Source organism: Streptomyces sp. NPDC051041, from assembly GCF_044456065.1.
In the GTDB taxonomy this organism is placed as follows: Bacteria; Actinomycetota; Actinomycetes; order Streptomycetales; family Streptomycetaceae; genus Streptomyces; species Streptomyces glaucus.
Map to the genome: position 1 here is coordinate 663,836 of NZ_JBITFM010000001.1, position 57,671 is coordinate 721,506.

The 57,671-nt window shown below is 74.5% G+C and carries 43 protein-coding genes and 1 other RNA gene (2 of these 44 running past the window's edge); 16 read left to right on the top strand and 28 right to left on the bottom strand.

All coding sequences use genetic code 11. The features are described 5' to 3' along the window. The 8 genes from ACIBAI_RS02890 to ACIBAI_RS02925 all read right to left on the bottom strand — a co-directional run. On the bottom strand, positions 1-510 hold the start of the coding sequence (locus tag ACIBAI_RS02890; protein WP_399030640.1) for a 2Fe-2S iron-sulfur cluster-binding protein. Its footprint begins 2,031 nt before the window's first position; the window shows 510 of its 2,541 coding nt (coding positions 1-510); the start codon lies at positions 508-510; its stop codon lies beyond the left edge, outside the window. A 23-nt stretch (positions 511-533) separates the two neighbouring features. After that, the gene (locus tag ACIBAI_RS02895) at positions 534-1,427 is read right to left on the bottom strand and encodes an FAD binding domain-containing protein (RefSeq protein WP_399030641.1); all 894 of its coding nucleotides are present in this window, start codon (positions 1,425-1,427) and stop codon (positions 534-536) included. Positions 1,428-1,743: 316 nt separating this feature from the next. Then, positions 1,744-3,390 carry a beta-N-acetylhexosaminidase gene (locus ACIBAI_RS02900; protein ID WP_399030642.1) on the bottom strand — a complete coding sequence of 549 codons (1,647 nt, stop codon included), beginning with the start codon at positions 3,388-3,390 and terminating at the stop codon, positions 1,744-1,746. 1 nt (position 3,391) lies between these two features. Continuing rightward, on the bottom strand, positions 3,392-4,249 hold the full coding sequence (locus tag ACIBAI_RS02905) for a carbohydrate ABC transporter permease (protein WP_399030643.1): 858 nt from the start codon (positions 4,247-4,249) through the stop codon (positions 3,392-3,394). Positions 4,250-4,257: 8 nt separating this feature from the next. Then, complete coding sequence (locus ACIBAI_RS02910) at positions 4,258-5,139, bottom strand: carbohydrate ABC transporter permease (protein WP_399030727.1); 882 nt, start codon at positions 5,137-5,139, stop codon at positions 4,258-4,260. A 98-nt stretch (positions 5,140-5,237) separates the two neighbouring features. Next, positions 5,238-6,545 (bottom strand): extracellular solute-binding protein, encoded by a 1,308-nt coding sequence (locus ACIBAI_RS02915; RefSeq protein WP_399030644.1) that lies wholly within the window; start codon positions 6,543-6,545, stop codon positions 5,238-5,240. A 245-nt stretch (positions 6,546-6,790) separates the two neighbouring features. Continuing rightward, positions 6,791-7,072: a DUF3039 domain-containing protein gene (locus ACIBAI_RS02920; RefSeq protein ID WP_399030645.1), complete on the bottom strand. Its 282-nt coding sequence runs from the start codon at positions 7,070-7,072 to the stop codon at positions 6,791-6,793. 31 nt (positions 7,073-7,103) lie between these two features. Further along, positions 7,104-7,676: a YqgE/AlgH family protein gene (locus tag ACIBAI_RS02925; RefSeq protein WP_399030646.1), complete on the bottom strand. Its 573-nt coding sequence runs from the start codon at positions 7,674-7,676 to the stop codon at positions 7,104-7,106. A 309-nt stretch (positions 7,677-7,985) separates the two neighbouring features. Here ACIBAI_RS02925 and murA point away from each other — a divergent pair, with 309 nt between their 5' ends. Beyond that, a complete protein-coding gene (gene murA / locus ACIBAI_RS02930) occupies positions 7,986-9,332 on the top strand; it encodes a UDP-N-acetylglucosamine 1-carboxyvinyltransferase (RefSeq protein ID WP_399030647.1) in 1,347 nt (448 codons plus the stop codon). Positions 9,333-9,459: 127 nt separating this feature from the next. On the opposite strand, the gene ACIBAI_RS02935 is transcribed toward murA, so the two are convergent. From ACIBAI_RS02935 to ACIBAI_RS02975, 9 genes are all read right to left on the bottom strand, one after another. Then, positions 9,460-9,741, bottom strand: a complete 282-nt coding sequence (locus tag ACIBAI_RS02935) for an HU family DNA-binding protein (protein ID WP_344599238.1) — start codon at positions 9,739-9,741, stop codon at positions 9,460-9,462. Positions 9,742-10,163: 422 nt separating this feature from the next. Next, a complete protein-coding gene (locus tag ACIBAI_RS02940; RefSeq protein WP_399030648.1) occupies positions 10,164-11,600 on the bottom strand; it encodes an NAD-dependent malic enzyme in 1,437 nt (478 codons plus the stop codon). Between the two features lie 419 nt (positions 11,601-12,019). Further along, positions 12,020-14,329 (bottom strand): HelD family protein, encoded by a 2,310-nt coding sequence (locus ACIBAI_RS02945; RefSeq protein ID WP_399030649.1) that lies wholly within the window; start codon positions 14,327-14,329, stop codon positions 12,020-12,022. Positions 14,330-14,739: 410 nt separating this feature from the next. Next, positions 14,740-15,909, bottom strand: coding sequence for a uroporphyrinogen-III synthase (locus tag ACIBAI_RS02950; protein ID WP_399030651.1), 1,170 nt, complete (start codon positions 15,907-15,909; stop codon positions 14,740-14,742). A 174-nt stretch (positions 15,910-16,083) separates the two neighbouring features. Then, positions 16,084-17,469, bottom strand: a complete 1,386-nt coding sequence (locus ACIBAI_RS02955) for a nitrate/nitrite transporter (RefSeq protein ID WP_399030653.1) — start codon at positions 17,467-17,469, stop codon at positions 16,084-16,086. Positions 17,470-17,837: 368 nt separating this feature from the next. Continuing rightward, the gene (locus tag ACIBAI_RS02960) at positions 17,838-19,085 is read right to left on the bottom strand and encodes an acyltransferase (RefSeq protein ID WP_399030654.1); all 1,248 of its coding nucleotides are present in this window, start codon (positions 19,083-19,085) and stop codon (positions 17,838-17,840) included. Beyond that, positions 19,082-21,277 (bottom strand): glycosyltransferase, encoded by a 2,196-nt coding sequence (locus tag ACIBAI_RS02965; protein ID WP_399030655.1) that lies wholly within the window; start codon positions 21,275-21,277, stop codon positions 19,082-19,084. Before ACIBAI_RS02965 ends, ACIBAI_RS02960 begins: the two co-directional genes overlap by 4 nt. Continuing rightward, on the bottom strand, positions 21,277-22,593 hold the full coding sequence (locus ACIBAI_RS02970; protein ID WP_399030656.1) for a hypothetical protein: 1,317 nt from the start codon (positions 22,591-22,593) through the stop codon (positions 21,277-21,279). The genes ACIBAI_RS02965 and ACIBAI_RS02970 overlap by 1 nt, the downstream gene beginning before the upstream one ends. 349 nt (positions 22,594-22,942) lie before the next feature. Further along, entirely contained in the window at positions 22,943-23,908 is a 966-nt protein-coding gene (locus tag ACIBAI_RS02975; RefSeq protein ID WP_399030657.1) for a LysR family transcriptional regulator, read from the bottom strand. A gap of 115 nt (positions 23,909-24,023) precedes the next feature. Here ACIBAI_RS02975 and ACIBAI_RS02980 point away from each other — a divergent pair, with 115 nt between their 5' ends. Continuing rightward, positions 24,024-25,349, top strand: a complete 1,326-nt coding sequence (locus ACIBAI_RS02980) for an MFS transporter (protein ID WP_399030658.1) — start codon at positions 24,024-24,026, stop codon at positions 25,347-25,349. Between the two features lie 449 nt (positions 25,350-25,798). Continuing rightward, complete coding sequence (locus ACIBAI_RS02985; RefSeq protein WP_399030659.1) at positions 25,799-26,809, top strand: LacI family DNA-binding transcriptional regulator; 1,011 nt, start codon at positions 25,799-25,801, stop codon at positions 26,807-26,809. 103 nt (positions 26,810-26,912) lie between these two features. Here the strand turns inward: ACIBAI_RS02985 and ssrA are convergent. From ssrA to ftsE, 5 genes are all read right to left on the bottom strand, one after another. Further along, positions 26,913-27,313, bottom strand: a transfer-messenger RNA (tmRNA) gene (ssrA, locus tag ACIBAI_RS02990). Between the two features lie 185 nt (positions 27,314-27,498). Beyond that, on the bottom strand, positions 27,499-27,978 hold the full coding sequence (gene smpB, locus ACIBAI_RS02995) for an SsrA-binding protein SmpB (RefSeq protein ID WP_344599225.1): 480 nt from the start codon (positions 27,976-27,978) through the stop codon (positions 27,499-27,501). A 61-nt stretch (positions 27,979-28,039) separates the two neighbouring features. Continuing rightward, a complete protein-coding gene (locus tag ACIBAI_RS03000; protein WP_399030660.1) occupies positions 28,040-29,203 on the bottom strand; it encodes a S41 family peptidase in 1,164 nt (387 codons plus the stop codon). 68 nt (positions 29,204-29,271) lie between these two features. Beyond that, entirely contained in the window at positions 29,272-30,189 is a 918-nt protein-coding gene (ftsX, locus tag ACIBAI_RS03005) for a permease-like cell division protein FtsX (RefSeq protein ID WP_344599223.1), read from the bottom strand. 36 nt (positions 30,190-30,225) lie between these two features. Beyond that, positions 30,226-30,915: a cell division ATP-binding protein FtsE gene (gene ftsE, locus ACIBAI_RS03010; RefSeq protein WP_190202671.1), complete on the bottom strand. Its 690-nt coding sequence runs from the start codon at positions 30,913-30,915 to the stop codon at positions 30,226-30,228. Positions 30,916-31,232: 317 nt separating this feature from the next. Here ftsE and ACIBAI_RS03015 point away from each other — a divergent pair, with 317 nt between their 5' ends. Then, complete coding sequence (locus ACIBAI_RS03015) at positions 31,233-31,424, top strand: hypothetical protein (RefSeq protein WP_344599222.1); 192 nt, start codon at positions 31,233-31,235, stop codon at positions 31,422-31,424. Between the two features lie 118 nt (positions 31,425-31,542). Here the strand turns inward: ACIBAI_RS03015 and ACIBAI_RS03020 are convergent, their stop codons facing one another. From ACIBAI_RS03020 to ACIBAI_RS03035, 4 genes are all read right to left on the bottom strand, one after another. Continuing rightward, complete coding sequence (locus tag ACIBAI_RS03020; protein WP_399030661.1) at positions 31,543-32,166, bottom strand: hypothetical protein; 624 nt, start codon at positions 32,164-32,166, stop codon at positions 31,543-31,545. 318 nt (positions 32,167-32,484) lie between these two features. Then, positions 32,485-33,591, bottom strand: a complete 1,107-nt coding sequence (gene prfB / locus ACIBAI_RS03025; protein ID WP_344599220.1) for a peptide chain release factor 2 — start codon at positions 33,589-33,591, stop codon at positions 32,485-32,487. 89 nt (positions 33,592-33,680) lie between these two features. Then, a complete protein-coding gene (locus tag ACIBAI_RS03030; protein ID WP_399030663.1) occupies positions 33,681-34,925 on the bottom strand; it encodes a serine/threonine-protein kinase in 1,245 nt (414 codons plus the stop codon). Positions 34,926-35,106: 181 nt separating this feature from the next. After that, on the bottom strand, positions 35,107-36,774 hold the full coding sequence (locus ACIBAI_RS03035) for a serine/threonine-protein kinase (RefSeq protein ID WP_399030664.1): 1,668 nt from the start codon (positions 36,772-36,774) through the stop codon (positions 35,107-35,109). 518 nt (positions 36,775-37,292) lie between these two features. On the opposite strand from ACIBAI_RS03035, the gene ACIBAI_RS03040 reads away from it, so the two are divergent. The 8 genes from ACIBAI_RS03040 (at position 37,293) to ACIBAI_RS03075 (ending at position 52,608) form a co-directional block, all read left to right on the top strand. Next, entirely contained in the window at positions 37,293-40,772 is a 3,480-nt protein-coding gene (locus ACIBAI_RS03040) for an FHA domain-containing protein (protein ID WP_399030665.1), read from the top strand. A 239-nt stretch (positions 40,773-41,011) separates the two neighbouring features. Then, complete coding sequence (locus ACIBAI_RS03045; RefSeq protein ID WP_399030666.1) at positions 41,012-42,430, top strand: ABC transporter substrate-binding protein; 1,419 nt, start codon at positions 41,012-41,014, stop codon at positions 42,428-42,430. A gap of 67 nt (positions 42,431-42,497) precedes the next feature. Next, positions 42,498-43,781 carry a carbohydrate ABC transporter permease gene (locus ACIBAI_RS03050; protein WP_399030667.1) on the top strand — a complete coding sequence of 428 codons (1,284 nt, stop codon included), beginning with the start codon at positions 42,498-42,500 and terminating at the stop codon, positions 43,779-43,781. Then, complete coding sequence (locus tag ACIBAI_RS03055; RefSeq protein ID WP_399030668.1) at positions 43,778-44,686, top strand: carbohydrate ABC transporter permease; 909 nt, start codon at positions 43,778-43,780, stop codon at positions 44,684-44,686. Before ACIBAI_RS03050 ends, ACIBAI_RS03055 begins: the two co-directional genes overlap by 4 nt. 512 nt (positions 44,687-45,198) lie before the next feature. Beyond that, positions 45,199-47,400, top strand: a complete 2,202-nt coding sequence (locus ACIBAI_RS03060) for a CDP-glycerol glycerophosphotransferase family protein (protein WP_399030669.1) — start codon at positions 45,199-45,201, stop codon at positions 47,398-47,400. A 1-nt stretch (position 47,401) separates the two neighbouring features. Beyond that, positions 47,402-49,630: a CDP-glycerol glycerophosphotransferase family protein gene (locus ACIBAI_RS03065; RefSeq protein WP_399030670.1), complete on the top strand. Its 2,229-nt coding sequence runs from the start codon at positions 47,402-47,404 to the stop codon at positions 49,628-49,630. After that, the gene (locus tag ACIBAI_RS03070) at positions 49,627-50,901 is read left to right on the top strand and encodes a hypothetical protein (RefSeq protein ID WP_399030728.1); all 1,275 of its coding nucleotides are present in this window, start codon (positions 49,627-49,629) and stop codon (positions 50,899-50,901) included. Before ACIBAI_RS03065 ends, ACIBAI_RS03070 begins: the two co-directional genes overlap by 4 nt. A 114-nt stretch (positions 50,902-51,015) precedes the next feature. Continuing rightward, positions 51,016-52,608: a hypothetical protein gene (locus ACIBAI_RS03075; protein ID WP_399030672.1), complete on the top strand. Its 1,593-nt coding sequence runs from the start codon at positions 51,016-51,018 to the stop codon at positions 52,606-52,608. A gap of 45 nt (positions 52,609-52,653) precedes the next feature. Here the strand turns inward: ACIBAI_RS03075 and ACIBAI_RS03080 are convergent, their stop codons facing one another. Then, a complete protein-coding gene (locus ACIBAI_RS03080) occupies positions 52,654-53,067 on the bottom strand; it encodes an organic hydroperoxide resistance protein (protein WP_399030673.1) in 414 nt (137 codons plus the stop codon). Between the two features lie 153 nt (positions 53,068-53,220). Here ACIBAI_RS03080 and ACIBAI_RS03085 point away from each other — a divergent pair, with 153 nt between their 5' ends. The 3 genes from ACIBAI_RS03085 to galE all read left to right on the top strand — a co-directional run bounded on the left by ACIBAI_RS03085 (position 53,221) and on the right by galE (position 56,553). Then, positions 53,221-53,685 carry a MarR family winged helix-turn-helix transcriptional regulator gene (locus tag ACIBAI_RS03085; RefSeq protein ID WP_399030674.1) on the top strand — a complete coding sequence of 155 codons (465 nt, stop codon included), beginning with the start codon at positions 53,221-53,223 and terminating at the stop codon, positions 53,683-53,685. A 143-nt stretch (positions 53,686-53,828) separates the two neighbouring features. Then, the gene (locus ACIBAI_RS03090; protein ID WP_399030675.1) at positions 53,829-55,457 is read left to right on the top strand and encodes a glycosyltransferase family 2 protein; all 1,629 of its coding nucleotides are present in this window, start codon (positions 53,829-53,831) and stop codon (positions 55,455-55,457) included. A gap of 115 nt (positions 55,458-55,572) precedes the next feature. Further along, entirely contained in the window at positions 55,573-56,553 is a 981-nt protein-coding gene (gene galE, locus ACIBAI_RS03095) for a UDP-glucose 4-epimerase GalE (protein ID WP_399030676.1), read from the top strand. A gap of 135 nt (positions 56,554-56,688) precedes the next feature. Here the strand turns inward: galE and ACIBAI_RS03100 are convergent, their stop codons facing one another. Then, positions 56,689-57,327, bottom strand: coding sequence for a TetR/AcrR family transcriptional regulator (locus ACIBAI_RS03100; protein WP_399030677.1), 639 nt, complete (start codon positions 57,325-57,327; stop codon positions 56,689-56,691). Positions 57,328-57,523: 196 nt separating this feature from the next. Between ACIBAI_RS03100 and ACIBAI_RS03105 the strand changes: the two genes are divergently transcribed. Continuing rightward, positions 57,524-57,671: the beginning of an ABC transporter permease gene (locus tag ACIBAI_RS03105; RefSeq protein ID WP_344608889.1), read on the top strand. It continues 773 nt past the right edge of the window; only the first 148 of its 921 coding nucleotides appear in the window; the start codon lies at positions 57,524-57,526; its stop codon lies beyond the right edge, outside the window.

Sequence of the window (57,671 nt, forward strand, 5' to 3'; positions counted from 1 at the left end):
GTACGCCTGGGGATGCGCGGCATCGGAGCCGTAGGGCTGGGCGTACGCGGCACCGGAGCCGTAGGGCTGGGCGTGGGTGACGTCGGGGTCGTGCGGCTGCTGGTGCGCGGCGTCCACCCCGTGCTGCGGATACGCGGCGCCGGGACCGTGCGGGTGCCCGGCGTGCGGATCCCGCTGCCCGTGATCCGGGCCGTACTGCTGCCCCGGGTTCGGGTCGTACTGCTGCCCGGTGCCGGGGTCGTACTGCTGCCCGGTATTGGGGTCGTGCCACTGGGCGCCGTCGACCGGCGCTCCCGGGGCCGGCCAGACGCCCGTGGCCGCCGGGTCCGTCCCGCCCGGCGCGACCGTTATCTGCGGCGGCACATAGCCGTGGCCGGGCGCGGCGAGCGGGCTGTCGACGCCGGCCAGCAGGGCGTCGACACCCCCCTCGGGGAGTTCGACGAAGGCGGTGGCGCCGTCGTCGTAGTCCCCCTGGGGCAGCGGGTCCCAGCGTCCGCCTCCCTGAGACATGCCCTCTCCGTGCTGCTCGTCGGTCACGAAAGCGCCCTCCCCAGTGCTCGTCGGGCCAGCGCGGCGACGGTGCGCCGCAGGTGCAGTACGGCGGGCGGAAGCTGCGCTACGGAGCCGTCCTCGGCCGGGACCGGGTCGGGGATGCAGGCCGCGGCGACGTACTCCCCGAAGGCGTGCAGCGCCTCCGGCACGATCGCACGGTTGTTGTCCCAGTCGATGAGCTGGGCGACCCACTGCTCGGCGTCCAGGGGCCTGAGCGGCATCGGCGCTATGGCGCCCACGGCGCACCGGACGCCGCGCCGGGCGGGGTCGAGCACCAGGGCGACGGAGGCGACGGCGCGTCCGGGTCCGGTGCGGCCGGTCGCCTTCAGGAAGACCTGCGGGGCGTGCAGCAGCGGCACGCGCACGTAGCCGATGAGCTCGCCCGCGCGCAGCATCTCCACGCCGGCCAGCAGGTGCGACACCGGGATCTCCCGGCGGGCTCCGCCCGGGCCCGCGATGATCAGCGTCGCCTCCAGGGCGGCCAGCACGGGCAGCGCGTCCCCGGTGGGGGCGGCCGTGGCGATGTTGCCGCCCAGGGTGCCCGCGTTGCGGATGTGCGGCGGGCCGGCGGCGCGCGCGGAGGCGGCGAGCGCCGGGATCAGTGCGGCGAAGTCGGGGCGGCCCATGCGCGCGTGCGTGAGACCGGCGCCGAGCAGCGCGTGGCCGTCCTGGTACTGCCAGCCGCGGATCTCGCTGATGCGGCCGAGTCCGACCAGCGCGGCGGGCCTGAGCTGCCCGGAGTTGACCGCGGTCATGAGGTCGGTGCCGCCCGCCACGGGCACGGCGGCCGGCCGGGCGGTGAGCGCCGCCACGGCCTCGTCCAGCGTCGCGGGCAGCGTGACGGACTGCGCCGCCTGCGGTGCGTGCGTGGTCAAACCGGCTGCCCCTTCCCGCTGCCCCACCTGGTCCCGCCTGTGCTGCCGTACGGTACGTGCCGACAAGGCGGACGTGGCAACTCTGGCACATCTTCGCAGGGCCCGAGGACAGGGGTCCGTCAGGAGGTGTTCGCCCACCTCACCGGGGGATGGTCCGTTTTGGCGCTTCATCACCGATGCGCACGAATTGTCACCCCCTGGTGATCCTCGTGTGCCTTTTCCGAGATCTGCGCCCGCCGGCCCGCGTCCCCCGGAGGCGTCCACCGGTCGTGCCCCCGGCCGGGTCCGCCGGCCGGGGGGACGGGCCGGCCCGCGCCTACCGGTTCGGCGGCGGGCCGTCGATCGGGCGGCCGGGCACGCCGGGCCGCCGCTGCCACGGCCGGGGCCCGGTGGGCGGCCGGTAGGCGACCCCCAGGGCGTCGAGCCGCCGGTAGTGGACGGCCATCCGGCGCTCGAAGTCCGCGAAGTCCCGTTCCCCCGGGGCGGGCAGGGCGCTCCACGCCACCTCGGCGAGGGCGGCGAGCCGGGGGAACGTCTGGTAGTCCACGCGGGCGGACTCCTCCAGCACCTCCGTCCAGACGTTGGCCTGGGTGCCGAGGACGTGGCGGGCCTGGTCGGCGGTCAGCTCCGGCGGCACCGGCTCGAACCGGTAGACGTCCTCCAGGGTGCGCACGTAGCCGATGGGCACCGGCTCGTCGGCGCCGGCGTCCTGCCGGTGGTCCAGGTACACCTGCTGCTCGGGGCACATCACGACGTCGTGCCCGGCCCGCGCGGCGGTGATCCCGCCCCGGTAACCGCGCCAGGAGGACACCGCCGCCCCGGCCGCCAGGCCGCCCTCCAGGATCTCGTCCCAGCCGATGAGCCGGCGCCCGCGCGCGGAGAGCCAGCGGTCGAAGTGCCCGACGAACCAGGCCTGGAGCTCGTCCTCGCCGGCGAGCCCGAGTTCCCTGATGCGCGCCTGCGCGGCGGGCGACCGCCGCCACTGGTCCTTGCGGCATTCGTCGCCCCCGACGTGGACGAACGCCGAGAAATCGGCGGCGTCCGCCGGGAACATCTCCAGGACTTCCTCGAACACCCCCTCGTAGAAGCGCAGGGTGTCGTCGGTGGGGGCGAGTACGTGGGGGGAGATTCCCCAGTCGTCCCAGACGGCGAGGGCGGTGGTGTCGACGACGTCGGTGTTGCCGAGTTCCGGATACGCGGCGATGGCGGCCTGCGAGTGTCCGGGCACGTCGATTTCCGGGACGACGGTGATGTGCCGCTCGGCCGCGTAGGCGACGATCTCCCGGATGTCGTCCTGGGTGTAGTGACCGCCGTGCGGCTTCTCCTCCCACAACGACGAGGCCCGGTGGCCGAATTTCGTACGGGACCGCCAGGAGCCGATCTCCGTGAGCTTCGGGTACCGCCTGATCTCGACGCGCCAGCCCTGGTCGTCCGTCAGATGGAAGTGGAACACGTTCAGTTTGTGCGCGGCCATCAGGTCCAGGTAGCGCAGGACGCCTTCCTTGGGCATGAAGTGCCGGGCGACGTCGAGCATGAGCCCGCGCCAGCGGAACCGGGGCGCGTCCCGGACGCGCACCGTCGGCAGCCGCCACCGCCGTCCGGGCAGCGGCGCGCGCCGGAAGGCGTCGGGGCCGAGGAGCTGGCGGAGCGTCTGGGCGCCCCAGAACAGCCCGGCGGGGCCGCCGCCCGCCAGGTGCGCGCCGTCCGGCGTGACGTCGAGGCGGTAGCCCTCCGCGCCGAGGTCCCGGGTGACCGCCGGGTCGAGGGAGAGGCGGACGACGTCGCCGCGCCCCGGATCCCCCGGGGCCAGCGGCAGTCCGGTGGCCGCGGTCAGCGTGGCGCGCAGCCAGCGCTCCGTGCGCTCCGTGCCGGCCCCAGCGGCCAGCCCGGTGCCGGGGCCCAGCTCGAACCAGCCGTCCCCCGGGGCCGCCGTGCGAACGGGCGCGGGAATCACATCCACCATGTCAGTCCTTCACCGCTCCGCCCAGCCCGGAGACCAGGCGTCGCTGTACGAGTACGAAGAAGACCAGCACCGGGACCGTCATCACCGTGGAGGCCGCCATCACACCACCCCAGTCCGGTTCGTCCGGCTTGTAGAAGACCAGCAGCGCCATCGGCAGGGTCGACCTGGACGTGTCGCTGATGATGAAGGACTTGGCGAACAGGAAGTCGTTCCAGGTCGAGATGAAGGAAAACACGCTGGTGGCCACCAGGCCCGGAAAGACCAGCGGGAAAAGGATCCGCCACAGGAATCTCGCCCGGCTCGCCCCGTCGATGTAGGCGGCCTCCTCCAGCGCCTCCGGCACGGCTTTCACGAACCCCCGCAGCATCCAGATCGCGAACGGCAGGGAGAAGGCGATGTGCGGCAGGATCAGCGCTCCCAGGGTGTTCAGCTGACCGAAGTCCCGCATGAGGAAGAAGAGCGGGATCGTCAGCGCCTCCACCGGCACCGTCTGGGCCACCAGGAACATGATCAGCAGGGTGGTCCGGAAACGGAACCGGAATCGGGTGACGGCGGTCGCCGCGAGAAACGCGATCAGCGCGGAGGCGATCACGACGCTGCCCGCGACGAGCAGGCTGTTGAGGAAGTAACGGCCGAATTCCTGCTGTCCGAAGACCCGCCGGAAGGAGTCCAGCGAGGGCGCGAGGGTCCACGGTCTGGGCTCGGTCGACTCGATCTCCCCGGCCGGCCGGAAGGCGCTCAGCACCATCCAGTACAGCGGGAACGCGACGACGGCGGCGATCAGCAGCGCGGACGCCTCGGCGGCCAGCCGCCACGGGCGGCGCACCCGCCCGCGGAGCGGACGTGCCGGAAGCCTCACCGGAAGATTCACAGTTCCTCCCCCTGCCGGCGCAGCAGCCGCAGGTGGCCGAGCGTCACGGCGAGCAGGATCAGCAGCATCACGACGCCGATCGCCGCGCCGAGGCTGTACTGCGAGGACGCGAAGGCCTGCTGGTAGGCGTAGACGTTCAGGACGAGGTTCTGCCCGGCGATGCCGCCGCCGTTGGTCATGACGTAGATCTGGGTGAACACCTTGAAGTCCCAGATGACCGACTGGATGGTGACCACCGTCAGGATCGGGCGCAGCATCGGCGCGAGGACGGACCGCCAGATCCGCCACTGCGAGGCGCCGTCCAGGGCGGCGGCCTCCAGGACCTCGGCCGGCACGGCGCGGATGCCGGCGTACACCGTGACCATGACGAACGGGAAAGAGCACCACACCACTTCGAGCAGGACGAGGAAGAAGGCGCTGTAGCGCCCGTACGTCCAGGAGTGGTCGCCGAGCCCCAGCAGCCGGTTCACCGGGCCGAAGTCCGGGTCGAAGAGGAACAGCCAGACCGTCGAGCCGGTGACCGCCGGGGTCGCCCAGGCGCCCAGCGCGGCCAGCATCAGCGCGAGCCGGGGCAGGGCGCGGACCCGGGTGAGCAGTACGGCGAGCGCGCAGCCGACCGCCAGCGTGGACAGCACGCAGGCCGCCGCGAACAGCACGGTCGCCAGCAGCACCTGCCAGAACCGGTCGTCCCCGAACAGCTCGGCGTAGTTCGCCAGGCCCCGGAAGGCGGTGGGTTCGCCGCCGCTGACCTGGGCCTGGGTGTACTGCAGGAGCGAGATCAGGCCGAGCTGGTAGATGGGGTAGACGAGCAGCCCGCCGAGGACGACGAGGGCGGGCGCGAGGTACAGCCAGGGCGTCCAGCCGCCACCCCGCCGCACCGGGCGGGCCGCGGGGCGGGCCCCGGCGACCCCCGCCGCGGCCCGCGCTCCCGTCCCGGTTCCCGAACCGGCCCGTACCGCGCGGTCGTTCACCGGGCTCACCCGGCGGAGCCGAACGCGTCGTCCATCTTCTTCGCCGCGTCCCGCGACGCCGTCGCCACGTCCTTCCGGCCGCTGACGATCTCCTGGAACATGGTCGGCAGGACCAGCGAGGAGTCGATCCGGGCCCAGGCGGGCGAGGCGGGGACGGACTTGGCGCCCGCGGCGAGGGTGTCGACGAACGGCTTCACGAAGGGCTCCTCCGCCGCGGCCTGCTGCCGCACGTCCGTGAAGGTCGGCAGGAAGCCCATCGCGTCGAAGAGTTCGGCCTGGGTCCGCTTCGAGGCGAGCTGCCGCATCAGCTCGACGGCGAGGGTGCGGTGGGAGGTGCTCCTGAGCACCCCGATGTTGTTGCCGCCCGCGAACGCCGGCGCGACCGAGCCGGACGTCACCCCCGGCAGGGGGACGACGGCGTACTTGCCCTTGACCTTCCCGGCCTCGACGGCGGCGTGGCTGAAGTCGCCGCCGATCGCCATGCCCGCCTTGCCGGCCGCGAACGCGGTGACCGTGTCGTTGCCGCCCATGCCCGCGCACTTGGCGGCGGGGCAGTTGTCGTCGCCGAACAGGGACGTGTAGGCCTCGATGCCCTTTCGGGCCGCCGCGCTGTCGACGGCCGAGGCGTACGAACCGCCCGTGCCGGTGGCGAGCTCCCCGCCGTGCGCCCAGATGAACGGCAGCGCCCCGTAGGTGTACGCGCCGCCGACCACGAGCCCGTACAGCCCGGGCTTCGCGGCGCGGATCTTCCGGGCGGTGCCGGCCAGCTCGGCCAGGGTCCTCGGGGCCCGCAGCCCGAGTTCCTCGAAGACGTCCGTCCGGTAGTACAGGGCGCGGACGCCGACGTAGAGGGGGGCGCCGTAGACCCTGCCGTCCACGGTGACCGACCGCCGGGCGGCGGGGTCGGTGTCCTTGGCCTCGTCCCAGCCGGCGAACTCCTCGGTGACGTCGAGGAGTCCGCCGTCCCGGACGTGACCGGCGGTGTCGGTGTTGCCGTACTCCATGAGGTCGGGCGCGGACTTCGGGTCGTTCAGGGCGGCCTTGACGCGCTGGGCGCGGGTCTCGACGGGGATGTACTCGACCTCGACCTCGGTGCCCTCGTGCTTCTTCTCGAAGGCGGCGACGACGGTGTCGACGACCTTCTCCTTGGGCTCGTTGCCGACCTCCTGGAAGAGCCACACCCGCAGGGTGCCGCTCCGGTCGTCCCGGCCGGAGGCGGAGCCGCCGGAGGTCCGGGGGGCGCAGGCGGTGGCGGTGAGAACGGTGACGCACAGGGCGGCGAGGGAGACGGTGAGTCTGGCGGACGGCTTCATGGAGCGTTCCTCCGAAGGGGGAGCGTTGCAGCATACGCAATGGCTATTTCGCTCTGCACAACACTTCGGAGGCTAGGGAGTGGAGGAACGCGCCCACAAGAGGTCTCAACCACTCTGTGACCGGCCGGCGCGCTCCGCGCAACGGCCGGGGGGCGGCAAGCCGGGGCAAAAGACACGAAGGCCCCCGGGGCGCGCACGCGTACGCGCGCCCCGGGGGCCTTGCGGACCTCGGACGGGAGGAGCCGTTACTTGCCGCCGCCCTTGCCCTCGTCCCCGCCGGCGCTCATGGAGTCGTAGATCTCCTTGCACAGGGGGCACACGGGGTACTTCTTCGGGTCGCGGCCCGGCACCCAGACCTTGCCGCACAGCGCCACGACGGGGGTGCCGTCGAGAGCGCTCGCCATGATCTTGTCCTTCTGGACGTAGTGGGCGAAGCGCTCGTGGTCGCCGTCGCCGTGGGAGACCTGTGGCGTCGGCTCTACGAGTGTCCCCGTCCCAGTCCCGCGCTCGGGCTCAAGAGTGCTCATAGCAGCCAAGGGTACTGAAAGCCCGCGCCCATCAGTTGAGCGACGGGTCGTCCGGGTACGTCGCCACCATCGCGAGCTCGTTGCGCTGACGGCGCAGCACCTCGCGCCAGAGTCTCTCGGGGGCCGGCGAGGAGACGTCCCCGGGCTCGGACTCCACGACGTACCAGGCCCCCTCGACCAGCTCGTCCTCCAGCTGGCCCGGGCCCCAGCCGGCGTATCCGGCGAAGATTCTCAGCGAGCCCACGGCGGAGGCCAGCAGCTCCGGCGGCGCCTCCAGGTCGACGAGGCCGATCGCGCCGTACACCCGGCGCCAGCCCAGCGGGGCGCTCTGCCCGGTCGCGCCGCCGGGCACGACGGCGACCCCCAGGGCCGAGTCGAGGGACACCGGGCCGCCCTGGAAGACGACACCGGGTTCGCCGGCGAGGTCGGCCCAGCCCTCCAGGATGTCGCCCACCCCCACCGGTGTCGGGCGGTTGAGGACGACACCGAGCGAGCCCTCCTCGTCGTGGTCGAGGAGGAGCACCACCGCACGGTCGAAGTTCGGGTCCGCCAGGGCGGGCGTTGCCACGAGCAGCCGCCCTGTGAGCGAGGACACCTCGGTCATGCCAGACATGATCCCGCATCTTCCCGCGCCGTGGGGAGCCAATCGGCCGACGGGCGGCGGGGCGGCCGGGAACCGGGGGGGCGGCCTGGTGGGGACGCGGTCCGGCGGGCGGCGGGCGGGGGGGGGCGGGCGCGCGGACGCGTCCCGCGCGGACGCCCCCGCCGTGACCGGGTGTGCCCGGTGCGGAACGTTTCGTGTTGTGACACGGCTATGAGGTCCCTGAGCGGTCCACGGGCTTACGGGAGGGGGGCGAAGGGCGACTACCCTTTCCCTCCTGGCCCCTGCCCCACTCCACGGAACGCGAGATTCATGACCGTCAACGGCACTGATGACGTACTGCTTGTCCACGGCGGAACCCCGCTGGAGGGCGAGATCCGGGTCCGCGGTGCGAAGAACCTCGTACCGAAGGCCATGGTCGCCGCCCTGCTGGGCAGCGAGCCGAGCCGGCTGCGCAACGTTCCGGACATCCGCGACGTGCGGGTGGTGCGGGGGCTGCTGCAGCTGCACGGGGTGACGGTCCGTCCGGGTGAGGAGCCCGGCGAGCTGGTGCTCGACCCGACCCGCGTGGAGAGCGCGAACGTCGCCGACATCGATGCCCACGCCGGATCGAGCCGCATCCCGATCCTCTTCTGCGGCCCGCTGCTGCACCGCCTCGGCCACGCCTTCATCCCGGGTCTGGGCGGCTGCGACATCGGCGGCCGGCCCATCGACTTCCACTTCGACGTGCTGCGGCAGTTCGGCGCGGTCATCGAGAAGCGGGCCGACGGGCAGTACCTGGAGGCGCCCAAGGGGCTGCGCGGCACCAAGATACGGCTGCCCTACCCGTCGGTGGGCGCGACCGAGCAGGTGCTGCTGACGGCCGTGCTGGCCGACGGCGTGACGGAGCTGTCCAACGCGGCCGTCGAGCCCGAGATCGAGGACCTGATCTGCGTCCTGCAGAAGATGGGCGCCATCATCGCGATGGACACCGACCGCACGATCCGCATCACCGGGGTGAGCAAGCTCGGCGGCTACACCCACCGCGCCCTCCCGGACCGCCTGGAGGCCGCCTCCTGGGCGTCCGCGGCGCTGGCGACCGAGGGCGACATCTACGTCCACGGCGCCCAGCAGCGCTCGATGATGACGTTCCTGAACACCTACCGGAAGGTGGGCGGCGCCTTCCAGATCGACGACGAGGGCATCCGCTTCTGGCACCCCGGCGGGCAGCTGAAGTCCATCGCCCTGGAGACGGACGTGCACCCCGGCTTCCAGACCGACTGGCAGCAGCCGCTGGTGGTGGCCCTCACGCAGGCCACGGGCCTGTCGATCATCCACGAGACGGTCTACGAGTCCCGCCTCGGCTTCACCTCCGCGCTGAACCAGATGGGCGCCCACATCCAGCTCTACCGCGAGTGCCTGGGCGGCTCGCACTGCCGCTTCGGCCAGCGCAACTTCCTGCACTCGGCCGTCGTCTCGGGCCCGACCCGCCTGCAGGGCGCGGACCTGGTCATCCCCGACCTGCGCGGCGGCTTCTCCTACCTCATCGCCGCCCTCGCCGCCCAGGGCACCTCCCGGGTCCACGGCATCGACCTCATCAACCGGGGCTACGAGAACTTCATGGAGAAGCTCGTGGAGCTGGGCGCGAAGGTCGAGCTGCCGGGCAAGGCGCTGGGCTGACCGGCCCTCCGCCGCCCGGGCCGCCGGGCGGCGGAGGCACGAAAGGGGCGGCCACCCCGGTCGGGGTGGCCGCCCCTTTCGTGTCACTGCCTCCCGCACGCCGTCCCGTGGCGCGCGAACGGCGAGGTCACTTGCCCTTGGCGGCTTCCTTCAGCTTGCTGCCCGCCGAGACCTTCACGCTGAAGCCCTCCGGGATCTGGATCGGCTCGCCGGTCTGCGGGTTCCGGGCGGTGCGAGCGGCACGCTTGGTGCGCTCGAAGGTGAGGAAGCCCGGGATGGTGACCTTCTCGTCCCCCTTGGAGACGACATCGCCGACGATGTCGGCGAACGCGGCCAGCACGGCGTCGGCGTCCTTGCGGGTCACCTCGGCGCGGTCGGCCAGCGCGGCCACCAGCTCACTGCGGTTCATGATGTTACTCCCGTGTTCTTCTTGCCATTGAGGCGTGCCACGCGGCGGAGCCGCATGTCAGGCGCTGCGAAGCCGATGCTGCCAGGGTCCCCGGTGAGTCCCCGGACCCGGGTCCTTCGTCGAACCCTCGCGCCCAGGGAGGCATCCTGCCTCTACCTGCGGCGGGAAAGCCAATCCGGCACCCGCCGGAGTCGTGAGAACACCCTTGGGAGTCACACGAGAGGCCCTGAGCCTCGCCGACACCCTAGAGGGCGGCCGGAGGGGGCGGTTTCGCGACTCGCCGGTCCCGGAGGCCGTGGGAATCCTCACAGTCCCCGGCCGCCGGCGCTCCGGGGCACCGCCCCGGGCGCCCGCCGGGCGGCCGCGCCGTCGCACGCCGCACGGGCGGCCCGGCCGCCGCACACCGGCCGGGCCGTACGGCGTCACATGCCGGCCGGGCCGCTCGCCGCCGTCGCTCCCGCCGCCCTGGCGGCCTCCCGCACGGCCCCGGCGACGGCGCCGGCGACCTTGTCGTTGAAGACGCTGGGGACGATGTAGTTCGGGTTCAGCTCGTCCTCGGTCACCACGTCCGCCAGGGCCTTCGCGGCCGCGAGCATCATCTCCGTGTTGACCGTGCGGGACTGCGCGTCCAGCAGGCCGCGGAAGACGCCCGGGAACACCAGCACGTTGTTGATCTGGTTCGGGAAGTCGGACCGGCCGGTGGCCACGACGGCCGCGGTCTGGCGGGCGATCGCCGGGTCGACCTCGGGATCGGGGTTCGCGAGCGCGAACACGACCGCGTCGTCCGCCATGGCGGCCACGTCCTCGCCGTCCAGCACGTTGGGCGCCGAGACGCCGATGAAGACGTCGGCGCCGCGCACGGCCTCCTTGAGGGTGCCCGTCAGGCCCTCGGGGTTGGTGTTGTCGGCGATCCAGCGCAGCGCCGACCCGGGGGCGGCGTCGACCAGGTCCTCGCGGCCGGCGTGCACCACGCCGTGGATGTCGGCGACGACGGCGTTCTTCACGCCCGCGGCGAGCAGCAGCTTGAGAATGGCGGTGCCGGCCGCGCCGGCGCCGGACATGACGATCCGCACGTCCTCGATCGCCTTGCCCACCACGCGCAGCGCGTTGGTGAGGGCGGCGAGGACGACGATGGCGGTGCCGTGCTGGTCGTCGTGGAAGACGGGGATGTCCAGGGCCTCGCGCAGGCGGGCCTCGATCTCGAAGCAGCGGGGCGCGGAGATGTCCTCCAGGTTGATGCCGGCGAAGCCGGGGGCGATCGCCTTGACGATCTCGACGATCGCGTCGGTGTCCTGGGTGTCGAGGCAGATCGGCCAGGCGTCGATGCCGGCGAACCGCTTGAACAGGGCCGCCTTGCCCTCCATCACCGGCAGCGCGGCCTTCGGGCCGATGTTGCCCAGGCCCAGCACCGCGGAGCCGTCGGTGACGACCGCGACGGAGTTGCGCTTGATGGTCAGGCGGCGGGCGTCCTCGGGGTTCTCGGCGATCGCCATGCAGACCCGGGCCACGCCCGGCGTGTAGACCATGGACAGGTCGTCGCGGTTGCGGATGGGGTGCTTCGACGCCATCTCGATCTTGCCGCCGAGGTGCATCAGGAACGTACGGTCGGAGACCTTGCCCAGCGTGACGCCCTCGATGCCGCGCAGCTTCTCGACGATCTCCTCGGCGTGCGCCGTGGAGGTGGCCGCGATGGTCACGTCGATGCGGAGCTTCTCGTGACCGGACGCGGTGACGTCGAGGCCGGTCACCGAGCCTCCGGAGGACTCCACGGCGGTGGTGAGCTGCGAGACGGCGGTTCCGCTCGCGGGCACCTCCAGCCGGATGGTCATCGAGTAGGAGACGCTGGGCGCCGTTGCCATGGCCGACTTCCTCTGCTTTCACCGTGTCGCTGGTGTGGGGTTGTGCCGTCCGATCGTCGCACCTACCCCTGAGTACGCGGTAGCCGCCCCGAATTGCGAACGTTTTGTTCGCTCGCCGTTGGGGAAGAGACGCCCTTTTCGGAAAAAGAATTTCACCATACGAGAAGTGATCGGGCGACGAGAGAGGCCCACGTCACGTGGTGACGTGGGCCTCTCACAGGTTCGATGACACCGACCCGCCATGCTCGCCTCGCGGCAAGTGGTCGCTCGAAGCGACTAAGGTTGGGCCCGGGGGCTTGGATCGGGCCGGTGCCACCTCCAGGCTAACAAACGGATCCCGCAGAACCATCCCGCCCCGGGAGTTCGTCCGTCCGTCTTCCTCACCGGGCGCTCCGGCCGTCCGTCCGGCCCCGGGCCGGTCAGTCCCTCAGCAGGTCCGGCACCCCGGCCGCGTCCGGCTCGTCCCGCTCCCCCGAGACGACCGTCAGCTGCTGGGTGGCCCGGGTCAGGGCGACGTACAGCACGCGCAGGCCCGCCGGGCTCTCGTCCGCGATCTCCGCGGGCGAGACGACGACCGTCGCGTCGTACTCCAGGCCCTTCGCCTCCAGGCTGCCGAGCGCCACCACCCGGTCCCCCAGCCCGGCCAGCCAGCGCCGGGCCTCCTCGCGCCGGTTCATGGCGACGACGACGCCGACGGTGCCGTCGACGCGGTCCAGCAGCCGGGCGGCCTCCGCGCGGACCGTCTCGGCCAGGGAGTCCCCCGCGACGGCGAAGCGGGGCTCGACGCCGGTGGAGCGCACCGCCGTCGGCGGCTCGGAGCCCGGCATGGCGAGGGCGAGCACCCTGGCGGACAGATCCGCGATCTCGGCGGGGTTGCGGTAGTTGACGGTGAGGCGGAAGCGGCGCCGGGGGCGGGTGCCGAGGGCCTCGTCGCGGGCGGCGGCCGCCTCGTCGGGGTCGGACCAGGAGGACTGGGCCGGGTCGCCCACCACCGTCCAGGTGGCGTGCCGGCCGCGGCGGCCGACCATCCGCCACTGCATCGGCGTGAGGTCCTGCGCCTCGTCGACGATGACGTGGGCGTACTCGGTGCGTTCCTGCGCGAGGCGCTCGGCCCGCTCGCGCTGGGTCTCCTCGCGCACCGGCATCAGCTCCTCCAGCCCGGTGAGCTGGTCGAGCGGGTCCAGTTCGCGCTTGCGGCGCGGGCGGGCCGGGGTGCCGAGGATCGCCTGGAGCTCGTCCAGCAGCGCGACGTCGTGGACGGAGTACCCGTCCCGTCTCAGGGAGCGGGCGACCTTGCGGACCTCGCCGGGGGTGAGGACGCGGCGGGCCCAGCGGCCGAGGCGCCGCTCGTCCGACATGGCGGCCAGGACGTCCGCCGGGGTCAGCTCCGGCCACCAGGCGTCGAGGAACGCGGTGAAGGCGTCCTCGCCGCTGACGTCCTCGTCGAAGGAGGAGCGCAGCTCGGCGGCCAGCTCGGGGTCGGTGTGCCGGGTGGCGGCGCCCGACTTGCCCCACAGGGCGTCCAGCAGCAGTCTGCGGGCGCGCGGGCGCAGCAGGTTCACCGGCGCGGTGCCGCCGAGGGCGGTGTGGCGGATCCGCTCCAGCTCGTCGGCCTCCAGCTCCAGCCGCCGGCCGAAGGCGACCACGCGGAGCCGCTGTGGTGAATCGTTCAGCTCCAGCGCTCCGCGCGCTGCCTTGCGCAGCACCTTGAGCATCCGGGAGGAGCCCTTGGCGCGGGCCGTCGACGGGGAGTCGTACAGCGTGGCCTCGGCGCCGTCGACCAGGGAGCCGATGGCCCGGATGGCGACCTGGCCCTCCTCGCCGAGCGAGGGCAGCACGCCCTCGGTGTACGCCACGAGCAGCGGGGTCGGGGAGACGATGAGGATGCCGCCCGCGTACCGGCGCCGGTCCTGGTAGAGCAGGTACGCCGCCCGGTGCAGGGCGACGGCGGTCTTGCCGGTGCCGGGGCCGCCCTCGACGTACGTCACGGAGGCGGCGGGGGCGCGGATGACCAGGTCCTGCTCGGCCTGGATGGAGGCGACGATGTCCCGCATGGTGTGGCTGCGGGCCCGGCCGAGCGCGGCCATCAGGGCGCCGTCCCCGATGACGGGCAGCTCCCGGCCGCCGAGGAACGCCTTCAGCTCGGGGCGCATCAGGTCGTCCTCGACGCCCAGCACCCGGCGCCCCTTGGAGCGGATCACGCGCCGGCGCACGACCCGGCCGGGGTCGACCGGGGTGGAGCGGTAGAAGGGGGCGGCGGCCGGGGCCCGCCAGTCGATGACCAGCGGGGCGTAGTCCTCGTCGAGGACGCCGATGCGGCCGATGTGCAGGGTCTCGGCGATGTCGGCCGTGTTGTCCGGGCGGACGGCGCCCTCGGCCGGCTCGACGGCGGTGTAGGCGCCGTCCGCCCCCTTCTTGCCGTCCTTGCCGGGCAGCAGGTCGATCCGGCCGAAGAGGAAGTCCTCGAACTCGTTGTTCAGCCGGTTGAGGTGGACGCCCGCCCGGAAGACCTGCGCGTCCCGCTCGGCGAGCGCGCCGGGCGTGCCGATCTGGCCGCGCCGGGCCGCGTCGTGCATGAGGAACTCCGCCTCGTGGATCTTCTCCTCCAGGCGGCGGTACACCCGGTCCAGGTGTTCCTGTTCGACGTCGATCTCCTGGTCGCGTACGGAGTCGCCTGTGGAATCGTGAGCGGAGTCGAGCGCGGTTTCCTGTTGCGCCTGAGCGGCCACCGGGCCCCCTTCTGACGTGCTGGGCAGCCGTCCACCGTACGCGAAGGGGGCCGGGTAAGGCTACGCGTCGACCTGCACCAGGCGCTCGCCGTCGAAGGCCGTGACCTCGAAGTGGTCGATCCGGCCGGGACGAGCCGGCCGGCGTGAGACCGGTGCGGCGCCGGTCCGCCGGGCCCGCAACGCGCGAAGCCCCGTCCCACGGACGGGACGGGGCTTCGCGATCCGAGCGCCGGGCAGGCCTTGCACCTGCATCTCCCCGCAGGAAGCGGGGCGTCTTTCCTTGGACCACCAACGCATCGCCGGCGACCGGGTTTCCGTCGACCAGCTCAAGATCAAGCTTAGCACGGTCCGCGGGCCCGGCTGCCCCGCCGCGGTTGCCCCCCGCCGGCCGGCGCGGACCCGGCCGGGTCCTACGGGGCGTCGGCGTACTTGGTGCCGGCCGCCGGGTCCAGGGCGAGCCGGTAGCCCCGTTTGACGACCGTCTGGATCAGCTTCGGCGTGCCGAGGGCGGTGCGCAGCCGGGCCATCGCCGTCTCCACCGCGTGCTCGTCGCGTCCGGCGCCCGGCAGCGCGCGCAGCAGCTCGGCGCGGGGGACCACCCAGCCGGGCCGCCGGGACAGCGCCCGCAGCAGGGCCATGCCGGCGGGCGGGACGAGCCTGAGCTCCCCGTCGACCAGCACCGCGTGCCCGCGGATCTCCACCCGGTGTCCGGCGATCGGCAACGACCGCGCCCGGGCGGGCAGTTCCCGGCACAGCAGCTGGACGAGGGGGCCGAGCCGGAACCGCTCGGGCTGGACCGTGTCGACGCCTCTGGCCTGCAACGGCAGCGCGGTGACCGGGCCGACGCAGGCCGGCAGCACGTCGTGGCGGAGGGCGGCGAGCAGCTCGGGCAGCAGTCCGCGCTCCTCGGCGCGGGACAGCAGGGACGCGGCGGCGGGCGCGCTGGTGAAGGTGAGCGCGTCCAGCCCGCGGGAGACGGTGGCGTCCAGCAGCCGGTCCACGGGCCCGATGTCCTCCGGCGGCATCCACCGGTAGACGGGCACCCCGACGACCTCCGCTCCCCCGGCCCGCAGCGACTCCACGAACCCGGGCAGCGGCTCCCCGTGCAGCTGTACGGCGATGCGGCGCCCGTCGACGCCCTCCTCCAGGAGCCGGTCCAGCACCTCGGCCATCGACTCGGACGACGGCGACCACTCCTCCGTCAGCCCGGCCGCCCGGATCGCGCCCTTGACCTTCGGGCCGCGCGCCAGCAGCTCGACCCCGCGCAGCCGGCCGAGCAGGTCGCCGCCGAGCCCCCAGCCCTCGGCGGCCTCGATCCAGCCGCGGAAGCCGATCGCGGTCGTGGCGACCACGACGTCCGGCGCCCGGTGGATGATCTCCTTGGTCGCCGCGAGCAGTTCGCCGTCGTCGGCGAGCGGCACGATCCGCAGGGCCGGCGCGTGCAGGACGGCGGCGCCGCGCCGCTGGAGCAGCGCGCCCAGCTCGTCGGCCCGGCGCGCGGCGGTCACACCCACGGTGAACCCGGCGAGGGGCCCGTGTTCCGGTCCCGGCCGGACCGGTCGCTGCTGTTCGTCGTCCATAACTCTCGTCCCGAAAGTCGATGCGCCCGCGTGGGGCACGGCCGTGCGCGTACCCCGGGCCGCGTACCCGAGTATCCGGGTGCCTCCGTACGCGCACCGCCGCACCCGCATGCCGACCGAGCCTGTCAACGGCTCGTGACGGGCTCGGTTCGGCCTCATGTCGTCGGTGTTACGTCACACCTCGGCATAGCTGGGCTGCGGCTTCTCCGCCGAGGCGGCGGCCGTGGCGCGGGAGGCGCCGATCGGGCGGCGAAGGTATACGGCCCAGGTGACGGCGAAGCAGACGGCGTAGAAGGCGAGGAAGGCGACGAAGGCGCCGGTGCCGGAGCCGTAGGAGAGGAAGGACTGGCGGAAGGCGAGGTTGATGCCGACGCCGCCGAGCGCGCCCACCGCCCCGATGAGCCCCATGGAGGCCCCGGACAGCCGGCGCCCGTAGGAGGCGGCCTCCTCACCGGTGAGGCCCTTGGCCCGGGCCTTGGCCTGGAAGATGCCGGGGATCATCTTGAACGTCGACCCGTTGCCGAGCCCGGTGAGCACGAACAGCACCACGAACGCGCAGGTGAACAGCGTCAGCGACTTCTGCATGGAGGCGGCGGTCAGCACGGCGGTCGCCACGCCCATGGCGACGTAGCTGTACAGGGAGATCCGCGCGCCGCCGTAGCGGTCGGCGAGCCGGCCGCCGAGCGGCCGGACGAGCGAGCCGAGCAGCGGGCCGATGAAGGTGACGTACGCGGCCTGCAGCGGCGTGCGGCCGAACTGGTTGGTCAGCACCTGCCCGAAGGCGAAGGAGTATCCGATGAACGACCCGAAGGTGCCGATGTAGAGGAAGGACATGATCCAGGTGTGGGCGTCCTTCGCGGCCTCCCGGGCGGCGCCGGTGTCGTTCCTGACGTTCTCCAGGTTGTCCATGAACAGCGCGGCGAGGACGGCGGCGACGACGATGAGCGGGATGTAGATCCCCAGCAGCACGCGCGGCCCGCCGCCCGCGCCGATGATCGCGAGGGCGGTCAGCTGGATCACGGGCACGCCGATGTTGCCGCCGCCGGCGTTCAGCCCGAGCGCCCACCCTTTCTTCCGCAGCGGGAAGAAGGCGTTGATGTTGGTCATCGAGGAGGCGAAGTTGCCGCCGCCGACGCCCGCCAGCAGGCCGACCAGGAGGAAGGTGGCGAAGGAGGTCCCCGGCTCCATCACCGCGAAGGCGGCGACGGTCGGGACGAGGAGCAGCCCGGCCGAGACGATCGTCCAGTTCCGCCCGCCGAAGACCGCGACGGCGAAGGTGTAGGGCACCCGGACGACGGCGCCGACGAGCGTGACCATGGACGTCAGCAGGAACTTGTCGGCCGGGGTGAGCCCGTACTCCGGTCCCATGAAGAGCACCAGCACGGACCACAGGGTCCACACCGAGAAGCCGATGTGCTCGGACAGCACGGAGAAGAACAGGTTCCGGCGGGCGACCTTCTCGCCGGTCTCCTTCCAGAAGGTCTCGTCCTCGGGGTCCCAGTGCCGGATCCAGCGGCCGCCCCTGCTCGGGGGTGCGGGGGCTGTGCTCGGGGCTGTCATGCTGCCTCCACGGTGCTCGGGGCTCGGTCGTCCTGCTCGTCCCTCGCGTGACGAGTGGCTGAGTCCCGACGGTAGGGAGGACGCGTTACCTGCCTGTGGCAGCGAGTGACCGGAAGGGAACGTTGCTCTCACCCCGGGCGGGGGCGGGGTGAGAGGTGCCCGGCGTGCCGGGACCGCCGCGCGGACGGCGCTGGTCCGGGCGGCGCCCGCCTGTCCACGGCATCGGCTCCGCGCACGGGACTTCCGGGGCCGCGGCGCGGCCGCGCGTCCTGTGCCCGCTCGGGTGACGGAGGCGCGGCGCCGGCGAAACGCGGCGGCCCCACCGGTCCCGTCCTCTCCGGCAGCCGGTGGAGCCGCCTCGCCCCGTCTCAGCGGCGGCGCCGGCGCTCCGCCCTCGCGCCGTTCGGCCACAGCCGCGGCCTGCGCTTCGCCGCCAGGTCCTCGATCCAGCCGAACGTCAGGACCGCCAGGCCGATCAGGGGCCAGACCAGCCAGAACATCCACAGCGTGTACGTGCTGTCGAGGGCGGCCGTCGCACGCTCGTCCTGCATGAACGGCAGGCGGTAGGCCAGGTCGATGAGCGGGACCGTGGCCATGATCAGCATGTTGTGCCACAGGTAGATCGTGACGGCCCGGTTGTTGGAGAGCGTCACCAGCTTGTCCCACTTCGCCAGCCGGCCCGGGAGTTCCTGCCAGGACGGGGAGTACTGGAGGAGGATCACGACGAAGCCGAAGGACCAGGTGGCCTGGGCGAGCGGGATGTCGTTCAGGTCCCAGCCGTCGGCGCCCAGGTGATCCGAGGCCCACCACAGGCCGAACGCCATCAGCAGCGAGGCGCAGGAGACGGCCAGGTAGCGCGGGATCTGCTTCAGCAGTCCCTCCTGATGGGCGAAGCCGAGGACCCAGCAGCCGCCGTACACCGCGAAGTCGGTCACCGCGTTGCCGGTCTCGCCGGGGATCTTCACCAGGCCCGTGCCGACGACCGCCGTCAGCGCCAGCGGAGCGCCCAGCGTGACCCAGGGCAGCCTGCGGAACGCCCACAGCAGCAGCGGCGAGGCCAGCACGAACCAGAGGTAGGCGCGCAGGTACCACAGCGGTCCCGCCGCCTGCACCGCCCACGTGTCGTCCAGCAGGCCCGACGGGGAGCCGAGGTGCCAGGGGTAGGGCGGTGCCCCGATCGGGATGACGTAGTTGACCAGTTCGATCAGGCCCCAGGTGCCGCCCTCGGGCTCCTTCGCCGGGTTCCAGCCTCCCGCCAGCATCAGCGCCAGCACGACCGCGCTGAACGCCCACAGCGGAGGCAGCAACCGCCTGATCCGGCTCTTGATCACGCTCCACGCCGGGCGGTTCAGCGAGCGCGCCATCAGCGAACCCGCCAGCGCGAACATCACGCCCATCGAGGGGAACAGCACGGTCAGCCAGGCCCAGCCGAACAGGTGGTAGACGACCACGCGGACCAGGGCGATCGAGCGCAGCAGGTCCAGGTAGCGGTCCCGGGCCGGCTTCTTCGTCCGGCCGGGCCCACCGGCCCCGGCCGCGGGCGGCTCCTCGGTCCGCTGCTGCGGGACGCCGAACGACGGTGTCGTCCCCGTCCCGGTCGGGTGTCCCTGCGTCATGCCACCGGCCTCCGATCGTCACGTTCCACCCGCCGGCTCGGCGCCGACCCGCCCGGCGCCTCCACCACACCGGTCCGCCGCAGCTTCTGCCAGCGCAGCCGGCCGCCGGTGAGGGCGGTGATCCAGGACTGGAGCAGGACGACGTACATGAGCTGCCGGTAGAGGATCTGCTGCAGGGGCAGCGAGACGAGGTGGCTCATGCGCTCGCGGTCCAGGCGGAAGGCGTACGCCGCGCAGACCGCCTGGAGCGCCAGGACGCCCAGCCAGGCCAGGATCGTCTTCCGGGTCGGGCCGAAGACGATCCCGTACAGCAGGAACACGTCGATCAGCGGGGCCAGCAGCGGGGCCACCACCATGAACAGCGAGACGAACGGCAGGCCCACCCGGCCGAAGCGCCCCGAGGGGCCCTTGTCGACGAGGGCGCGGCGGTGCTTCCAGATCGCCTGCATGGTGCCGTAGGACCAGCGGTAGCGCTGGGACCACAGCTGCTGGACGGTCTCCGGGGCCTCGGTCCAGGCGCGGGCGTTCTCCGCGTACACCACGCGCCAGCCGTCGCGGTGCAGCGCCATGGTGATGTCGGTGTCCTCGGCGAGCGTGTCGTCGCTCATGCCGCCGACCCGCTCCAGCGCCGAGCGCCGGAACGCGCCGACCGCGCCCGGGATGGTCGGCATGCAGCGCAGGACGTCGTACATGCGGCGGTCGAGGTTGAAGCCCATCACGTACTCGATGTGCTGCCACGCGCCGATGAGGGAGTCCTTGTTGCCGACCTTGGCGTTGCCGGCGACCGCGCCCACGCTCGGGTCGCCGAACGGCTGCACCAGCTCGCGGACGGTGGACGGTTCGAAGACGGTGTCGCCGTCCATCATCACGACGATGTCGTAGCGGGCGTTGGCCACGCCCCGGTTGAGCGCCGCCGGCTTGCCCGCGTTGAGCTGCCGGATCACCCGGACGCCCGGCAGGCCCATCGCCTCCACGATCCGGGCCGTGCCGTCGGTGGAGCCGTCGTCGATGACGATGACCTCGATCGGGTGATCGCTGGCCATCAGGGAGCGGACGGTGTTCTCGATGCACTTGGCCTCGTTGTACGCCGGGACCAGCACCGACACCGGTTCGGTGACCGGCGGGCCCCAGCGGAAGCCGCGCCGGCGGACCCGGCGGGCGTGCGCGCCGGACAGCAGCAGCATCAGCACGAAGCGGCCGATGACGAGGGAGCCGACGATCGCGAGGCCGACCACCAGGACGTCGGTGATCCTCTCCGAGGCCTGGACCAGGAAGATCCACGCCTTGCCCTTCCAGGCCTCGATCCCGGTCACCCGGGTGTGCGCGCTGGGCGCGTCGAGGGCCTCGGTGAGGTTGTCGAACTCGTAGCCCTGCCGCTGCAGGTCCGGCAGCATCCGGTCCAGCGCCTCGACCGTCTGGTGGCGGTCGCCGCCGGAGTCGTGCATCAGGACGATGGCGCCCTTGCCGTGCTTCGGGGTGGCCTTGCGGATGATCTCCTCGACGCCCGGCTTGCGCCAGTCCTCGCTGTCGGTGTTGTTGACGACGGTGAGGTAGCCGAGGCTGCCGATGTACTCGGTGACCGGCCAGGACTTGTTGTCCATGGCGTCGGCGAAGGAGGAGTACGGCGGGCGGAAGAGGGAGGTGCGGATGCCGGCCGCGCCGGACAGCGCGAGCTGGTTCTGGGACAGCTCCCAGTCGATGCGGTCCTTGGACTGGTAGGAGAGGTCGGGGTGGTTGAAGGTGTGCAGGCCGATCTCGTGGCCCTCGTCGACCATGCGCTTGACCAGGTCCGGGTAGCGGGAGGCCATCGTGCCGGTGACGAAGAAGACCGCGTGGGCGTCGTGCTTCTTCAGCGTGTCCAGCACCTTCGGGGTCCAGGTGGGGTCCGGGCCGTCGTCGAAGGTGAGGACCAGGCGGTGGTCGGGCAGGCTGAGGCTGTCGGTGCGGCCGCCGCGGGTGTCGATGACCGGGCCGCCGCCCAGGATCTCCTCCGGCACCTGGTCGGTGGCGGCGGGCGGCCGGACGCGGTGGTCGGCGAGGATCTCGCTGTGCACGTATCCGCGCAGCATGAGCATCGCCATCAGGGCGACGAGGACGAGCACCGGCAGCAGCAGGCGCAGGGGCAGGCGGGGACGCCGGGAACCGGCACGGGCTCGGTGAGCGGGCCCGTGCCGGCGGGTGCGGGATGCCATCAGAGGACGTACTCCGGGGACGGTGCGGGTGATGCGGGGGCGCCCGGCTGCTCGGCGGGGCCCGCGGCCAGGGGCGGGGTGATGTCGATCGGGCCGGCGGCCGTGCCGGTGTCGGCGCCGGTGCCCGCGGTGTCGCCGCTGCTCCCGGTCTCGGCCGGGCCGGCGGTGGGCTCACCGCCGCCCGTGGGGGCCGGGTCCGGCTCGCCGGGGGCCGTCGGGTCGGCCGGCTCCGTCGGGTCGGGCCGGGCCGTGCCGGAGCCCGGGTCGATCGGGGTCCCGGTGGGGTCCGGGTCCGGGTCGGCGGACGCGCCCGGCGCGCCGGGCGCGGTGGAGGCGCCGGGCGCGGTGGGGCCGGCGCCCGGCGACGGGGCCGTGCCCTCGGTGGCCGCCGGGGAGGTGTCCGGGGAGGCGCTGCCGGCGTCGGTGGGCGGCACCGACCGGTCGGGCAGCGGCGTGGTGTCGACCTGACCGGCCTCGCGGCCGTTCTCCTGCGGCACGGGCAGCCAGGGCGCGCTGGAGTTGCCGGAGAGCAGCGTGGCGAGGATCACCACGGCATAGACGGCGCAGAGGACGCCGACGGCTATGCCCACGCGGCGGAAGTACCGGACGCGGCGGCCCGTCTCGTCGACGAAGACCGGCCCGTCGGAGCCGTCCGTGCCGCCGGGCACGCCGGGGGCCCGCCGCAGCACTCCGTCGCCGAGCTGTACGGCGTCGAGCTGGACCGTCACCTCGTGCGGGTCGTGGGTGTGCTCGGTGTCACCGGGCATCTGCCACGGGTCGCGGACGACGGGGGTGTCCGCGCCGGCTCCGGGCCGGGGAAACGCCCGGGTGCCGCCCGCGGGTCCTATTCGCGGCAGTGCTTCGGTCCGGCCCGCGTCCGGGAGGGCCCGGGTGTGCGGGGCCGCGGTCCGGCCGGCGTCCGGGAAGGGCCCGGTACGGGGCGGTGCCGCCGGCCCGGCGTCCGATACGCCCGGCAGGACCTCCGTCCTGTCCGCGCCCGGGAAGCCCCCGCCGGGCAGCACCTGCGTCGCCTCCGCACCCGGGAAGCCCCCGCCGGGCAGCACCTGCGTCGCCTCCGCACCCGGGAAGCCCCCGCCGGGCAGCGCCTGCGTCGCCTCCGCGCCCGGGAAGCCCCCGCCGGGCAGCGCCTGCGTCGCCTCCGCGCCCGGGAAGGCCCCGCCGGGCAGCGCCTCCGTCCGCTCGGCCTCCGGCGCGCTGCGGGGACGGACGATCCCCGCCGCGCCGAAGTCGCGGACGCTGCGGGGACGGATCAGTCCCGGTTCTCCGACCGCCGCACGGTCCTGGTCGGCGCTCATGTCACCAACTCCCCGACGTTCGTCGGCATCGCCTCTCCTGGGTTCCGGAAACGCCTCCGGAACCGCCTGGGCGACTCGGCCGCCCTGGCCGGTCTCCGGGGCCTCTCGGGTCGCCGACGCGATGTCGGGCCATTCCGTTCCGGCGTCTTCTCGCCACTTTTCCACGCGCACGCACTCCCCCCACGGGACGGTTTCGGGCGCGCATACGACTCCGAGCACACGTCGAGCGAACCAGGCCCCCACCGGGTTCGAGCGCCCCCTTACCACACCGTGCTCGGGTCATGAATGTAGCGCACACGGGGGATCGGTGGTCGCCACGTGTCAGTCGTGAGACAAGTTCACGGTCGCGTCACGGAGCCATCACCTCCGCGTCCATGGCCGGAATCCATCCCCCGGCGGGCTTGACGAGCCACCCCTCCTCGGTGGCCAGCCGCGCCGCCGCCCGCCGCAGCGCGTCCAGCCCGGGATGGGCCAGCCCCCGGCGCCACACCAGTGACACGGGCGACAGCGGGACGGGATCGACCAGGGGCCGCACCACCGACGCGGGCATGGCCGGGAAGTCCACCACGGCCAGGACCGGGTTGCGCGTCTTGCCGATGATCCGCCGGAACTCCTCGTCCCCGACGGCGAGCGGGAGCGGCGGGGCCGTCTCGATCCCGTGTCCCTCGAACAGCCGCCGCGCGAGGTCGGTCCACTCCGGCGTGCGCGGGTTGCCGGCCCCGGCGTACACGGTCTCGCCGGCCAGCGCGGCCAGCGGCACCGCCTCCAGCGCGGCCAGCGGGTGGTCCTCGGGCAGGACGACCGCCATCGGCTCGTACCGCACGGGCTGCTGGTCGAGCCCCGCCCGCAGCGCCGGGTCCAGGCCCGCGTACCGCCCGAAGGACGCGTCGAGGCGGCCCGCGAGCAGCTCACCGGCGGCTCCGGTGAGGCCGCTCTCGTAGCGGGCCATCAGCTCCAGCTCGGGGACGAGCTCGCGGGCCCGGTGCAGCACGCGGCGCCCGGTGACCAGGCCCGGGGAGTTGAGGTCCACCAGCAGGGGGCGGGCCTGGCCGAAGGCGGCGAGGAGGTCGTCCTGCGCCTGCAGGACCCGGCGGGCGTGCGGCAGCAGCCGCTCGCCGTCGGCCGTCAGCGTCACCTGCCGGGTGGTCCGCAGGAACAGCTCCGCGCCCAGCTCCCGCTCCAGCCGCCGCACGTCCCGGCTGAGCGCCTGCTGGGCCACGTACAGGCGGGCCGCGGCGCGGGTGAAGTGCAGTTCCTCGGCGACGGTGACGAAGGCGCGCAGCAGACGGGGGTCGAGGTGGCGGGGAGCGGACACCCCGCGAACCTACAACGGGGGCGCGTGAATCGGATCCGGATCCACAACGCGAACGCGTGAATCGGCGCGGAACAGGTGTTGGACCGCTTGATCGCCCACGGGCGAGCGTGGAGCCATGCCGTCCTCGTCCTCCCCTTCGCCCTCCCCCTCGTCCTCCCGCGGCGCCCTCCACCTGACGGTGACCGCCGACACCCTGGTCGCCGTCGACTTCACACCCCGTACCGGCCGCCGCCCGCCCGGCCCCTACCGCCGCCTCCTCGCCGTCCCCGGCGCCCGCGCCTTCACGGCCGGGAATCTGATCGCCCGGTTGCCGATGGGCATGTTCAGCGTGAGCGCGGTCGTGATGATCGCCGGTACCCGCGGCTCGTACGCCCTGGCCGGCGCGGTCACCGCGACCGGGATGGCGGCGAGCGCGCTGATCGCCCCGTGGGTCGCGCGGCTGGTCGACCGGTACGGCCAGGCCCGCGTGGCCGTCCCCGCGACCGCGGTCGCCGTGCTGGGCTCGCTCGCGCTGGTGCTGTGCGTGCGCCGCGGCGCCCCGGACTGGACGCTGTTCGCCGCGTACGCCGCCACCGCCACCACCCCGAACACCGGCGGCATGTCCCGCGCCCGCTGGGCCCACCTGCTGAAGGGCGACGCCGCGGCCCTGCACACCGCGAACTCCTTCGAGCAGGCCGCCGACGAGCTGTGCTTCATGCTGGGGCCGGTGCTGGCGGCCTTCCTGTGCTCGGCGCTCTTCCCGGAGGCGGGCACGCTCACCGGCGCGGCGCTGCTGCTGACCGGCGTGCTGCTGTTCGCCGCGCAGCGCTCGACCGAGCCGCCCGCCCGGCCCCGGCCCTCCGCGCGCTCCCCGCTGCGCGCGCCCGGCATCCCGTCGCTGCTCGCCGTGTGCCTGGCGATGGGCGGGGTGTTCGGGGCCATGGAGATCGTCACCCTGGCGTTCGCCGACGCGCGGGGCCACGGCACGGCGGCCGGGGTGGTGCTGGCGCTGCAGGCGGCCGGGTCGTGCGCGGCGGGCCTGCTGTACGGGACGCTGAAGCCGGCCGGGCCCGCCGGGTCCCGGCTGCCGTGGTGCGTGGCGGCGATGACGGCCCTGCTGACGCTGCCGCTGCTGGCGGCCGCCCTCACCGGCTCCCTGCCGGTCCTGGCGGGCACGCTGCTGGCCGCCGGGATGGCGACCGCCCCGACGATGGTCACCACCATGACGCTGGTCCAGCAGCGCACGCCCGAGGGCCGCCTGAACGAGGGCATGACCCTGGCGGTGACCGGCCTGCTCGGCGGCATCGCCTGCGGCAGCGCGGTCGGCGGCTGGACGGTGGAGCACGCCTCGGCCGCGGCCGGGTACGGCGTGCCGGTCACGGCGGCCGCGGTGGCGCTCCTCGTCTCCCTGGTCCCGTCCGGTCCGTCGAACCGCTCCAGCGATTCCCGTCCGGACCATTGACGCTCCCGCCGCCCCCGCCTACCTTCGCCCGTCGAAGCGCTTCGACGTCACCTGTCGAACCGGTTCGACGACGCTGGGTGACGACCCGAGATCCGTCCGACTCCCCTGGAGGCCCTGGATGCCGACGGCGCGAAGGCGTGTGGTGGCGACGGCGATCCCGTGCGGGCCGCCGCGGCCGGTCTCCCCCGGCGGCCCGGCCGGAGGTTCCCCCGGCGCGGGCGCGGTGCTCCCGGTGGGCGCGGCGGCCGGCCGGGCCGCCCTGCGGGCGTACGGGCCGCGGCGGGGGGCGCGGGTGACGGTGCCGGCCGGGAACGCGGCCTTCGCCGTCGTCCGCGAGGGGGGCGCACCGCGCGCCTCCTGCGCCGGCCCGTCCGCGCCCTGGGCGCCGGCGGCGGGCGGGCCGTGCGGGTGCCGGCCGGGACCGGGTTCCTGACACCGGAGCCGGACCGATGGTCAAGATCACCGATGTGGCGCGGCACGCCGGCGTCTCCCCCAGCACGGTCTCCTACGCCCTCAGCGGCAAGCGCCCGATCTCCGCGGAGACCCGGCGCCGGGTCCAGGCCGCCGTCCGCGAGCTGGGCTACCGGCCGCACGCCGGCGCCCGGGCCCTGGCCGGCAGCAGGTCGAACGTACTGGCGCTGGTGGTCCCGCTGCGGGCCGGGATCCACGTGCCGGTGGTGATGCGGTTCGCGGCGTCGGTGGTGACGGCGGCCCGGGCCCACGACCACGACGTGCTGCTGCTCACCCAGGAGGAGGGCGAGGAGGGGCTGCGGCGGGTCGCGGACACCGCGCTGGCGGACGCGCTGATCGTGATGGACGTGCAGCTGCACGATCCCCGGCTGCCGCTGCTGCGGGAGCTGGGCCGGCCGTCCGTGCTGATCGGCTTCCCGCAGGAGAGCACCGGCCTGACCTGCATCGACCTGGACTTCAAGGCGGCCGGCGAGGTGTGCGTGGACCATCTGGCGCGGCTCGGGCACCGGGTCGTGGCGCTGGTCGGGTCGCCGCCGGAGGTGTACGTCCGGCAGACCGCGTTCGCCCAGCGCGTGGTGCAGGGGTTCACGGCCGCCGCCGACCGGGCCGGGCTGGTCTCCTCCGTGCACCCCTGCGCGGCCGCGCCCGGCTCGGCCCTGGCGGTCGCCGAACGGCTGCTGCGCGAGCAGCCCGCGCCGACCGGGGTCGTCGTCCACAACGAGCCCCTGCTGGAGCCGCTGATCGACGCCTTCGAGCAGCTCGGGCTGCGGGTGCCCGACGACCTGTCGGTCACCGCCATCTGCCCGGACGAGTTCGCCGCGGCGGTCCGCGTCCCGGTCACCTCGGTCGCCGTCCCGGCGGCGGAGGTGGGCGCCCGGGCGGTGGAGCTGCTGATGGCGAAGCTGAGCGGCGCGGCGGACGTGCCGCGGGCCACGCTGCTGCGGCCCCGGCTGACCGAACGGGCGAGCACGGCGCCGCGTACCGCCTGACCGGTGCCGGCCGGGCCCCTGCGCCCGTCCGGGCCGGTAGGCGCGCGGCCGTACGGCAAAGGCCCCGCCGCTCGCAGCGACGGGGCCCGTGCCCACATGGGGTAAGTGGAGATGGCGGGAATCGAACCCGCGTCCAACGGTGCAGAACCAGGGCTTCTCCGTGTGCAGTCCGCTGCGCTTTTCTCGGCCCCGGAGATCACGCGGACAAGTCTCCGACGGGCTCAGTCACTGTGTGGTTTCCCTCTACACCCCGTGACCGGGTCTAGAGGTTGAGTTCCCTAGCTGATGCCAGGATCCGGGTCGGGAACAGCCCCGGGCTGACACTCCCTTGATAGGAGGCTCGCTCTGCTACCTGAGATCAGGCAGCGAGGGCGAAGGCCTGCTGGGAGGAATCGCGCTTGGTGTTGGCGATTATTTTTTTCGGCCTGTGGTTTACGAGATCATGGCCGCTTCCTCGACACGCTTCCCCTGCTTCGACAGCCGCTGTCGAAACCGATCATCCCCATGTTGATTTCTCAAGGTGCGCACCGGCTGCGCGGTGTGCTGTGCACCGCCTGGGCGGTGCCGGTGCCATCGTACGTGACCAACGCCCGTCGGTGCCACCGTGTTCCCGGCGGTCACCCCGCCGTGGTACCGGGTTCAACACGCCCCGGCAAAGGGGCATTCCCGGCCCGCGGGCATGACGTGCGTCACGCGCGCTGGCGTCGCCGGATCGCCGAGATCGCCCGTTCGGCCTCGCGCCGGTCCTGCTTCTCGCGGAGCGTCTGGCGCTTGTCGTACTCCTTCTTGCCCTTCGCCAGCGCGATCTCGATCTTGGCGCGGCCGTCCTTGAAGTACAGCGCGAGCGGCACGATCGTGTGGCCCGTCTCCTGCGACTTGGCCTCCAGCTTGTCGATCTCCGCGCGGTGCAGCAGCAGCTTCCGCTTGCGGCGGGCGCTGTGGTTGGTCCAGGTGCCCTGGCTGTACTCCGGCACGTGCACGTTGTGCAGCCACGCCTCGTGCCCGTCCAGCTGTACGAAGCCGTCGACGAGCGAGGCCCGCCCCTGGCGCAACGACTTCACCTCGGTCCCCATGAGCACCAGACCGGCCTCGTAGGTGTCGAGGATGTGGTAGTCGTGCCGCGCCTTCTTGTTCTGCGCGATCAGCTTGCGCCCTTTTTCCTTAGCCATAGTGCCGACCATTTTCGCACCCCACGGGGGCCGGAAGGGAGTCGATTACCGCGGGGCGCGGCTACCGGCCCAGGCCGCTGAGCACCGTCCGGGCCCGCTGCAGGGCCTGCTCGCCGGCCTCCAGGTCGGGCGTGATGCCGCGGCCGTCGACGCCGCGGCCCGACGGGGTGCGGTAGTGGCCGACGGTCAGCTCGGCGACGGAGCCGTCGGGCAGCCGGCTCGGCATCTGCACCGAGCCCTTGCCGAAGGTGCGCGAGCCCACCACGACCGCCCGGCCGCGGTCCTGGAGGGCGCCGGTCAGCAGCTCGGCCGCGCTCATCGTGCCGCCGTCGACCAGGGCGACCAGGGGCCGGTCGGTGTCGCCGCCGCCCCCGGCGTGCAGGGCCCGCTGCTCGCCGTCGACGTCGTAGGTGGCGACGAGACCGCCGTCGAGGAAGGCGGAGGCGGCGGTGACGGCCTCGGCGACCAGGCCGCCGGAGTTGCCGCGCAGGTCGAGGACGATCCCGGTGCCGGCCTGGGCCCGCCGCACGGCGTCGCGCACCTGGTCGCCGGAGCCCTTGGTGAAGGCGGCGACCCGGATGACGGTGACGCCGCCGGGCAGCTCGCGCACGGTGACCGGGTCCGTGGACAGCCTGGCCCGGCGCAGGGTCTCGGTCCACACGCGCGTGCCGCGCCGCAGGCCGAGGGTGACGGTGGTGCCGGCGGACTCGCCGGCGGTGTCGCCGCGCAGCAGGGCGAGGACCTCGGTGACGGGGCGTCCGTCGACCCGCTCGCCGTCGACGCTGCGCAGCAGGTCGCCCGGGCGGATCCCGGCGTCGGCCGCGGGCGAGCCGGACCGCACCCTCGTCACCTCGATCCGGCCGTCGCGCTCGCGCCGCGCCCACAGGCCGACGCCGGTGTACGCGCCGTCCAGGGCCTCCTCGAACTCCTCGTACTCGTCCTGGGAGTAGACGGCCGCCCAGCGGTCGCCGCTGCGGCTGACGGCGCGTTCGGCCGCCTCCGCGGGGGACTTGCCGTCGGCCATCGCCTCGGCCGCCGCCCTGGCGACGTCCTCCCGCGCGCCGACGGGCACGGTCGGGCGGACGGTGCCCGGCGCGGTCCTCCGCTCGGGGCCGGGCAGTGAGCCGGTGGCCGCGCCGGCGACGAGGACGCCGGCGAACACCAAGGTCAGGGCGGCCCCGCGGCCGACGCGGCGGGGCTGACAGAACAGGTCACGACCTGACATGCCGGTGAGTCTAGGACAACGGAAAGGGCCGTACGGCCGGTTGACCGTACGGCCCCTCTTGGCATGTGTCACACCTTCAGATACTTGCGCAACGCGAAGAACGCGGCCAACGCGGGCATCAGCAGGCTGGTCGCGAGGATGAGCGGCAGCTTGGCCAGGACCGCGTCCCAGCCGATGAAGTTGATCAGATTGAGCTTCTCGGACAGCGCCAGCCCGTGGTCGATGATGAAGTACCGGGCGATCAGCAGGAAGGCGCACGCGAGCGTGCCGCCGATGAGCCCGGCGACCGCGGCCTCCGCGATGAACGGCGCCTGGATGTAGAAGCCGGAGGCGCCCACCAACCGCATGATGCCGGTCTCACGCCGGCGGCTGAACGCCGAGACCCGCACGGTGTTGACGATCAGCATCAGCGCGACCACCAGCATCAGCGCCATGATCGCGCGGGCGGCCCAGTTCATGCCGTTCAGCAGCTCGAAGAGGTTGTCCAGGATGCCCTTCTGGTCCTGCACGGACTGCACGCCGTCCCGCCCGTCGAAGGCGGTCGCGATGACCTGGTACTTCTCCGGGTTCTTCAGCTTGATGCGGTACGACTCCTGCATCTGGTCCGGCGTCAGGGAACTGGCCAGCGGGGAGTCGCCGAACTGCTCCTTGTAGTGCTTGTACGCCTCGTCCTGCGACTCGTACGTCACCGTGTCGACGACCGACATCTTCTTCAGGTCGGCCAGGATCTGGCTCTTCTGGTCCTCGGTCACCGCGCCCTTGGCGCAGTTGGGGTCGGACTCGGCGTCGCTCTTGTTGCAGAGGAAGATCGAGACGTTGACCTTGTCGTACCAGTAGCCCTTCATGGTGTTGACCTGGTCGCTCATCAGCAGCGAACCGCCGAACAGGGCCAGGGACAGGGCGACGGAGACGATGACGGCGAAGGTCATCGTCAGGTTGCGGCGGAGACCGACACCGATCTCCGACAGGACGAACTGGGCGCGCATGGCGGGTTCTTCAGGCCTTTCGGGAACTCGGTGCGGTCAGTGCTGGTAGCCGTAGACGCCGCGGGCCTGGTCGCGGACGAGGCGGCCCTTCTCCAGCTCGATGACGCGCTTGCGCATCTGGTCCACGATGTTCTGGTCGTGCGTCGCCATCACCACGGTCGTGCCGGTCCGGTTGATCCGGTCGAGCAGCTTCATGATGCCGACGCTGGTCTGCGGGTCGAGGTTGCCGGTGGGCTCGTCGGCGATCAGCAGCTTGGGCCGGTTGACGAAGGCCCGCGCGATGGCGACGCGCTGCTGCTCACCGCCGGACAGCTCGCCCGGCATCCGGTCCTCCTTGCCGCCGAGCCCGACCAGGTCGAGCACCTGCGGCACGGACTTGCGGATCTCGCCGCGCGACTTGCCGATGACCTCCTGCGCGAAGGCGACGTTCTCGGCGACCGTCTTGTTCGGCAGGAGGCGGAAGTCCTGGAAGACCGTCCCCAACTGGCGCCGCATGTGCGGCACCTTCCAGTTGGACAGGCGCGCGAGGTCCTTGCCCAGGACGTGCACCTGTCCGTGGCTGGCCCGCTCCTCGCGGAGGATCAGCCGCAGGAAGGTGGACTTTCCGGAGCCGGAGGACCCCACGAGGAACACGAACTCGCCCTTTTCGACCTCCAGGGAGACATCCCTGAGGGCGGGGCGGTTCTGCTTGGGGTAGACCTTGGAGACGTTGTCGAATCGGATCACGGATGCACCACGGGTCGCCGGGGGTAGATGTGCGTGACCATACGCGAACCGGGTGGGGGGCCGCAGTCACCGGTAGGGGTTGCGCGAGAGTTGTGCGTATTTGTGCCGTGGGCGGGGCGGCGGACCGCGCCGATCCGCCGTCGGCTCCGTCGCGCGGGCGTGCCCGGCGCGGACGGTTCACGGCCGGCGGACGACGGGAAACCGCCCCCGGCGGGGACGGCCCGCGCAACCTCCCGGGGAACCTGGCACAGTGGAGGGGAACGTTCGCGCCGCCGCGAGCGTTGAGTACAGGGAACCGGTGCAAGGAGGGCGAGCGCATGACGTACGACCGGCTGGTGTGCGCGAACTGCGCGGCGCCCGTGAGCGAGGGCCGGTGCCCCGTGTGCCGTGCGAACCGCGAGCGGCTGCAGCAGGAGAACTTCTTCGCGGGGCTGAACCCCATGACGCTGATCGCGCTGCTCGCGGTGCTGATCGCGGCGCTGGCCCTGCTGGCCCACCAGACCGCTTGACACCCGCCGCCCGCGGGACGGCCCGGCCGGCGGAGCCGGGCGGCACGGACGGGCCAGGGGCCCGGAGCGACGCGCGCTCCGGGCCCCTGGGCATGTGCCGTGCGTACGGCGGCCGCCGTCAGGCGACCGCGCCGCCGCGGCCGCCCATCAGACGCGGCAGCATCCGGAAGCCGATGCCACCGGCGATCATCGTGGCGGCGCCGACCAGCAGGAACGTGGTCTGCGCGGCACCGGTCTCGGCGAGCTCCTCACCGCTGCCCTGGGCCGAGGCGTCGGACGAGACGGCCTCCACGCCGGTGTCGGTCAGGACCGAGGTGCCCTGCTCCTGGGGCGAGGGGCCGGAACCGCCGTCGGGGCCGGGGCCGCTGCTCGCGTCGTCGGTCGGGCCCTCGGTGGGCTCGGTGGGCTCCTCGGTGGGCTCGGCGGGCTCCTCCGTGGGGTCGGCGGGCTCCTCGGTGGGGTCGGCGGGCCCCGTCGGGCCGGAGGTCGGCGGGGTGCTCGGGGTCGGCGGGGTGGTGGGAACCTCGGTCGGCGGGGTGCTCGGGATCTCGGTCGGCGGGGTGCTCGGGGTCGGCGGGGTGCTCGGAGCCGGCGACTCGGACTCGCCGGCGTTCACGCCGACGCCGATGTTCACACCGAACTCGAGGGCCGAGGCGGCGCCCGCGGCGGTGAGCGAGGCGCCGGCCGCGATCACGGCGCCGGCCGCGATGCGCGCGACGCGGATCCGCGTCTTCTTGGTCATGTGGTTGCTACCCCCAGTAGCTCATCGTCAGTGAGGCGGCGTTCGGGGCCGTGATCGACGGAGGTAGCTGTGTACGAAGCCCCCCGGTTCACATGCGCCCCAGAGATACGCATGCCGCGCCTCACCCTTCCGATTTTTCAAAGCAACGTCAAGGCCGTTGCGCACGTGATGCCCGGTTACGGGGCGTATGCCGGACATCGGAGCCTGTGAGTGTGATGTAGAACCCGGACATCGCGGCATACAAAAGGCAACTGCCGCCCGGAAGGCGGCAGTTGCCTTGTCGACAAAGCGGTGAAATGCGGCGGGCGCGTCGGCGCGTTACTTCTCCTGCTGCTTGCGCCAGCGAATCCCGGCCTCCAGGAACCCGTCGATCTCGCCGTTGAACACGGCCTCGGGGTTGCCGACCTCGTACTCCGTGCGCAGGTCCTTGACCATCTGGTACGGGTGCAGGACGTACGAACGCATCTGGTTGCCCCAGGAGTTGCCGCCGTCGCCCTTGAGGGCGTCCATCTTGGCCTGCTCCTCCTGGCGGCGCCGCTCCAGCAGCTTGGCCTGGAGGACGTTCATCGCCGTGGCCTTGTTCTGGATCTGCGACCGCTCGTTCTGGCAGGAGACCACGATGCCGGTGGGCAGGTGGGTGATGCGCACCGCGGAGTCCGTGGTGTTCACGCCCTGGCCGCCGGGGCCGGAGGACCGGTAGACGTCGATGCGCAGCTCGGACTCGTCGATCTCGACGTGGTCGGACTGCTCGACGACGGGGAGCACCTCGACGCCCGCGAAGGAGGTCTGGCGGCGGCCCTGGTTGTCGAAGGGCGAGATGCGCACCAGGCGGTGGGTGCCCTGCTCCACGGAGAGGGTGCCGTAGGCGTACGGCGCCTGCACGGCGAAGGTGGTCGACTTGATGCCGGCCTCCTCGGCGTACGACGTCTCGTAGATCTCCGTCTTGTAGCCGCGCTGCTCGGCCCAGCGCAGGTACATGCGCTGGAGCTTCTCGGCGAAGTCGGCGGCGTCGACGCCGCCGGCCTCGGCGCGGATGTTGACGAGCGCCTCACGGGCGTCGTACTCGCCGGACAGGAGGGTCCGGACCTCCATCTCGTCCAGCGCCTTCCGCACCGCGGCCAGCTCGGCCTCGGCCTCGGCGCGGGTGTCCGGGTCGTCCTCCTCCTCGGCCATCTCGAAGAGCACGGCGAGATCGTCGATCCGGCCGCGCAGCGCCTCCGCCTTCCTGACCTCGGCCTGGAGGTGGGAGAGCTTGCTGGTGATCTTCTGCGCCTCGTCCGGGTTGTCCCACAGGGACGGCGCGGCCGCCTGCTCCTCGAGCACGGCGATGTCTGCCCTCATCCTGTCGAGGTCCAGAACGGCCTCGATCGACTCCATGGTCGAGGAGAGGGACTTGAGCTCTTCGGATACGTCGACGACTGCCACGCATCCAGCGTAACGGCTGCGGCAACCGACCTCGGCCGCACGGCGTGCCCCGGCCGCACCCGGTGCGGGCGCGGCCGGGACCGGCGGGGTCAGGGGGTCGCCGGGGCCGTGGTGTTCGCGTCCCGGGGGACGGCCCCCGCGTCGTCGCCGGCCGTGGCCAGCCACGTGCCCACGCCGACGGCCGCCGCCAGCGCCAGCGCGCCCGCGCCCAGGGCCAGGCGGCGGCGCCGGACGGCGGCGCGGTTGCGGGCGGACCCGGGGCGGGGGGCGCCCGCCGCGCGCGGGGCGCGGGCGGTGCCGCGGGCGCCGCCGGCCAGCTCGTCCGGGCCCGGCACGCGCATCGACGTGTGGGTGTCCCGGTTGGAGTCGGCCGGCTTCGCGCCCGGGACCAGCGGGACCGCGCCCCGGCGCCGCACCCGCTCCCCGGCCGGGTCGGGGTCGGCGGGCGCCTCCTCGGGGGTCTCCTCCGTGGGGCCCGTGTCCGGCTCGTCCACCTCCAGCGGCGGCATGCCCGCCAGCATCGGCAGCAGTTCCCGCAGCCGGGCGGCCAGTTCGGAGGCGCGCAGCCGCGAGGCGGGCGCCTTGGCCAGGCACTGCACCATCAGCTGCCACAGCTCGTCCGGGATGCCGGGCAGCGGGACGACCGTCTCCGTCACGTGCCGGCGCAGGACGGCGCCGGGGTGGCCGCCGCCGAACGGGGTGAAGCCCGCGAGCAGCTCGTACAGGACCGTGGCCAGGGCGTAGATGTCGACGGACGCGCGGGGCGGCAGGCCCTCGACGATCTCCGGCGCGAGGTAGTCCGGCGTGCCGATGATCTTCGTCGCGCGGGTGCGGCGCGGGGCGTCGATGAGTTTCGCCACACCGAAGTCGGTCAGGAGCGCGCGGTGCGAGCCGCCGGGGCCGAGCGGGCCCTGCATGTCCAGCAGCACGTTCTCCGGCTTCACGTCGCGGTGCACGACGCCCGCGGCGTGCGCGGCGGCCAGTCCGTCCGCCACGTCGGCCGCGATCGCCACCGCGGCCTCGGGCGCGAGCCGCCGCTCCCGGTCCAGGCGGGTGCGCAGGTCCGTGCCGCGGACCAGGTCCATGACCAGCGCGAGGTCGTTGCCGTCGACGACCAGGTCGCGCACGGAGACGACGTTCGGGTGCTCCAGGCCGAGCAGGGCCGTCCGCTCCTGCACGAAGCGTCCGACGAGTTCCTCGTCCGAGGCGAGGTCCTCGCGCAGCAGCTTGATGGCGACGGGTCCGTCCGGTCCCTCGCCGAGCCACACCGTGCCGGCGCTGCCCCGCCCCAGGATCTGGTGGGCGGTGTACCGGCTGCCGATCTTCCGTGCCAAGACTGCTCCTACCGACGCGTGTTGCCGACAAAACTACGCGGCCGGGGAGCCGGGCTTCACCGCGGAGGCGGAAATCACCCGCCGGATGTCGACAAATCCCCAACGTCGGGGCTCGGAGGCGGCCGGACTCGCCCGGAGCGGCCCGAGTGGTCCCGGGCCGGTCCCCGCGGGGGTCCCGGGCTCACTGGCCGGAGGAGCCGCCCGAGCCCAGGTCCCCGATCCAGCCGGTGACCGTGTCGAACCAGTCGGTGAGCTGCCCCCAGTAGCTCCTGCCCGTGCCGATCCAGTCCTGCAGCGGGCTGAGCTCCCAGATCAGCCAGCCCGCCACGAACAGGATGACGAGCGTGAACAGACAGCCCTTCAGGCAGCCCAGGCCGGGGATGCGCATCGGGTTGGCGCTGCGCTGCCGGGGCTGCCGGGGCTCGCGCCGGGGCCGCTGGGGCTCCGGTGCGGGCGGCGGGGCGTACCGCTGGGGCTGCGGCGGCTGGGGCGTGGCGTACCGCTGCGGCTGTTGCTGCTGGGGGTGGCCGTAGCCCTGCTGGGGCTGGGGGCGCGGCGGCTGCTGCTGCGGGCGCGGCTGCTGCTGCGGCCGGGCGACCTGCCGCTGGGGGCGGCGGCGCAGCGGGTCCTGGTCGGGGTCGAGGTACTGGATCTGGGTCTGCTCGTTGCGGTCGCGGGCGGCCCGCAGCTGGCTCTGCCAGGGGTGCGGGTCCTCGGGCCGGCCGGGCTGCTGTCCCGGCGGCACCGGCGGCAGGACGGCCGTCGGGTCGGCCGCGCCGCGGGCGGGCAGGACGGCGGTGGGGTCGGCGTCGCCCGCCGGGCCGCCGGTGTGGGGCAGGACGCTGGTCGCGGCGTCCGGGTCGTGGGCGCCGTTCGGGTTCCGCGGCAGCACCTGGGTGGGGTCGGCGGCGCCGGGCGTGCCGGGCACGGGCGCGGGCGCCGGGTCGGGGGCCAGGAGCGCGCCGACGTTCTCGGCGGCGGCGATCTGCGCGGAGTTCGCGTGCACGCCGACGCCCTCGGCGACGACGCGCAGGGCGCGCGCCAGGTTCCCGGCGCCGGGCCGCTCGTCGGGGTTCTTGCGCAGGCAGCGCTCGATGACCGTCCAGAGGGGCTCGGGGACCGTGGACGGGCGGCGCGGTTCGGCGCTCAGGTGCTGGTGCAGGACTTCGAGGGCGGACGAGCCGGAGAACGGCGGACGGCCGGTGACCAGCTCGTACAGCAGGATGCCGGCGCCGTAGATGTCGACGGCCGAGGTCTGCGGGCGGCCCTCCGCCGACTCGGGCGCGACGTACGCGGGCGTGCCGACGAACTCGTGGGTGCGGGTGAGGCCGGGCGAGTCGGCGAGGCGCGCGATGCCGAAGTCGGTCAGCATCGGGTGCAGCTGGTCGCCGGTCTGCTCGAGCAGGACGTTCGCGGGCTTCAGGTCGCGGTGGACGACGCCGTCGGCGTGGCTGGCGGCGAGCGCGTCGGCGATCTGGGCGGTGAGCAGCGCGGCGGCCACCGGGGTGAAGGGACCGTTCTCGCGCAGGTGGCGGTGCAGGTCGGGGCCGTCGACGAGGTCCATGACCAGTGCCAGCAGATCGCCCTCGACGACCAGGTCGCGGACCCGGACGATGTTCGGGTGGGTCAGCCGCAGCAGGACGGACCGCTCCCGGAGGAACCGCATCACGACGTCCGGGTCGTTCGCGAGCTCCTCCTTGAGGACCTTGATCGCGACGGTCTCGCCGGGCTGTCCGGGCACGGCCGCCTCGGCGCCCGCGGTCTCCCGCTGGCGGGCTCGCCAGACGGTCCCCGTGGCACCGCGACCGAGCGGCTCCTCGAGGAGGTACTTGCTGCCTACCGGCCGCACGTCATGCGCTCCCTGTCTGCTTGGCTGGCCCGTACACCGTGGTCCACCGTGCCACGGGGGATGTTCCGACCCACTGTAGTGCCGCAGCACGGAACACCGGGGGTTGTCTTCACGCGGGTCCTTCCGACTCCTCCGCGGTCCGGCCGCCGCCGGCCGCCCGTCCGTCCGCCGCCCCGCCACGGCCCTCCGGCGGGTCCCGCCCGCGGCCTCCCGTGCACGTTCGAGGGAAAGACGCTCGACCCGGTCCGCCGGTTGCCGGAGCGCGGACGTGACCGATCTCAAGCGAGCGCCGATCGATCGCGTTCAGGCCAATGGTCAGGCATTTTTGCGGGCAGAGCCGACCAATCAAGATCATTCGCTGTTCGGCGGCGGGCACGTTGTCAGCGGCAGGTGCGAGGATGCCTCCAGTTACTGGCCGACGTGCTCGTGTGGCGGTGGGGGAAGTCCGCGGTGGGGGACCGCGGGGGGCCTCGTTCCCCGTGGCGCGGGCGCCCGCGCAGAAGGGACCGCTGACGGCGATGCAGATCCGGCTGACCGTCGTAGACCCGCTGGGCCCGTCCTCCGCGCCGACGCGGGGCCGCGCCGCGAGCTGCGACGTGCTGGTCACGGCGCCCGCCGGCACGGCCCTGGCCGCGGTCTCCTCCGCCCTGGCCGCGGCGGTCCCCGGCGGTGACGGCTCGTCCCCGGCGGCGCTGTACGCCGGCGCGCGCCGGCTCGACGCCCAGCGCTCGACCCTGGGCGAACCCCCGCTGGTCGACGGCGCCGTGCTGTACCTGGGCGCGCCGGGCGAGCCCGAGCCGCACCCCGAGCTCGACGAGGCCCCGGCCCAGCTCCACGTGGTCGCGGGCCCCGACGCGGGCGGGGTCCACCTGCTGCACGGCGGCGAGATCCGCGTCGGCCGCTCGGCCGACGCCGACGTCCCGCTCGACGACCCGGACGTCTCCCGGCTGCACTGCGCGGTGACCGTCGCCGCCGACGGCCGGGTCACGGTCGCCGACCTCGGCTCCACCAACGGCACGACGCTGGACGGCGCGCGCGTGGACGCCCGCCCCGTCCGGTTCGTCCCTGGCGCGCTGCTGCGCATCGGGGAGTCGGCCCTGCGGCTCGCGCCGGGCGGCGGTCCGGGGGCGCGGGTGGAGACGGCCCCGGACGGCGAGGGACACGTGCGGGTGCCGGGCGCGGGCGGCGGCGAGCGGCCCGGGAAGGGCCCGGAGGAGCCCGCCCAGCCGCCCGGCGGGGCGGACGCCCCCGCCGGGCACACGCGGCACGGCTACGGCACGGCGGGCCGGGGCCCGGCCGGCTCCGGCGGGCGGCCCCCCGTCGTGCCGGGGCAGGGTTCGGCGCCGCCCCTCGAGCGGGAAAGCACCGGTCCGGCCCCGGCCGCCCCGCGCACGACGGCGCTCGGGGGCCTTCCCGGGACGGCTCCCGGCGGCGGCGACACGCACGGGGGACGGTCCGGGGCGGGTTCCTTCGACGCCGGCGACGAGGCGGCCGCCCCCGGCGGGGCCGAGGCCCCGCAGGGCCACCCGCACGGCACGGCCGGCCCCACCGCACCGCACGGCTTCGCCGACGGCCCGGCCTCCCGTACGCCCGTCCGGGACGGCCGCGCCGGTGAGGGCGGCGGGCGCAAGGGGACCCCGCTCCGGGGGACGGACGTTCCGCAGGCGCTGCGCAGGCGGGGCGGGATAGCGGCGTGGGCGCGGCGGCTGGCCGGGGGACGCGGTGAGCAGGGCGCGGCCGGGCGCGGCGGATACGCCGCGGGGGTGGACGGCGTCGCGGCGGAGCCCGCCGGCGTCCGGCCGCCCGTGCCGGAGACCTGGCCGGACCCGGCCGCGCTGCTGCTGACGGCGCTGGGGCCGGGCCCGCGGCTGTGGGAGCGGGGGCCGGACCATCCGGAGGCGCTCGCCGTGCGGCTCGGCACGGCCGACCGGGCGGCGCCCGACGGCTCGGGACTGCTGCCCGCGGTGCCGGTGACCGCCGGGCTGCGCGAGGTCGGGGCGCTCGGGCTGGCCGGCCCGCGCGCGCGGCTGGCCGGGCTGGCCCGCTCGGTGCTGGCCCAGCTCGCCGCGCTGCACTCCCCCGACACCCTGGAACTCGTCCTGATCTGCACGGACCGCTCCCGCTCCCTGGAGGAGCGCACCGCCGAGTGGTCCTGGCTGGGCTGGCTGCCCCATGTCCGCCCGGCCCACGGCCAGGACTGCCGCCTGCTGCTCGCCTACGACCCCGAGCAGGCCACGGCCCGCGTCCAGGAACTCCTCCGGCGCCTGGCGGACCACCCGGCGGACCCGGGCGCCGCGGCCGGGCCGGCCCCCGCCCCCGGCGTCCCGGAGCCGCCGGCCGTGCCCGCCCCCGCCGCCCGGCGGCCCTCCTGGGCGCGGGACGACGACGCGGCGGGCGAAGCGGCCGGCTTCACGGGGCCGCGCACCGTCGTCGTCGTGGACGGCGACCCCGGGGAGGCCGCCGTACGGGAGGCGGTGGCGCGGCTGGCGCTGGAGGGCCCGCGGGCCGGGATACACGTCGTGTGCCTCGCCGAGACGCCCCCCGCCTCCCCGCTGTCACCGGTGACGGAGACCTACGAGGCGGCCTGCGCGGTGTCGCCGGTGTTCCGGGAGTGCGGGGCCGTCGCGCTGCTCAGCGGCGACGTGGCGACGGCCCTGCGGCTGGTGCGGGTCGCCCGGACCGCCCCGGCGGCGTCCCCGTCCGGTACGGGGCCGGTCGGCCACGGCACCGTGGCCACCGTGGACGCCGTCTCCGCCGCCTGGGCGGAGCGGTTCGCGCGGGCGCTGGCGCCGCTGCGCACGGACGCCGCGGGCGGCGAGCGGCAGCCGCGCGTGTCCGCCCCGCTGCCCCGGACGGCCCGGCTCCTCGACGAGCTGGGCCTGGCCCGGGCGACCCCCGCCTCGCTGATGGCCCGCTGGGCGGACGCGGCCGACGACACCGAGGCCCTCGGCGGCCGGGTGCAGGCCGTGCTGGGGGCGGGGCCGCGCGGCCCGGTCGTCGTGGACCTCGCGGCCGAGGGACCCCACCTGCTGATCGAGGGACCGGCGGGCAGCGGCCGTACGGAGCTGCTGCGGGCGGTCGTGGCGTCGCTGGCCTCGGCGGAGCGGCCGGACCGGCTGGGCATCGTGCTGATGGACGGCCGGGACGGCACGGGCACCGCCGGCGGCCCCGGCGAGGGCCTGCGGGTCTGCACGGACGTGCCGCACGTCACCACGCACCTCACCGCCGGCGACCCGGTGCGGATGCGGGAGTTCGCGCAGTCCCTGAGCGCCGAGCTGAAGCGGCGCGCGGAGCTGCTGGGGCGGTCGGACTTCACCGAGTGGCACACCGGACGCGAGCTGTCGGGCCGCATGGTCGCCCAGCGCACCGCGGCCGCGCGCGGCCCGTCGGGGGCCGCCGGCGGGGCCGGGGACCTCGACGTCCCGTCCAGCTCGACCCTGCGGCTGCGGCCGGGGGCGGCCCGGCAGCGCGCGCGGGCCGTCGTGCCGCTGCCCCGGCTGGTCGTGGTCGTGGACGACCTGGACGCGCTGGTCTCCCCCGCGCTCGGCTCGCCCGGCCGGCCCGCCGCGGGGTCGGTGATGCGGGCGCTGGAGGCCGTGGCGCGGGACGGCGAGCGGCTCGGGGTGCACCTGGTGGCGGCCGCCGGGACCGGGGGCCGTACGGCGCAGACGGAGCCGGCCCGGCGGGCCGCCCTGCGGGTCGCGCTCGACGCGCCCGTGCCGGGGCCGGACGAACCGGCGCCGGGGCGCGGGCGCCTGACCACGGCCGACGGAAGGGTGACGCCGTTCCAGGGCGGCCGGGTCACGGGCCGCATCCCCCGGACGGCGACCCTGCGCCCGACGGTCGTCCCCCTGGAGTGGCACCGCATGGGCGACCCGCCGGCCCGGCGCCCGGTGCGGGAGCTGGGCAACGGGCCGACGGACCTGGCGCTGCTGGCCAGCGCGCTGGAGCGGGCGGCGCGGGAGGTCTCGGCGGCCCGGGTGCCGTCGCTGCTCTGACGGACCGTCCGGCCGCCGGGCGGCGGCCGGCCCGGACGGCCGCTCCACGCCGCGCCCGGCCCCCTGCCCTCCGGCGCGCCCGGCCGGCCGCGCCGGAGGGGCCGGTGCCTGATCACGAGGCGGTCACGATCCCGGTGTTCGCGCCGGACGCGCTCTTGCCGCCCCCGACCCGCCGGGCGTACACCAGACCGCACGGGACAGCGCCGGACGTTCGACGAGGAACGAAGAACGGGGCAGTGATGCGCAGCACGAGCAGCACCTTACGGACACGCAAATCGCCCAGCCGTCTCACGGCATCCCCCATCCGCCGCGGAGCCGCGCGGGCCGCGGCCGCCGCCGCCGCGGGAGCGCTGGCGCTCTCGCTCACCGCCTGCGGAAGCGACGGCGACAAGGGCGGCGACGATCCCCCGAAGAGCGGTGACGCGACGGCCGCCGCCGTCACCCTGCCCAGGCTGGACGGCGAGAGCCTGGAGGTCGCCGCCGTCTGGACCGGCGCCGAGCAGGCCAACTTCAAGAAGGTCCTGGCGGAGTTCGAGAAGCGCACGGGCGCCGAGGTGACCTTCGTGCCCGCCCAGGACCCGATCGTCAACTTCCTCGGTTCGAAGATCGCGGGCGGTCAGCCGCCGGACGTGGCGCTGCTCCCGCAGCCCGGCGCCATCAAGCAGGCCGTCGAGCGGGGCTGGGCCAAGCCGCTGGGCGCGGACGCGCTCAAGGAGCTCGGCGAGAACTACTCGCGGGGCTGGCAGGACATCGGCAAGGTCGACGGCAAGCAGTACGGCGTCTACTACAAGGCCGCCAACAAGTCCCTGATCTGGTACAACGCCCAGGTCTTCGAGAACGCCGGGGCGAGCGAGCCCAAGACCTGGGACGAGCTGCTCACCACCGCGCGGACCGTCTACGACTCCGGTGTCACCCCGTTCTCCGTCGGCGGCGCCGACGGCTGGACCCTCACCGACTGGTTCGAGAACGTCTACCTCTCCCAGGCGGGCCCGGAGAAGTACGACCGGCTGGCCCGGCACGAGATCAAGTGGACGGACCCCTCCGTGAAGGAGGCCCTGACCACCCTCGCCGAGATCTGGGGCGAGAAGGACTACCTCGCGGGCGGCCCGGACGGCGCGCTGCAGACGGAGTTCCCGGCGTCGGTGACGCAGACCTTCACCGGCGGCGACCAGCCCAAGGCGGGCATGGTCTACGAGGGCGACTTCGTGCAGGTCAACATCGGGGAGACGGAGGCGGAGATCGGGACGGACGCGAAGGTGTTCCCGTTCCCGGCGGTCGGGGACACCGCGCCGGTGGTGTCCGGCGGCGACGCGGCCGTGATCCTCCAGGACTCGAAGGCGGCGCAGGCGCTGGCCACCTTCCTCGCCTCCCCGGACGCGGCGGCGGTCCAGGCGAAGCTGGGCGGCTACCTCTCGCCGAACCGGAACGTGCCGGAGTCGGCGTACCCGAACGAGGTGCAGCGCAAGATGGCGAAGGCGCTGATCGCGGCCGGGGACAGCTTCCGCTTCGACATGTCCGACCAGGCGCCGCAGGCCTTCGGCGGCACGCCCGGCAAGGGCGAGTGGAAGGCGCTGCAGGACTTCCTGAAGAACCCGAGGGACGTCGCGGGCGCCCAGCGCAAGCTGGAGGCGGACGCGGCCGCCGCCTACGGGGACTGACGCCATGGCGTCGGTCAGCGCGGCAGGGACCCCGCCGGGCCCGGCCGCCCCCAGGTCGCGCAGGAGCGTGACCGGCACCCGCAAGGCGGTGGCGGCGCTGTTCCTGCTGCCCGCCTTCGTGCTGCTGGGCGCGCTCGTCGTCTACCCGATCGGGTACTCCGTCGTCCGCAGCCTCTACGACCAGTCCGGCGACGGCTTCGCCGGATTCGACAACTACCGGGCCCTGTTCACCGACGACGGCATCCGCACCGCCCTGCGGAACAACGTCGTCTGGGTGGTGTTCGCGCCGACGGTCGCCACCGCGCTCGGGCTGGTCTTCGCGGTGCTGACCGAACGGGTGCGCTGGGGCACGGCGTTCAAGCTGGTCGTCTTCATGCCGATGGCGATCTCGATGCTGGCGGCGGGCATCATCTTCCGGCTGGTGTACGACCAGGACCCGGACAAGGGCGTCGCCAACGCGGTGTGGGTGGGCGTCCACGACACGTTCGCCCAGTCGTCGGCGTTCCCGAAGGCGCACCCGGGCCGCGAGTCGCCGCTGCGGCCGGCCGGCGGGGGCGCGTTCGTCACCCGGGAGCCGGTGCGGGCCGGCGAGCCGGTCGCGCTGCCGCTGGTCGGTGTCGCGCCCGACCGGATGCCCGACAGCGCGCGGCGGGCGGCGCCGCCGCGGCCGGAACCGGGCAAGGTCACCGGCACGGCCTGGCAGGACTTCACCCGCGGCAAGGGCGCCGGCACGCCGGGCGGCGTCGACGCGTCCGAGCTGGGCTACGCCGGCATGCGGATCGAGGCCGTCCGGGACGGCCGGGTCGTCGCGTCGACGACGGCCGCCGACGACGGCACGTTCACGCTGCCCGCGGCGGCCGACGGGGCGCTGCTGCGGCTCCCGGCGGACAACTTCCGGGAGCCGTACAACGGTGCGGACTGGCTCGGCCCGGCCCTGGTCACCCCGGCGATCATCGGGGCGTACGTGTGGATGTGGGCCGGTTTCGCGATGGTGCTGATCGCGGCCGGACTGGCCGGGGTGCCCCGCGAGCTCCTGGAGGCCGCCCGGGTCGACGGGGCGAACGAGTGGCAGGTGTTCCGGAGGGTCACGGTGCCGCTGCTGGCGCCGGTCCTCGCGGTCGTCACCGTGACCTTGATGATCAACGTGCTGAAGGTCTTCGACCTGGTCTTCATCATCGCCCCCGGCTCCTCCCAGGACGACGCGAACGTCCTCGCCCTGGAGCTGTACCGCAAGGGCTTCTCCGAGGACCAGCCGGGCGTCGCCAGCGCGATCTCGGTGTTCCTGCTGCTCCTGGTGATTCCGGTGATGTGGTTCAACATCCGCAGGCTCAGGCGGGAGGTCAGGCGATGACGGCCGAAGCCGGCACTCCTCCGAAGGCCGCCCCCGCCCAGCCGGCGACGTCCGGGCGGTCGCTCGGCTCGCGCCTCGCCGAGGGCGTCGGCGGCGGCCTGGTCCGGGTGTTCCTCGTCGTCGTCGGCCTGTTCTGGCTGGTCCCGACGATCGGTCTGCTGATCTCCTCGCTGCGCGCGCCGCGGGACATGGCCGCGAGCGGCTGGTGGGAGGTGTTCACCGAGCCCGCGCAGCTCACCTTCGAGAGCTACGACAAGCTGCTGGGCAACGGCGACATCACCGACTCCCTGGTCAACACCGTGCTGATCACGGTCCCGTCGACGGTCCTCGTGGTCGTGATCGGCTCCCTGGCGGGCTACGCGTTCGCGTGGATGGAGTTCCCGGGCCGCGACTGGTGGTTCCTCGGCGTGGTCGGGCTGCTGGTGGTGCCCGTCCAGGTGGCGCTGATCCCGATCGCCGAGCTCTTCGGCGGGATCGGCCTGTTCGGTTCGGTCCTCGGCGTGGTCCTGTTCCACACCGGTTTCGGCCTGCCCTTCGCGGTGTTCCTGCTGCGGAACTTCTTCGCGGAGATCCCCCGGGAGCTGCTGGAGGCGGCCCGCCTCGACGGCGCCGGTGAACTGCGCCTGTTCGCCCGGGTCGTGATGCCGCTCGGCGGGCCGGCGATCGCGAGCCTGGGCATCTTCCAGTTCCTGTGGGTGTGGAACGACATGCTGATCGCGCTGGTGTTCACCGACTCCGGCAGCCAGCCGATCACGGTCGCGCTGCAGACGCAGGTACGGCAGTTCGGCAACAACATCGACGTGCTGGCGCCCGGCGCGTTCATCTCCATGGTGATCCCGCTGGCCGTGTTCTTCGCCTTCCAGCGGCAGTTCGTCTCCGGGGTGATGGCGGGCGCCGTCAAGTAGCCGCCGGGGACGGGGCGGAGGGGGCGGGCCGGCACCGGCCCGCCCCCTCCGCCGTCCGGCCGCGGTCCCCCGTATGCCACAAACGCCGTAACCAAGTCACTCCATTGGCCGTTCCCGGGCCGAACGCCCGCACCGACCCATGGATGTGCCGTGCCCCGGTCCAGTGTCATCGTCCCCGCGTACCAGGTTCAGGCGCGCCCCGCCGAGTGCCCGGAGCCGGCGCGGCGCCGGTCGTGCCGGGATCCGGAGCCGATCGCGGCCGGCGCCCGCCCGCCGGACGCCCGCGGCGCGGTCGCCGGCGGGTCCGCGGCCCGCGATCCGCGCGCCGTCCCCGACCGCCCCTGACCGCCGTCCCCCCGGGAGTCCGTATGTTCCGCAGGCCCCGCGGCTCGTCGCGGCCCACTCCGACCCGGCCGCCCGCCTGGCGGCCGGCGGGGCGGCCCGGCCGCCGTCCCGCCGGCTGAGGCGGCCGGCCGCACCGAGAAGACCCGTCGAGCCACAGAGGGAGCAGAATGCCCCGCTTCAGCATCATCGTCCCGTCCCATGGGGTCGCGGGCCGGCTGGCCCAGGCCCTGGACTCGGTCCTCGCCCAGTCCTTCGGCGACTTCGAGCTGATCCCGGTGTGCGACGCGCCGGACTCCCCCGCGGCGGACGTGGTCGCGGCCCGCGCCGGGCGGGACTCCCGGGTGGCCCCCGTGCACGCGCCGCCGTCGGCCGGCCTGGCCGGGGCGCGCAACGCCGGGCTGCGGGCGGCGACCGGCGCGTACGTGCTGTTCCTCGACGGCGACGACACGCTCGTGCCGGGAGCGCTGGCGGCGCTCGACGCGCGGCTGCGGGAGACGGGCGACGTGGACGTCCTGTACGCCGAGCACGAGCGGGTCCCCTGGTGGGAGGGCGAGCCGGCGAACCCGGCCGCGCCCCTGCTGGCGGACGCCCCGGACGGGGCCTTCTCCCCCGGCCGGGCGCCGCGGCTGACCGGCGTGCGGCTGCCGGCGTGGAGCGCGGCCTACCGGCGGGCCTTCCTCACCGGGCGGCGGCTGGCCTTCCCCGCCGGGCACCACACCGACGTCGGCTTCGGCGGCCTGGTCACGGTCCACGCCGAGCGGCTGGCGGTGCTGCGCTCGGTGGTCGTGCGGCATCTGCTGCGCCGGCAGGGCAGCCGACTCGACGCGCCGGGGACGCACCACTTCGACCTGCTCGGCCAGGTGGACCTGGTGCTCACCCGCGCCGGCGAGCTGGGGCTGCCGGCGCGGCGCCGGGAGCCGCTGTTCGAGCAGGCGGTCGCCGCGCTGCTGCGGACGGCCGCGCACCCGCGGCGGCTGCCGTCGGGTCGCCGGGACTTCTTCCGCCGGGCGAGCGCGCTCTACCGCCGTCACCGGCCCGCCGGTTTCCGCCCCCCGGGCGGCGGGCTCGGCGTGCAGCACCGGCTGCTGGCGTCCGGGTCGTACCCGGCGTTCCGCGCGCTGCGCGGCCTGCACCGGGCGGCCGTGCGCGCCGTCCGGGCCGTGCCCCGCCCGCGCGGAGCGCGCACCCGCCTGCTGTACCGGCTGCACCTGCGCCGCCCGCTGGATCCGAACCTCGCCGTGTACTGCGCGTACTGGGGCCGCGGCTACGCCTGCAATCCGGCCGCGATCCACGCCAGGGCGCGCGAACTGGCCCCGCACATCCGCTCGGTGTTCCTGGTCGAGGCCGGCCGGGAGCACACCCTGCCCGAGGGCGTGGAGTACGCCGTCCTCGGCAGCCGCCGCTGCTGGGAGGTGCTGGCCCGCGCGAAGTACCTGGTCAACAACGCCAACTTCGCGGAGGGCGTGGTCAAGCGCCCGGGCAGCGTGCACCTGCAGACGCAGCACGGCACGCCGCTGAAGAAGATGGGCGTCGACCAGTCGACGTACCCGGTGGTGGCCGCGGCGACCGGCAGCTTCACCAAGCTGCTGGGCCGCGTCGACCGCTGGGACTTCAACCTCTCGGCCAACCGCCACTCCACCCAGGTGTGGGAGCGCGCCTTCCCGGGCTCCTACGAGCAGCTGGAGTACGGCTATCCGCGCAACGACGTGTACTACACGGCGACCGCGCGCGACGTGGCCCGGATCCGGCGCGACCTGGGCGTCCCGGAGGGCAGGACGGCCGTCCTGTACGCGCCCACGCACCGCGACCACCGCACCGGCTTCGAGACCGGGCTGGACCTGGCGGCCTTCTGCGAGGCGGCCGGCGAGGACGTGGTCGTGCTGCTGCGCGCCCACTACTTCTACGACCGGGGCGCCGCCCGCGGCGGCGGGCGGATCCTCGACGTGACCGCGCACCGCTCCACCGAGGAGGTGTGCCTGGCCGCCGACGCGCTGATCACCGACTACTCCTCGATCATGTTCGACTACGCCAACCTGGACCGGCCGATCGTGATCTACGCCGACGACTGGGACGTCTACCGGGAGACCCGGGGCGTCTACTTCGACCTGATGGCGCAGCCGCCCGGCCCGGTGGCCCGGACCCCCGAGGAGCTGGCGCGGCTGTTCCGGGACGGCACCTGGGCGGGGCCGGAGGCGGCGGCGCTGCGGGCGGCGTTCCGGGAGCGGTTCTGCGAGTTCGACGACGGGCGGGCCGCCGAGCGCGTCGTGCGGCGGGTGCTGCTGGGCGAGCCGCCCGAGGCGCTGCCGCCGGTGCTCCCGCTCGCCGAGCGCGTGCCCGCCCCCGCCGCGACGACCCTGGTGAGGAGCTGACGTGCCCCGTTTCAGCGTGATCATCCCCTGCTTCAAGGTGCAGGGCTACCTGCGCGAGTGCCTGGACTCGGTGCTGGAGCAGTCCTACCGGGACGTCGAGGTGATCGCCGTCGACGACCGCTCCCCGGACGGCTGCGGCGCGATCCTCGACGAGTACGCGGCCCGCGACGAGCGGGTGCGCGCCCTGCACCTGCCGGAGAACGTCGGCCTGGGCCGCGCCCGCAACGCCGGGATGCCGCACGCCACCGGCGACTACCTGTTCTTCCTGGACAGCGACGACACCCTCACCCCGGGCGCGCTGCGCGCGCTGGCCGACCGGCTGGCGCAGACCGCCGACCCGGACGTGCTGGTCTTCGACTACGCCCGCACCTACTGGTGGGGCGGGACGCGGCGCAACGCCCTGGCGCGGGTGCTGGCCCAGGCCGGCGAGGGCACCTTCACCGCGGCCGAGCGTCCCGAGATCCTGAGCCTGCTGATGGTGGTGTGGAACAAGGTCTACCGGCGCGACTTCGTCGAGCGGGAGGGCTTCGCCTTCCCGCCGGGCTACTACGAGGACACGCCGTGGACGTTCCCGGTCCTGCTCAGCGCCGGGCGAATCGCCACGCTGGACCGGATCTGCCTGAACTACCGGCAGCGCCGCCGGGGCAGCATCCTGTCCACCACCAGCCGCCGGCACTTCGACATCCACGAGCAGTACGAGCGGGTCTTCGCGTATCTCGACGCCCGTCCGGAGCTGGCGGGCTGGCGGCCCTTCCTGCACACCAAGATGGGCGAGCACTGCCTCGACGTCCTCGCCAAGCCGGACCGGCTGCCGCCGTCCGCCCGGCGCGCGTTCTTCCGCCGCACGGCCGAGCTGTTCCGCGCCCACCGGCCCGAGGGCGCGGCCGTGCCGGCCGGGCTGCGGGTGCTGGAGGGCGGGTACGCCGCCTACCGCGTCCGGCGGGAGGCCGGGCGGGCGGGGCGCGAGCTGGAGCGGCGGGCGCGGCAGGCGCGGGCCGCGGCGGCCGGGCGGCTGGCACGCGGCCGGTCCGCGGTGCGCGCCCTGCGCCCGCTGGATCCGCACCTGGTCGTGTACTCGGCGTTCTCGCACCGGGGCGTCCTCGGCGATCCGGCGGCGATCTACCACAAGGCGCGCGAGATCGCCCCGCACCTGCGCGGGGTGTGGGTGGTGCGGGACGAGGAGACGGCCGCGGCGGCCGCGGCGGCGCTGCCGCCGGGCGCGGAGTGCGTGCTCCTCGGGTCCGCCGGGTACCGCCGGGTCACCGAGCGGGCCGCGTTCTTCGTCAACAACGTCAACTGGCCCGGCGCGCTGGTCAAGCGGCCCGGCAGCGTCCACATCCACACCCACCAGGGCACCCCGCTGAAGTACATGGGCGCCGACCTGCTCGCCAAGCCCGGCGCCCGGTACGGCCTGGACGTGCCGCAGATGCTGCGCCGCGCGGACCGCTGGGACTACAGCCTGGTCGCCAACCGGCACTCGGAGCTGGTGTGGGAGCGGGCCTATCCGTGTCGCTTCCGGTCCGCGCGGACCGGCAGCCCGCGCAACGACGTGCTGGTCGGCGCCGACGCCGAACACGGCCGGCGGGTCCGCGCCCGGCTCGGCGTCCCCGACGGCCACACGGTCGTGCTGTACGCGCCGACCTTCCGCGACTACCGCCGGGGCGGGTACGTCGAACGGATCGACCTGGCCCGGTTCGCCGCGGATCTCGGCGCCGACCACACCCTGGTCGTCCGGCTGCACCCCTCGCTGGCCGCCGGCCCGGCGCGCGGCATGGGCCTGGCCGAGCTGCACCGGCGCGGGGTGCTGATCGACGCGACGGACGAGCCGCACGTGACGGACCTGATGCTCGCCTCCGACGTGCTGGTCACCGACTACTCCGCCCTGATGTTCGACTACGCCAACCTGGACCGGCCGATCGTGGTCCACGCCGACGATCTCGCGGCGTACACCGCGAGCCGGGGCACCTACTTCGACATCACCGCCGAGGCGCCCGGCCATGTCGCGCGCTCCTACCGGGAGCTGGCGTGGCTGTTCGCCTCCGGGGCGTGGCGGGACGAGGAGGCGGCGCGGCTGCGGGCCGCCTTCGCCGGGCGGTTCTGCGAGTTCGACGACGGCCGGGCCGCCGAGCGGGTCGTACGGACGCTGCTGCTGGGCGAGGAGATGCCGGCGCCGGCCACCGCCCGGCTGCCCGCGCCGGCCGCCGCCCGCGACCTGCTGACCTCGTGGTGAGGCCGCGCACCTGGGTGCTGGTGGCGGCCGCGGTGTTCGCCGTGCTCCAGCTCGCGAACGTCACCGGCCGGGCCACCCCCGACACCCGGAACTACGTGTCGTACGCCCTGGGTCTGAGCGGCGCGGACAAGCGGGCGGCGGCCGCGGCCACCATCGACCACTACTGCGGGAGCAGGGCGTCGATCGCGCACCGCCGGCAGGACGTCGACGTGGTCCGCTTCCACCGGCCCGACCCCGCCCCGCGGGTGCGGGCCGAGTGCCGGGAGCGGGAGTGGCGGAAGGTCGAGCCGCGGCTGCGCGCCGGGCAGACCGGCGGGCGCACCGTGCCGTTCACCTCGGAGCGCTTCATGCGGATCTTCGAGGCGCGGCCCGGCTACCCGCTGTTCCTGGTGCCGTTCGTCACGGTGCTCGGCGTGACGTGGGGCGTGTGGGCGGCGGGGGTCGTCGTCACGGTGCTGGGCGGGGTCCTGGTCTTCCTGGTCCTGCGCACCCTGGCGGTGCCGGCGCCGCTCGCGTCGGCCGGCCAGGTGCTGTACTACGTGCTGCCGTGCGGGGCGACCGCCATGCGCCCCATGACGGAGGGGCTGCTGCTGGCGCTGACCCTGGCGGCGGTGTGGGGCTGCGCGCTGGTGCTCCGGGGGCGGCGGGAGCGGGCCGGGCTCGCCCTGGTCGGCGGTTCGCTGCTCGCGCTGTTCGCCGTGAAGCACTCGCAGGCGCTGTTCCTCGGGCTGTGCCTGGCCGGCGCGGGCACGGTGATCGCGCTGCGGCGGCGCCGGCGGGGCCGGGCGCCGGGGCGGGGCGTGTGCGCGGTGGCGGGGACCGGGCTGGCCGCCGCCGCCGGGACGCTGCTGCTGGCGCGGCTGCTGCACTACCCCTCCGCGTCCGAGAGCGTCCAGGACCTGCTCACCGACCACTTCGCCCGGCCCGACCGGGAGCGGCCGTGGCGGGAGTTCCTGCAGCTCCAGGGGCGTTTCTGGGTGGAGTGGCTGCGCCGGCAGCTGTGGGAGCCGCTGTTCGTGGCGGCGCTGGCCGCCGGGGTGTGGGGCGCGCTGCGGCGGCCCGCGTTCGGCGGATTCCTGATCGCCGCCGCGGGCACCGGGTTCCTCACCCAGGCCGGGCATCCGGACATCACCATCTGGGGCGAGCGGCTGATCGTGCTGGCGTGGCTGCTGCCGGTGCTGGGGGTGCCGCTGCTGCTGGAGGGGCTGGTGCGGTCGCGGGTGGCGCTGCCCGCGCAGGGGCACCCGGACCGGGCCTGCTCGATGAGGTGACGGATGCCACCGGCACGGCCGTACCTCACCCGATGAGGTGACACGGCGTCATGTCGCCGACGACCGGGGGAAGATACGGCAGATGCCCCGAATGCCCCGATTCCCCTCGGTCCGGTGAGCGCCGGAGTCCTCGTCCGGCGGACCGCGCGCGGCGGCGCGGCGCCGCGCGCCGGCCGTCGTCGGCGCCCCACCCCGTACCAGGTCGCCGGCCCGCTGTTCTGGCTGGTGGTGTCGCTGGCGTACTGGCGGGTGCCGTTGTGCTGCGACGCCGGCCAGCACGCGGCGGTCGTCGAACGCCTGGCGGCGGACCTCCTCGACCCGCGCCATCCGACGGCCGGCCTGCCGGGCGCGGGCAGCCCCTACTACTCGCCGTACGCCGTCGCGCAGGGCGTGGTCGCGCGGCTGACCGGGCTGGGCGGCTGGGAGGTGGTCCGGCTCGCCGGCCCCGTCAACCTGCTGGTGCTGCTGACCGGCGTCGGCCGCTTCGTGCGCGTGCTGACGCCGCGCCCGTGGGCCCCGGTGCTCGCGCCGGCGGCCATGGCGCTGCTGTGGGGCACCGAGCGGGCCTGGTGGAGCGGCTACCTCGGGCTGATGTCGATGACCGGCAACCTCGCCTACCCGTCGACGTTCGCGATCGGCCTGTCCTTCTGGGCCTGGGCACTGACGGGGGCGCGGGCGCGGCGGGGCTCCCTCCCGCCCGGGCGCGGCGGGGGGTCCGCGGGCCCGGGGTCCGGGCGGCGCGCCGGGCCGGGCGGGCTGCCGCGCCCGGCCGGGTACGCGGGGCTGGGCGTGCTGTACGGGCTGATCCTGCTGGTGCACCCGATCACCTCGGTGGCGGCGGCGCTGGGCGCGGCGGCCCTCGTCGCCGGGTGGCAGCGCAGGTGGCGGCCGGCCGTGGCGGGGCGGTGGGCGCTGACCGGGCTCGCGGCGCTGACGGCCGCGGCGTGGTGGCCGTACTTCGACGTGCTGGCCCTCGCCGGGGACCGCAGCGTGGACGCGATGCACCGGCGGCTGTACCTGCACCTGGGCGGGCAGTTCTGGCTGGCGCTGCTGGGGCTGCCGGCGCTGTGGCTGCGCCTGCGCCGCTCGGCGCGGGACCCGCTGGTGCTGATGTTCGCCCTGGACTGCCTGGTGGTGGCGTACGGCTGGGTCAGCGGCCACTACACCTACGGCAGGATCCTCGGGCTCACGCTGGTGCCGCCGCAGTTCGCGCTCGCGGTGGAGCTGGCCCGGCCCCGGCCGTGGGGGCCGCGGCGCCGGCTGCTGGGCGCGGTCGCGGCGGCGGGCGCCTGCCTGGGCTTCCTCACCGTGCACGCGGGGGCGGTGGTGCCGCGCCCGCTGGATCCGGTGGGGTTCGCGCAGCCGCCGCGGTGGCCGGCGTACGCGTGGGCCGCGCGGCACATCGGGCCCGGCGAGGTGGTGATCACCGACGGCTACTACGCCGTCCACGCGATCGCCGGGTACGGCCCGAACCTCGCCGCGCCCGCCTGGCCGGACCCGGCCCTGGACGAGCGGGAGCGGCGGCGCCGGCTCGCCGATGTGCGCGCCTTCCTGGCCCCTGGCTCGACCCGCGCCGAGCGCGCCGCCGTCGTCCGCCGCTACCACGTGCGGTGGCTGCTGCTGACCCGCTGGCGGCCGGTGCCCGAGGAGGCCGTGGTGGTCGCGCGGAACGGGCGGACGGGGGAGGTGCTGGCGCGGATCGGGTGACCGGGCGGGAGGGCGGCCCGCCGGACGCCGGCCGCCCGGCGCCGCCTACTCGACGACGAGGTCGACCGGGATGTTGCCGCGGGTGGCGTTGGAGTAGGGGCAGATCTGGTGGGCCTGCTCGACCAGCTTGCGGCCGGTCGCCTCGTCCACGGTGCCGGGCAGTTCGACGCGGAGGGTGACGGCGAGCCCGAAGCCCTCGCCCTGCTTGCCTATGCCGACCTCGGCGGTCACCGCGGCGTCGCTGACGTCGACCTTCGCCTGCCGGCCGACGAGGGCGAGGGCGCTGGCGAAGCAGGCGGAGTAGCCGGCGGCGAAGAGCTGCTCGGGGTTGGTGCCCTGGCCGGTGCCGCCCATCTCCACGGGGACGGCCAGCTGGAGGTCGAGGCGGCCGTCGGAGGAGACGGCGCGGCCCTCGCGGCCGTGGGTGGCGGTGGCGGCGGCGGTGTAGAGCGCGTCCATGGAAGATCCATCCCTTTCTGGGGTCCGGAAGCCGGGAGGCGGGGTCGTGGCGGCCGGCCCGTCCCGGAGGGGACCGGGCCGATCCACGACCCCGAGTAGAGCACACAATTAAATTGCACGCAACTAAATAGCGGAAGGAGTTACCCTGGGCGCATGAGCACGCCCACGGCGGACTGGCTCCGCCTCGACCAGCAGATCTGCTTCTCGCTGAATGCCGCCTCGCGCGCCTTCGGCGGCGTCTACCGCGTGATCCTCAAGGACCTCGGGCTCACCTATCCGCAGTATCTGGTGATGCTGGTGCTCTGGGAGCACGGCGACCTGCCCGTGAAGAAGCTGGGCGAGCACCTGCGCCTGGACTCCGGCACGCTGTCCCCGCTGCTGAAGCGACTGGAGGCGGCCGGCCTGGTCCGGCGCGAGCGCAGCACGCGCGACGAGCGGTCGGTGCAGGTGCGGCTGACCGAGGAGGGCGCCGCGCTGCGCGGGCGGGCGCTCGAGGTGCCGCGCCGGATCGCCGCCGCGACCGGCTTCGACCTCGACGAGATCCGCGAGCTGCGGGCCCGCCTCGACCAGCTCACCACCGCCCTGGACGCGGCGGCGGCGGAGGAGGCGAACCGCTAGGCCCCGCCGTCACGGCTCCCGCCCGCCGGGCCGCGCCGCCGCGCCCGCCGCGGGTCCGGTTTCATCCTCTTCGCTCGGCTTTGCCGCCGATCGACCGCGTGTAAGCATTTTCATCGTGTTCACCCGGCTTACGATCCGCCGTGATGAACGCCGCACCCCCCGCCGCACCGGAGCGCCACAGCCTCCCCCGGGTCGCCGTCGTCGTGATCGGGTACGACGACGCCGGTCACGTGGCGGACGCCGTGCGCTCGGCGCTGGCCCAGGGCCCCGCCGTCCGCGAGGTCGTCGCCGTCGACGACGGCTCGACCGACGGCAGCGCGGACCTGCTGGCCCGCCTGGCCCGGAGCGAGCCGCGCCTGCGGGTGGTCCGGCGCCGGGTCAACAGCGGCGGCTGCGGCAGCCCGCGCAACACCGGCCTGGCCACGGTGACCTCGCCGTACGTGATGTTCCTGGACAGCGACGACGTGCTGCCGCCCGGCGCGGCGGACGCGCTGCTGACGGCGGCGGAGGCGGAGCGCGCGGAGGTCGCGAGCGGGCTGTGCGTACGCCGTGAGCTGCCCTCGGGGCGCGAGGTGCCGTGGGAGGGACGCCTGTACGCGCAGCGCGCCGTGATCACGGACCCGGCGCGGGTCCCGCGTCTGGTCCACGACACGCTCTGCGTCAACAAGCTCTACCGCACCGGCTTCCTGCGCGCGCACGGCATCCGCTTCCCCGAGGGCCGCTTCCCCTACGAGGACGTCGTCTTCACCGCGCGCGTGCTGGCCGCCGGGCCGCGCATCGTCCTGGTCCCGGACCGGGTGTACACGTGGCACGTGCGCCGGTCCGCCGCGCGGCTGTCGATCTCGCTGGACCGCGCGGGCATCGGCAACTGGCAGGCCCGCACCGAGGCGTGCCGGCAGGCGCACGCGATCCTGCTGGGCGCCGGGCGAAAGGAGCTGGCGCGGGCGGCGCGCGCCAAGTTCCTCGACCACGACCTGCGCATGTACGTGCGCGAGCTGGGCCTGCGCGACACGCACTACCGGCGTGCGTGGTGGGCGCACACGCGGGCGTGCCTCGCGGAGTACGACGCGGCCGACTGGGCGCGCGACCCGGCCGCGCCGGGCCGCCTCGCCGCCCGGGTCGTCCTCGCCTGTCCCGAACCGCGCGACCTGCCCCGCCTGACGGAGCTGGCGGCCCGCCCGGCCCGGCTGCTCCCGCCGTACGCCCGCGCCCCCGACTCCACGCCCGTGTGGTCGGACGACCTGCCCGAGCTCAGCCTGGAGCCGCTGCTCACCCGCCCGGTGCCGCTGCTGCCTCTCGCCGTCGACGCGGAACTGCGCCCCCGCGCCCGTGCCGCCCGCCTCCGGCTGCGCCTGCACGAGCTGTACGGCCGCCTCGCGCCGGCCGGCCCGGAGGCGGTGGAGGTGGAGTGGCGGCACCGGGAGAGCGGCCGCGCCGGGCCGCGCCGCACCGCGCCCCTCGCCCCGTCCGCCGGGGACACCTGGTCGGCCGAGACGACGGTGGACCCGGCCGGCCTGGCCGCGCTCGGGACGGGAGCCTGGGACCTGCGTCTGCGTGTGCGCTTCCGCGACGGAACGCATCGCGAGGTCACGGCGCACGCGCTCACGGGCGCTGGACGGATGCGCCCTCGCGCCGTCCCGAGCGCCCGGCACGGCGTGGTACTCGTACAGCCGTACGCGACGCACTCGGGCGCGTTCGCGGTGCGCCTGGCGCGCGGCGTGCGCGGTGCCGCGTCGGCGGTCCGCGGAAGGCTCCGCCGCCTGCTTCACTGACAGTCGACCGGACCGGACGGAGCGAGGCCGACAGCCGTCCGGACCGGGCGGAGCGACCGGGCCGGACGGGTCCGGACCAGCGACCACGGGCCAACTGACGAGGGGACGGCCGCACATGACCTGGCTGATCACCGGCGGCGCCGGCTACATCGGGGCGCACGTCGTACGCGCGATGACCGAGGCGGGCGAGCGGACGGTGGTGTACGACGACCTGTCCACCGGGATCGCCGAGCGCCTGCCGGACGGGGTGCCCCTGGTGGTCGGCTCGACCCTGGACGGCGAACGGGTCCGGCGCACCCTGGCCGGCCACCGCGTCACCGGTGTCGTCCACCTCGCGGCGAAGAAGCAGGTGGGCGAGTCGGTGGAGCTGCCGCTGCACTACTACCGGGAGAACGTCGAGGGCCTGCGGGTCCTGCTGGAGGCGGTGGCGGCGGCCGGCGTGCCCGCCTTCGTGTTCTCGTCCTCGGCGGCGGTGTACGGCATGCCGGACGTGGACCTGGTGACGGAGGAGACGCCGTGCGCGCCCATGTCGCCGTACGGCGAGACCAAGCTGGCGGGCGAGTGGCTGGTGCGCGCGACGGGCCGGGCGACGGGCCTGTCCACCGCCTGTCTGCGCTACTTCAACGTGGCGGGCGCGGCGTGCCCGGAGCTGGCCGACGTCGGCGTCTCCAACCTGATCCCCATGGTGTTCGAGAGGCTGACGGAGAACGCGCCCCCGCGCATCTTCGGCGACGACTACCCGACCCCGGACGGCACCTGCGTCCGGGACTACATCCACGTGGTGGACCTGGCCGAGGCCCACGTCGCGGCGGCCCGCGCGCTGCGCTCCGCCCCCGGTCTCGCCCTCACCCTCAACATCGGCCGCGGCGAGGGCGTCTCCGTCCGCGAGATGATCGACCGCATCAACGCCGTCACCGGCCGCGGCCGCCCCCCTGCCGTCGCCCCGCGCCGCCCCGGCGACCCGGCCCGCGTCGTCGCCGCCGCCGACCGCGCCGCCGCCGAACTGGGCTGGAAGGCCAAGCACGACGTCCAGGACATGATCACGTCGGCGTGGGAGGGCTGGGTGCGGCTGCGTCCGGAGGCGGCCCGCGGCTGACCGGGCCCTCCCGGCGGCCCGCCCCCGCTCACGCGCCCGGCCACGCCCCGCCGGGATCCACCGGCCGGCCCCCGAGGGGGGCCGGTCCCGGCCGGCCGCGCCGGGCGCCGGGGCGCCTCCTCGCCGGCGCCCGTCTCACAGCGCCCTGAGCGCCTCCGCCGTGGCCCGCGCCAGCGCCGCCAGGTAGCCCTTCGGCAGCCCGGGGCTGCGGATCACCACCGAGCGCCAGTACAGCGGCCCCGAGATCAGGTCGAGGGCCAGCTCCTCGTCGATGCCGGACCGCACCTCGCCGCGCCGCTCCGCCGCCGCCACGATGCCGCTGGCCACGCCTTCCTGCCCCTCCCGCAGGGCCTTCCGCAGGGCCTCGGCGATGTCCGGGTTGCGGGCCGCCTCGGCCTGGAGGTCGGGGATGACCTGCGAGGCGACCGGGTGGCGCAGGGCGCGGGCCGTCACCTCGTACAGCAGCCGCAGGTCGCCCTCCAGCGAGCCGGTGTCCGGCGCGGGCAGGCCCTGTGCCGCGACCGCCGAGACCAGGTCGAGCACCAGGTGCAGCTTGGAGCGCCAGCGGCGGTACACCGCCGTCTTGCCCACGCCCGCCCGGCGCGCGATGCCCTCGATGGACATGCGCGCGTAGCCGACGGCCGCGAGCTCCTCGAAGACGGCCGCCCGGATGGCCTGCGTCACGTCCTCGCGGAGCACGGCCGCCCCCGCGGGCGCCCGGCGGCGCGGACGCGGCTGGGGCTCGTCGGCGTTCGTCGTCATGCGGACCAGCATAGGCGTTACGACGGAACGGTTGCGTTCCGACGCTCCTGGCCCTACGCTCACGTTGCGACGATACGGTGCCGTCCCGACGTAGGAGAACGTGGGGAGTCACGCGGGAGAACGGCGAACGACGTCCGGTCACCCCGGCCACCCGCACGGCCGCCACGCTCACCCACCCCACCCCCGCCCCCGAACGAAAGCAGCGGATGTGAGTCAGGTCCTCCACACACCGCCCCCGACCCGACGGGCCCCGGCCGACGACGACCTCGCGGCGCTCGCCGCCCGCCACGGTCTGTCGGTCAGCGGGGCCCGCCCCTCCCTGCCCGAGTACGTGCGCCGGCTGTGGGCGCGCCGCC

Excerpts from the sequence above, each read along its gene's own strand:
- ACIBAI_RS02900 (WP_399030642.1), bottom strand. The coding sequence starts at position 3,390 with ATGGTGGATGTGATTCCCGCGCCCGTTCGCACGGCGGCCCCGGGGGAC.
- ACIBAI_RS02915 (WP_399030644.1), bottom strand. The coding sequence starts at position 6,545 with ATGAAGCCGTCCGCCAGACTCACCGTCTCCCTCGCCGCCCTGTGCGTC.
- ACIBAI_RS02920 (WP_399030645.1), bottom strand. The coding sequence starts at position 7,072 with ATGAGCACTCTTGAGCCCGAGCGCGGGACTGGGACGGGGACACTCGTA.
- ACIBAI_RS02925 (WP_399030646.1), bottom strand. The coding sequence starts at position 7,676 with ATGACCGAGGTGTCCTCGCTCACAGGGCGGCTGCTCGTGGCAACGCCC.
- murA (WP_399030647.1), top strand. The coding sequence starts at position 7,986 with ATGACCGTCAACGGCACTGATGACGTACTGCTTGTCCACGGCGGAACC.
- ACIBAI_RS02935 (WP_344599238.1), bottom strand. The coding sequence starts at position 9,741 with ATGAACCGCAGTGAGCTGGTGGCCGCGCTGGCCGACCGCGCCGAGGTG.
- ACIBAI_RS02940 (WP_399030648.1), bottom strand. The coding sequence starts at position 11,600 with ATGGCAACGGCGCCCAGCGTCTCCTACTCGATGACCATCCGGCTGGAG.
- ACIBAI_RS02950 (WP_399030651.1), bottom strand. The coding sequence starts at position 15,909 with ATGGACGACGAACAGCAGCGACCGGTCCGGCCGGGACCGGAACACGGG.
- ACIBAI_RS02955 (WP_399030653.1), bottom strand. The coding sequence starts at position 17,469 with ATGACAGCCCCGAGCACAGCCCCCGCACCCCCGAGCAGGGGCGGCCGC.
- ACIBAI_RS02960 (WP_399030654.1), bottom strand. The coding sequence starts at position 19,085 with ATGACGCAGGGACACCCGACCGGGACGGGGACGACACCGTCGTTCGGC.
- ACIBAI_RS02965 (WP_399030655.1), bottom strand. The coding sequence starts at position 21,277 with ATGGCATCCCGCACCCGCCGGCACGGGCCCGCTCACCGAGCCCGTGCC.
- ACIBAI_RS02970 (WP_399030656.1), bottom strand. The coding sequence starts at position 22,593 with ATGAGCGCCGACCAGGACCGTGCGGCGGTCGGAGAACCGGGACTGATC.
- ACIBAI_RS02980 (WP_399030658.1), top strand. The coding sequence starts at position 24,024 with ATGCCGTCCTCGTCCTCCCCTTCGCCCTCCCCCTCGTCCTCCCGCGGC.
- ACIBAI_RS02985 (WP_399030659.1), top strand. The coding sequence starts at position 25,799 with ATGGTCAAGATCACCGATGTGGCGCGGCACGCCGGCGTCTCCCCCAGC.
- smpB (WP_344599225.1), bottom strand. The coding sequence starts at position 27,978 with ATGGCTAAGGAAAAAGGGCGCAAGCTGATCGCGCAGAACAAGAAGGCG.
- ACIBAI_RS03000 (WP_399030660.1), bottom strand. The coding sequence starts at position 29,203 with ATGTCAGGTCGTGACCTGTTCTGTCAGCCCCGCCGCGTCGGCCGCGGG.
- ftsX (WP_344599223.1), bottom strand. The coding sequence starts at position 30,189 with ATGCGCGCCCAGTTCGTCCTGTCGGAGATCGGTGTCGGTCTCCGCCGC.
- ACIBAI_RS03015 (WP_344599222.1), top strand. The coding sequence starts at position 31,233 with ATGACGTACGACCGGCTGGTGTGCGCGAACTGCGCGGCGCCCGTGAGC.
- ACIBAI_RS03020 (WP_399030661.1), bottom strand. The coding sequence starts at position 32,166 with ATGACCAAGAAGACGCGGATCCGCGTCGCGCGCATCGCGGCCGGCGCC.
- ACIBAI_RS03040 (WP_399030665.1), top strand. The coding sequence starts at position 37,293 with ATGCAGATCCGGCTGACCGTCGTAGACCCGCTGGGCCCGTCCTCCGCG.
- ACIBAI_RS03045 (WP_399030666.1), top strand. The coding sequence starts at position 41,012 with ATGCGCAGCACGAGCAGCACCTTACGGACACGCAAATCGCCCAGCCGT.
- ACIBAI_RS03055 (WP_399030668.1), top strand. The coding sequence starts at position 43,778 with ATGACGGCCGAAGCCGGCACTCCTCCGAAGGCCGCCCCCGCCCAGCCG.
- ACIBAI_RS03060 (WP_399030669.1), top strand. The coding sequence starts at position 45,199 with ATGCCCCGCTTCAGCATCATCGTCCCGTCCCATGGGGTCGCGGGCCGG.
- ACIBAI_RS03080 (WP_399030673.1), bottom strand. The coding sequence starts at position 53,067 with ATGGACGCGCTCTACACCGCCGCCGCCACCGCCACCCACGGCCGCGAG.
- ACIBAI_RS03085 (WP_399030674.1), top strand. The coding sequence starts at position 53,221 with ATGAGCACGCCCACGGCGGACTGGCTCCGCCTCGACCAGCAGATCTGC.
- ACIBAI_RS03090 (WP_399030675.1), top strand. The coding sequence starts at position 53,829 with ATGAACGCCGCACCCCCCGCCGCACCGGAGCGCCACAGCCTCCCCCGG.
- galE (WP_399030676.1), top strand. The coding sequence starts at position 55,573 with ATGACCTGGCTGATCACCGGCGGCGCCGGCTACATCGGGGCGCACGTC.
- ACIBAI_RS03100 (WP_399030677.1), bottom strand. The coding sequence starts at position 57,327 with ATGCTGGTCCGCATGACGACGAACGCCGACGAGCCCCAGCCGCGTCCG.